Genomic DNA, 48,142 nt, shown 5'->3' with positions numbered 1-48,142 from the left:
CCCGACGGCGCTCCGATCTATGTCGTCCTGGACAACCTCTCGGCACACAAGGGCCAGGTCATCCGGGCCTGGGCGAAGAAGAACAAGGTCGAGCTGTGCTTCACGCCGACCTACGCGTCCTGGGCCAACCCGATCGAGGCCCACTTCGGGCCGCTGCGACAGTTCACGATCGCCAACTCCCACCACCCCAACCACACCGTGCAGACCCGGGCGCTGCACGCCTACCTGCGCTGGCGCAACGCCAACGCCCGCCACCCCGACGTGCTGGCCGCCCAACGGCGCGAACGCGCCCGCGTCCGCAGTGAGAAAGGCATCCGTTGGGGCGGTCGCCCGCTGGCCTCAGCGGCCTGATGCGACCCGGTCAACGTTTCCGGTCAGAGCACTAGCACGTCCCCGCGTCCTACTGGCCAGCGCCCCGGCGAGCATGGCCACCCTTTCCGCCCGACCCCACCACCGTCCTGGCACCATCGATCGATGCCAAGACCTTCCGCGGCTCAGTCACCGCCCACGAAACCGCCACATCCTAGTCGCGCTGGCCCCCGGTGACCGTATCGCCGCCCAGATCCCCGTCGTTGAGAACCTGCTGGGCCCACTCGACATCGACGGGCCGTGACCAGGACCAGGTCCTTCACCTCGCCGTCGCAACCTCACGAAAGATCGAGGTTAGTACTCCAGCTGTAGATCGTGATCGTCATGGTTGGGCTACCTGCCGATGTCGGTAATGAGCCCGGCGCGCTCGTGCCTGGTGGCGGCGCCTCCACTGTGACCAGCTAAGCCGGTGATCGGCGTGGTGGACCCGATCGGCGACCAATGTCATGAACAGCCGCTGGATCTCGTTGCAGGACAGCGGCACCATCTCAGCGGCGTCGCTGCGGGCGCCGGTGTCCTCACCCGCCCGCAGCACGGCGAGGAAGGCATGGGCCAGCATTGCCAGGGTCACCCAGCGGGTCCAGGAGGTATACCGGCGCACCTGATGCTCATCGAGTGTAGCGCCCCGGCTCTGGCGCAGGCTGCGTTACCTGTCTCCGATCCGGGCGGGTTCGGCGTTGTGATCATAGCCAACCGCCCGGTACACCGCCTCGGCCTCGGCCGGAGCGCGGTGTGCGAGCTCGCCGTGGAGGCGCCGGTGGTTGTACCAATCGACATACTCCGCCACAGCGAACTCGACGTCGGTGATCGAGGCCCACCCGCGGCCGCGCTTGAGAGGATTGTGAATCAATTCGCCCTTGAACAGCGAATTGAACGCCTCGGCCATCGCGTTGTCGTAGGAATCACCGCGGGAACCGACCGAAGCGACCGCATCGGCCTCCGCTAAACGCTCGGTGTAGCGAACGGCCCGATACTGCACTCCCCGGTCCGAATGGTGAACGAGCCCCGTCACATCCAGCCCCTCGCGCTTCCTGGCCCAGATACCCATCTCGAGGGCATCGAGCGCGAGATTCGTGTGCAGCGAGGTCGAGACCTGCCAGCCCACCACCTTCCGGGAAAACGCGTCGAGGACGAACGCGGCATAGGCACACCCCGAAAAGGTGCGGACATAGGTGATGTCGGCGACCCACAGCCGGTTCGGCGCGGAGGCGGTGAAAGAGCGCTCGACCAGGTCCTCGACTCCGGAGGCCGGCGCTGCGCCCAGTGTCGTCCTCGGCCGCCTCCCGCGCCGCAGGCCCCGCAGACCCGAGGCGCGCATGAGCCGCTCGACGGTGCAGCGGGCAACACCGGTGCCGTTGCGATTGAGGGCACAAAACCCGAGGCGCAACATTGCAACCGCCCTGCACCAGAACCGACCCGCAAGCACAACCCCGTCGGCTCGCAGGTCCTCGGAGCACGAACACCGAGGCACGTGGCGCGGGCCAAGGAAACCGCTTAATCAACCGAGAAGGAATTGACGTGCGGGGTGGCCGAAATAGGAGGAGCCTCACACCACTCACGAGACAAACTCCGGACTCCGGGGCGCATTCATCCATCCGGGACCGGTTCCATGGAGGGGCGACCGCGAGAGATGGGTCCGGCCCAGATCTCGCCGTCCGCACACGGATGCACGGGGAGAATCTCCGCCTTGATTTTGGACGCAAATTAACAGACCAGCAGAGGGAGGAAGGAGTCGCCGAAAGTGCACCGACGAGGCGGCGCCGGTTCATTTCACCCGAAAAGAAAGGTGCATATAGTCTCGAAGAATAGAAATACTGAGCATAACGGGACTAAAAACTCCGCAAACAAAACTTGACGCCCACTCGGTAAAACCGAGCCTCTCCCTTGCCCCCCAATAGTTGTTAATATAAATAAGCAAAACAAAAGATAGGAAGAACAAAGCAACACACAAGAATGAAATCACACTAAACAACATCAGGCACTTCAACCCAGAAACATCGACACCCCCCGATTGCTTTAAATATGCGAGATGAACAAGAAAAAATAGGCCAAATAGCGTAACCCCAACACCGATCCCCAATGATACTATAATCAACGGAGTTGATCGAAAAAACAGATAAACGGAAAAGGCAAACGATGCACCTCCACTCACCAAGAAGGAAAGCATAAATAGAGCCACAGCGACTTGCCCTCGATGTCTAGTGCCATCGCCTTCCATTGGCCCTCCAATCGCACTAGGGCCGTCTACTACTCTTGAATGACCTCTTTTTGATGGTTTCGAGCCACACCTTCTTCAACATTCCGCGAGCCGCGGCGGGCTTCCCTGATTTCGGAGTTTCCTTCCACCGCCCAGGCCAGCGGATAACTATTTATATGCCCTTTTAAGCAGTATAGATTGGAATAGAGGGGCCGGGTCGGTCTTCGATTGCCGGAACAAAGGATGGACCCAGCGGGTCACCGCCATCCATGGATTCGTCACCGGAACGCCTAATTCGGTGCAGTTGCCTCATGAAATAGCGATACCCATATTTGGGGAGAATGATATTGAGAGCAATCGCAGCACCAACGATGCCGAAAATAATCCCTAGCCCGAGCGCTCCGGAAACTGTACCAATTCCGGGGAGAACCAGAGTTCCAACTCCAGCGCCTATAGCTGCACCTAGGGACGCAGCACCAAGAGTTACAATAAAGAACAACGCTACATCAGACGCAACGGTTCCCCAATCGAGCACGAGATCGAGCAGGTCTCTCAAGTCACTTTCGCCAGTGGAGCACCCATCGTAGGGGGGAAATCCGCAACCATGCATTCCGCCGCCGACTGAAGTTGTACCTTCGGCCCCTGTTGGTTGCATCGACTTGGCGTCGTCCTGGGCCACATCCACCGGATCAGGCTTATAAGACTCGTTGTCGTAGGGATCGACGTAGACGGGACCGGATCCGCCACCACCGCCTCCTCCCGTGGGACCGTCGTAATAGCCGCCGCCGGTGGAACCGCCGCCACCCCAGTAGCCGCCGCCACCACCGCCGCCCCAGCCCGGCGTGGTGATCACACCGGTGAACCCACCGCCACCGCCGCCGGAGCCAGAGCCGCCGTGGTGACCGGAACGGCCGCCACCACCGCCGCGGTTGCCGCTCCTGTCGCCGCACCCGCCCCTGCGGTAATCCACCAAGGTCGAACCCGAACACGGCGCCGTTCCCGCCGGGTCCGACATGCTCACCGGACTGTTGTTGGCGTAGGCATAACCGTGCATCATCTGCGAATCCGACTGGTCCATCAGCGGATCCACCGAGATGAACCGGCCCAACTCCGCGTCATAGGAGCGCGCCCCCAACCGGGTCAGGCCGATCGCATCATCCACGGTGCCGCCGACGAACCCTTTCTCCCCGGGCCAGGCCTCGGTGCTGCTGCGCGCCTGGCCGAACGCGGTGAAGCGGCGCTGCTGCACCGTGCCCCATTCGGCATCCACCGCGATCTGGGAGGTGCCGTTGTGGTCGGCGAACAGCCAGTGCAGCGTGGAGTCGTCCTCGCGCACCGCCACCGTCTCCCCGGCGTGGGAATAGTAACGGGTAGCGGTCGTGCCCTCCCCCGCCGTCCAGGTGACCTCCTGACCCGGAAGGTACAGCGTCCATTCTGGTCCTTGGCGGCGGATCAGCCGCTGGCCGTCGGCGCCGTAGACGAAGCTCGCGCTGCCGGCCGACCCTTGGACCGAGGCGAGGTTGCCTTCGGCGTCCCAGACCATCTCCTGGTCGCGGTCGCCGGTGGTGCGCGAGACCATGTTTCCGGCGGCGTCGTAGTCGTAGGTGGAGGTGGACGCCGCGCCCCCGGAGGCCTCAGTCCCCTGGGCGGTCGTGTTCACCTCGGCGACGCCGTGGGCCGGCCCCTCCCCCGCCGCCGGCGGGGTGTAGGTCGACAGCGTCGTGCCCGAGGCGGCATGGTCGGTCTCGCTCACCCGGTTGCCGGAGGCGTCGTAGGTGTAGGAGGTCCAATACGGGGCCGCCCCGCCCAGGCCGTCGGTCGCGGGTTCGGCCGCGCACGCGTTCTCGCCGGTGGCCTCAGGGGTCCACACGTCGGTCAAGCGCCGCAGGTAGTCGTAGTCGAAGCACTGCACGTCCGAGCTCCGCGCCTCGCCGGTGGGCTCGTCGCGGACGGAGAGAATGTTTCCGGTGTCGTCGTAGCTGTAGTGCTGGGTGGTCAGCGACCCCTCGCCGTTCTGATGGACCAGGCTGGTCATCGACAGCCGGTCGGTAGCCTCGTCGTAGTCGCGGGTCAACCACGTCTTCTCCGCACCGAGCGTGCCGCGGCTGAACTCACGCTGCACGAGATCACCGAGTTTGGAGTAGAGCGCCTCGCCCACGATGTCTTGGCGCGCGGTGACCTTGATCGGCTGGCCGAGATCGTCATAGCCGACCTGTACATTCTCCCGTGGCAGGTCCCCGGCGCCGGGCATGGCCGTTGCCCGCGGGCTGCCATCGGGGGCATACATGTACTGGTACTGATAGGTGCCGGCCAATCCCTCTTCAGATTCAGGAATCTGGACCTCGCGGCGCACCGTGCGATACATCCGGTCGTAGTAGAGCACCCGGTCGGTGTAGGCGTCGCCGTCCACATACCTCGTGGAGGAGGTCAGCTGCCCCTTCTCCAGAGTGTCGTAGACCCATTCGGCGCGCAGGGTGCCACTGGCCGAGTCGTCGCGCAGCTCCCTCTTGCGGCCCAGTTCGTCATAGGTGGTGTGCACCGTCTGCCCGCGCGCGTCGGTCGTGCTGGTCAGCTGGTCGGCGGCATCGTAGGTGAAGGTGGAGGTCCCGGTGTCGGGGTCGTCCACCTGGGTTTTGCGTCCGCGCAGGTCGTAGGTGTACTCCCACTTCGCCCCCTCGGGGTCGGTGAGTGTGGCGATCTGGTCGTTCTTGGCGTAGGTGTAGGTCGTGGCGTCGTAGTCGCCCTGCGGCTGGGTGCCGTGGTGCTTGCGCAGCTCAACGGTTCGGCCGCGCGCGTCGGTGATGGTCGTGGTGCCGGTACCGCCCTCGGGCTTGGTGACCTTGGTGCGGTCGCCCAGGTAGGCGGTGGTGGTGCGCCACTGCTCCTCGCCGCGCGAGACCTGCACAACATCGGTGGGCCGCCCGGCGCCGTCGAAAACCTTCTCGGTCTGGCGGGGGATCTCGTCGTCGTTGTTGACGACGAACAGGTCCTGTCCGGGGTCGGCGTCGTTGTAGTAGGCGTCGCGTTCGACGACCGTGTTGCCGCGGGAGTCGTGGAAGGTGTCGGTGATGCGGCGGCCGCCGCCGGTGGCCGGCTTTTGGGTCTGACGGAGCCGCAGCAGGCCGTCGTAGATCTCGTAGGCGGTGGTGTAGCCGCCGTTGGGGTTCAGGACCGACGTGGTGACGGCGGCGGGGGCGTCCTTGGAGACGTGGTAGGCGAACTCCATGCTCGGGTTGTCGGCGTAGGCGTCCTTGGGCCGGTCGGCCAGCCATGCCTGGGTGAGGCGGCCGAATGCGTCATAGGCCAGGCTCGTGGTGTTGCCGTTGGCGTCGGTCTGAGAAGTGACATGGGCGCGGATGTCGAAGCGCTGGGTGGTGGTGTGGCCCAGCGGGTTGGTGGTGGTGGTCTTCGTGGCCGCGCCGCCGGCGATCGCGGAGGTGTGGTCGGTGGTGGTCGTGTTGCCCAGCGCGTCGGTCTGCGTCAGTACCCGGCCGTAGTCGTCGTAGGTGGTCTCGCCGGTGGTCTGGTACTGGGCCTGGCCGTCGGTGTAGTCGGCCAGGCGCTGCGTGGCGGTCGGCAGGCCACGGGTGGGTGGGGTGCCGTAGTCCTGGCCGTCATAGGACGTACGGATATCGCTGATGACCTGGGTTGGCCGCTCAGTTTCGGCCGAACACCCCGCATCGACCGCCTCCACACGAGAGACCGTGTCCAATAGCCAGTCGTCGGTGTTGCGGGCATAGGTGGTGCGGGTGCACCGGTCGTCGCCGGGGTCGTCGATGTCGCCCTGGTCGTCGGTGCGGATGATGTAACCGCGGTTGTCGAAATGGTTGACGGTGCGGGTGGTGCGCCACCCGTCCTGCAGGGCGGTGTGGGTTTCGCTCTTCTTGGTGCCCGACAGGTGGGCGCGCAGGGTGCCCCAGTCGTAGGTGCGCTTTGCGGTCTGCTTCTTCCACGGGGTGGTGACGGTGGTGGAGACGGTGTCGCCGCCGACGCCGTTGCGGGTGATGACCTCGCGGGTGGTGCCGTTGAAGGCCTCCTGGTCGACGACCTCGGTGCCGCGGGAGTCGGTGAGGGTTTCGGAGCGGTCGCCGTCGGGTTGGTGGTCGCCGTCCATGCCGCGGTAGAAGAGGTGCTCGGTCTCGGTGCGGGTGGCGTCGGGGTGGCCGGTGCGGACCTTGACCTTCTCGTAGCCGCGGAAGAGGGACCAGGTCTTGCGGTCCTCGGGGACGATCCCGTCGGGGTCGTTGTAGTGCCAGGCCGCGTCGCCCACGTAGTCGTAGGAGGTGATGACGTCGGGCTGGTCGGTGACCCGGTCGATCTCGGCGACCTGGGTGACGACGTACTTGTGGAAGTAGTCGGTCAGTTCCTCTTCGTCTTCGGGGGTCCAGATGACCGGGTAGCACCGCTTGGTGTTGGAGTGCGGTGTGGGGGTGTCGCCGGGTTGGCACTGGGCGTCGGAGTAGGTGACGTCGATCTGGCCGCCGGTCTCGGTGTAGATCGCGGTGATGCGCCACTTGTACATCGGCGCGAGCCCGTCGGTGCGGGCGTCCACCCGGTTGCGCAGCGGGGTGCCGTTGAAGGTCACCGACGGATAGGTCTGGGGTTCGCCGCCGCCGGCGTGGGCGGTGTGGGTGATGGCGTCCAGCCACAGGGCCGGGTCGGTGCCATCACCCGGGGCCGGGTACTTGTGGTCCAGCTTCCAGGAGTCGACGGTGGTGTAGCCGTCGCCGTCGTGCACCCGGGTGGTGATCTGGTCCAGCTTCTTGGTGGAGAAGAATGCCGGAGTGTGGTTGCCGGTGCAGTCCTCGTTCGCGCCGCATTCGCGGTCGATGGGCACGTCGGGCCAGTGGTCGGCGTTGGCGTCGGTGCGTTTGCCGGGGGCGCAGTCGAAGTCGTCGGTGGGCAGGCACCGCTCGCTGACGCCGAACTTCACCTGGGCCGGGGCGGTGGCGAAGGGGTCGCCTTCGCGGAGCCCGTAGTCGATGCGTTTGAGGTAGCCGCCCCGGTCGTAGGCGGTGGCCTCGGATTGGAGGTTGCGGCCGTAGTGGTTGGTCTCCTGGGCGTAGTGGAAAGCCATCGCGTTGCCCTGGGCGTCGACCACGTAGTCCAGGTTCCACTTGTAGGCCTGCTGGCACCAGGAGCCGGCGAAGGCGGAGTCGTGGCAGGGCTCGCCGGAGTCGTCGCCGTAGACCGGCATGGTCAGCGCCGACTTGGTGGTGGGATCCCGGGAGGACCAGCCGGGCAGGCGGTTGCGGCCGAAGAAGTACTGCGTGCCGTCGGGGGTGGTGAGTTTCCAGTACTCGCCGTTGTCGTCGCCGTTGGTGGTCGCGGTGAGGCGTTCGATCCTGGAGCCGTCGTCGTCTTTGAGGTGCCAGTCGCCGTCGGCGTCGATGATCAGCTCGGTGGAGGTGCCGCCCAGGGAGAGGGTGGCGTTGTGGCGGGCCCAGCACTGGTCGGCGACGTCGTGGCCGGCGTCCTGGCACAGTTCGTAGCGGCGCTCGATGTAGCCGGGGTTGTAGCTGAAGCCTTCGCCGATCCAGGAGGTCTGGTTGTTGGAGCCGGCGGTGCGCCCGTCCACGCTCTGGGAGGAGTAGCCCAGCGCGACCTGCGGCATCAGGTCGCCGGCCACCGGCGGAGCCGACATCGGGTAGGACCAGGAGAAGGCCCCGGTCTGGATGCCGGTGTTCCACTCGGCGGAGGGCTGGAGCTTGGTGGCCGCGTAGTCGCCGGTGCCGCCCTCACTCTGGGTGTCGGCCGCCACGGCCAGCAGGGTCCCCTCGCCACCGGTGGCCGGGGCGGTGGCCGTCAGAGTCTGTGCGCCGGTGTCGTTGACTGCGCCCAACTCGACCGTGCGCAGGCAGTCCTCGTCGGCGCCGGGCTCGGTGCAGGCGTCGAGCGCGACCAGGTCGAGGCGGGAGCCGTAGTCGCCGCCGAAGGCCGCGGCGAAGTCGGCATAGTTGACGCCCACCTGCACCGGAGCCGCCTGCTCGCCGCCGTCGGTGCGCGTCAGTCGCAGCAGCAGCCCGTCCACACCCAGCCGCCGGGCGTGCTCGGGCTCCAGCACCTCCAGCTCGGCCTCCTGCACCGCGCCCGGCTCGGCGGACGCCTCTCCCCCGCCGTCGTCGTTGCCGTCCTCGGGGGCGGGTGCGGCGGAGGGGGACGGCTGCGGGGACGGGGCCGGCGGTGCGGTTGAGGGGGCCGCCGAGGGCGAAGGGGCGCTCGGCTCGGGCGAGGCCGCGGACGCGGGTCCGGTGCTCTGGGGCTGTGCCGGAGCCGGGCGCTCGTCGGCCGGCGTGGAGCCCGGGTCCTCCGATCGCTGACCGGAGGGCCCCTGACCCGTCTCCTCGGGTGTGGCCCGCTCCACCGGCGAGGTCCAGTCCTTGCGGACCCTGTCGGTGGCCGGCCCCAGCGAGACCACTTGGTCCTGCTTCTTCCCGGGGGCGGCGAAGGCGCGGGCCCGCGCCTGGGTCGCCTCACCTTTGTTTAGCGCGACCGTGGCCGGTGCGGGCCACCCGGCCTTGCCCAACCGCTTGACCGCGGCCTTGTCCTCGGCTCCGCTTTTCTTGCCGGCGGCGCCGGAGGCGAATGCCTCCCCCGCCACGCTGGCGTCGTCGCTGACCTGCGGGCGGTCGTTGACCAGCAGCGCCGAAGCCGGCATCGCGTTGAGCAGAGCGGCCACGACCACCCAGGCGGTGCCGATCGACAGGATGCGTTTCAGGCGCGCCCGCGGGCGCGGGTCCCTCGTGATCTGGGAGTCGGCGGGCGTCGCGGGCTCGGGGATGGCGCCCGGGGCGTGGTCGTCAGACACGTGCTGCCTCCACCCTGCAGCGCGTCGTGCCGCAGGGATCGCTCAGGGGGATACCGGGATCGGAAGCGAGGTCAGGCGGTCAATCCGATAGGGGTGGTAGGAAGCCGGAGTAGACGTCGCCGATGGCGTACTCGTCGAGCACGCCCTGATACAGGTGGACGTCGGAGACCTGGCCGGAGAACACGTCGTCCTCGCCCAGCCGCCAGGCGCGGCCGATAACCGTGCCGTTTCCGGCGTGCCAGGGTGTGGCCCAGTCGCCCGTGGTCTGCTGGGCCACCCCGTCGACATACAGCGTCATCTGCTTGCGCGTGTAGTCGAACGTGGCGGCGATGTGGGTCCAGCGACCGAACTCGGCCGCGTTGTCGGAGATGGCGCGCGACCACGGGCCCGCGTCGGTGCCGGCCGCATCGGCCGCCGTCGTCTCCAGCACCCACTTGTCGTCGAAGCCGGACTGGTGGCCGAGAAGGAACCCGGATTGCTCGGTCCCGGTCTGGGAGACCATGGTGCCGTTGCCGGTGGCTTCGTCCAGGCGCACCCAGGCGGCGACGGTGAAGCTGCGGTCGGTGCGCACGGCCGAGTCGGCGCGGATGTGTTCACCGGCACCGTTGAACGTCACCCCCGGGGCACCGGTCACAGTGTTGACGGCCTGGTTCCAGGCGGTTTCAGGATCGGCGTTCAGGGTGCCGTCCATGCCGTGGTCGGAGGAGTCGGCCACAGCGGTGCCCTCGGTCTCGTTCAGGCGCCAGCGGGCCTGCAGCAAGCCGGGCTCGTTGGCCAGGTGCCAGGGCTCGGGCAAGACGCCAGCCTCCTCGGGCTGGTCGCCCACCACGACCCGGTCCCACAGGCGCACCTCGTCGATTGCGCCGTTCCAGGCGTCGGAGGGGGATTCCTCGAAGCGTCCGCCACCCACTACGAGAGACCCTTGGGCGTTCCACCGGTCGGCGATGGTGTCGGTGGTCTGCTGGGCCACGCCGTCGACATAGAGGCTGGCGCGGTCGTGCTCGGGGTCGAAGGTCCCCAGCAGGTGGGTCCACTTCCCCACCTCGGGCGCTGCGTCGGAGACCGCGCGGGTCCAGTCCGCGGCGCCGTACTCGTCGGCAGAGGGGAGTTTGAAGACCCATCGGTCGAGGTCATAGGAGGCCTGGTAGCCGAGGTAGAAGCCGCTGTGGACCTGTCCGTTCTGGGAGACGGCGGTGTAGTTGCCGCTGGTGTCCTCCAGCTTCACCCATGCGGAGACGCTGAACGGTCCGGAGGTGTCAACCGCCGGGCCGCCGGTGGTCATCCGGCCGCCGGAGCCGTCCATACCCACCGCGGTGCCTTGGGTGCGGTAGTCGGCACCGGAGCCGGCGCCGATGCGGCCGCGCGTCCACTCCACGCTCCCCTCGGCGGTGGCGCTGCGCTCGGTGGCGGAGTCGGCGGTCGTGGTACCGCTGCCTTCGCTGAAGGGAAAGTGGGCCACCGGTGCGGTCGCCGGGGCGACGGTGAAGGTGTAGACCAGGCGGCACGTGGAGGAGTTGCCGGCGGCGTCGGTAGTGCGGGCGTGCAGGAGGTTGGGGCCGTCGTGGCGGGGGGTGATCCGGGCGGTCACCGATGCGCCCGGATCGTCGGGCGTGAGCTTCGTGGAACAGCTGTCGTCGTCGTTGAGGCTGTAGTGGTAAGCGGCGGCGTCGTCCACGCCGTTGTTGGCGAAGGTGAACGATCCGGTGGCGCCCACGGCCCCGGACTGCTGGTCGCCGGCCGGGTAGTCGGCGGAGGTCACCGCGGGGCCGGTTTCGGGGTTGGAGGTGTCCACGGTGATCCAGCACCAGTTGGACCACTGGGACCAGTCCTGGCGGTCGTGGGCGATGGCGCGGTAGCCGATCAGCTCGCCCTCGGGAAGCCCGGTCACCTTCGCTGAGCGGTAGCTGCCGTCGGGATATTCCGCGACGTCGGCGTAGGCGGTGTCGGCCTCGCCGCCGCGGCTGCCTTCGCCGCCCTTCCACCAGGCGAAGCGCCTCATGACCTTCTGCCCGGCGTACTTGGAGTCGTAGTCGCGCACATAGCCGCGCAGGCGCACCGCGGTTTCGTTGATGATGCGCGGGTTGTCGCGGTCGGTGGAGCACACCCCGCCCAGCGCGTCCGACATCCGGTCGGTCTTGGGTTTGTCGGGCTGGTTGTTGTAGGAGACGACCAGCTTTGGGTCCTTGGCGAAGCGCCGCCAGTCGTGGTTGCTGTCGGAGCGGGTCTCGTTGCCGAACAGGCCGAGGGTGACGTTGTTGTAGCCGGAGGAGGCCGCGGAGCGGTAGGCCGTCGTGGCGTCGAACTCCACGCCCGAGCCGCCGCAGCCGGGACGACCTTTGTCGACGTTGACGGTGTCCTGTTTGCCGAACTTCTCCGGCTGGCTGTTCCAGGTGGTCTTGGACCTGCTCAGGTACGAGGTCCGCCACAGCTCGAATGTGGCATCGGTGCAGCCGAAGGCGTGGGTGACCTCCATGCGCAGGGTGGCCGAGTGGATCTCGGTGTGGGAGCGCTTGGTGCGGTCGGCGACGGCGAAGCGCCAGAAACCGCGTTTGGTGTTGCCGTATTGGGGCTCATAGCCCACACCGGTGTCGGAGTCGGAGGAGTTGAAGTAGTTCGCGCCGGGGTATTTCCTGTTCACGTACCCCCACGCCTGGCGGGACACCGAGACCGAGGGGTCGATGTAGACCGGGAATGTGGTGTCGGCATCGGCGAGCATCGCCGCGTCCGGGCGCAGCCGCAGCACGCCGTCGGCCAGTTCGGTCTCGACCTTCTCCACGCGGGCGCCGGCCTGCGGCGCCACCGCCTGGGCGCGGGCGCTCAGGCCCTCCTGGCCGGAGGAGTCCCACATAGTGGGCGCCGACGCGGTGAATACCGATCCCCCGCCCTCGTCTTGGGCGTCGAGGTTGCCGTAGGCATCGCGGGCTCCATCGCCACACCCCGGGTTCCCAGCGCCATCTCCAGTTCGGCCAGCCGCTCGTCCTGGGCGGCCTCGGCCGTGTGGACCACCAGCACCTGGGTGAAGCCGTCGACGCCGGCGGTGAGTACCAGGTCCACATCGGGCAGCACGTCGGTGTAGGTGGCCTGGTTCCCCTCGGTCGTCGGCTCGGGCAGCGCGCCGGGCCAGTCCAGCGAAAGGGCCTTGGAGCCGATGCCGACGCGGGCCATCGGTGCGCCTTCGCCGCCGGCGGAGAAGGCGACCTCGGCTGCAGACGCCTTAGGGGCCACGGTGCCGTCCCCTGCCTCGACCAGGTCGGTATCGACCGGCGTCCATCCCTGTACGGTGCGCACCCGCTGGGGCACTGGCGAGGTCTCCAGGGTGAATGTGCCGTCGGGCTCGGCGAAGACCTTCGTCGTTTCGGTGGTGAAATCCTCGACGACGACCCGCTCACCGGTCTCCGCTGCCTCGTCCTGGGCCTGAGCCTCGGCCGGGAGGTCGCCGGGCGGAGGCTGATCGGCCTCGTCCGCGCCGACCGGACTCGCCGTCAGCAGTGCAGACAGCACGGCAACCGCCGTGCCGACCGCGCCCGCACGGATCGTGCGCAGCACAAGCTCACCCATTCTGTATCGGGGGATGTCCGCCCGGCCATGGGCCATCCGGACGAAGGCGCCGCAGCGCGGCAACGATTAGAACCGTTTATGAACAGAATCCGCAACCACCGCCCGGCCCCGAGACCGGATCGTTCCTCTGGCATCGGTGGTGCCGCCGAGACCCGTGGGCTGCAAACATGAAAGGTCGCGCGGATCTCCGCACCCCGCAGGCGTCCGAGGTGGCCGCATACGGCCAGACATTCGCCTACCCGGCTCGGCGGAGTACCGCGGACCGGAGACTTCGCAGGTCGGAATGGACCCGAGGGACCGACGGCGACCTCGCGCACGTGCATGGCGGCGATCACCCCTTCGAGACTCGGCGCTTGCCCAGAGAGAGAGCAAAGACGACAACCGCGCACCGAGAGAAAGCCCCCTCGCAGGCGAGAGGCCGTTGCCGCACCACCGAGAGCGGTTCGGGCCCGTCGGTGGCCTTGGCGGGTCCAAGGCCGAAAGGCGCTGCGAGTTCAGCGTTACAAGCCGGGTCGAGTCGACTTTTACATCGGACATATGCGACCCTCACTGACTGTTAGTCAACCTTCCTTTTCGCCTCCGGGAAGGCCCCACCTCTGACGCCTTCTTCCCTCATGTCCTGTCGTCTCTGAGCCGCCGAGTCCCATCATCCGATCATCGGACTCCGACGCTCAGACCGCTCGGCGCGTGCTGTCCCCGCTCGGCACTCCGCGCACCACCACGGAGTACCCCTGTTGAGAATCGCGTTCCTGCTGCACAACGCCTACGGCATCGGCGGCACCATCCGATCCACCGTCAACCTCGCCACCGCTCTGGCCGAGCGCCACGACGTCGAGATCGTCAGCATCCACCGCCCCGCCGCTAACCCCAGCCTCGTCCCCGACCCCCGCGTAGCACTGCGCTGGCTGCTGGACGTCCGCGCGGACAGCGGCGGACCGGCCCGCGACGAGCGCGAACGGCGACTGAGGGAGCTGCCCAACACCGTCTATCCCGACCCCGGCGTCGACGGCGACCGCCTGATGCACTACACGGCGCTGCACGACGAGCGGATCGGCGCCTGCCTCCGCGACAGCGATGCCGACGTCGTCATCGCCACGCGGCCGATCCTCAACGGCTACCTCGCGCGCCACCGCCGGCGCGGTCAGCTCCGCATCGGCCAGGAGCACCTGTCCATGGACGCCCACGACGAGCGGCTACGCCGGGACCAGAATGCGGCCATCGCGGACCTGGACGCCTTCGTCACCGTCTCCGAGGCCGACGCCGCCCAGTACCGCGCCGCCCTTGCCGATGCCGCCCCCGTCGTGTGCATCCCCAACGGCGTAGCGCTCCCGGAGGTGGAACCCTCCACGCTGGACTCGAAGACGATCGTGGCTGCAGGGCGGCTGGTCCAGGTCAAGCGCTACGATCGGTTGCTGGAGGCATTCGCGAAGGTCGTCGTGCAGTATCCGGAATGGAGCCTGCGCATCTACGGGCGCGGGCGCGCTCGGGCCGGTCTGCGCAGGCAGATCGACGAGATGGGGCTCAACGACAGCGCGATGCTGATGGGCCCGGCCGCGCCCATCGAGACCGAATGGGCGAAGGGAGCCGTCGCCGCGGTCGCCTCGGACCGCGAGTCCTTCGGAATGACGATCGTGGAGTCCATGCACTGCGGCGTCCCCGTGGTGGCCACCGACTGCCCGTTCGGCCCCGCCGAAATTATCTCCCACGGCTCCACCGGCCTGCTCGTGGGGTTGGAGGGCGGTGCCGATGCCTTCGCCCAGGCGCTGGTCCGTCTTATCGCCGACGAGGAGGAGCGGCGGGCCATGGGTCGCGCGGCCCGCTCGGCGGCCGCGGCCTGGGCGCCCGAAACAGTCGCGCACCGCTATGAGGCGCTCTTCGAAGAGCGGACGCCGCGCCGACGGACCCTGCCCCGGCTCCGGGACCTCCGCCATGGGAGCGCTCCCGCCAAGCAGGAACCACTGGAGCCGAAGGCCCCGCGATACCCGCGTGTGCGGGCGCGTGCGGGCGCCGAGGGCCGGATCGGGCTAAGCATCGACGCGGACTCCTTCCCCCCGGGCGCATGGGGCTTCCTCACCCGCCTGCGCCACGCGAAGGAGGAGATGCGCTTCCCGCTTCCCGCCCCGGACTCCCGAGGCCGCGTGCGGTTCTTCCTCTCGCCGGCGGCCGAGGACTTCGCCGAGGGGCGCTGGGACTGCTGGATCGTCCCGCGCGACGGCGAGGGCGGGCGTCGCCGCCTCATGGCGGCCCAGGTCGAGCAGGCGGGGCTGCTGCGCGGGCCGGGACCGGTCCACGATGGCGACAGTGTGCGGCACTGCATCCCCTACACCACAGCCGACGGCTTCCTGGCGCTGCGCGTGTGGAACCGCCCCGCCCACGCCGAGGTGGTCTCCGCCCGCCCCGGCGAGCCCGGCATCCGCCTCTGCGCCCGGCTGCTCCTACCGGGGCCGCCGCCCGACCAGGGGATGCGGCTGCACATCGTGCACCGCGAGGAGCCCGCGTCGTCGTTCGAGGTGGAGGCCCGACCCGACACCGGCGACCCCGCCCTCTTCCACGCGCTGGTACCCCACGACCTGGCCAGCGAGCGGCGCACCGGCGACGACGACATCTGGGACCTCGCCCTGCAGCCCGCACCCGACGCACCGCCGGTCCCGATTGGCCGCATCGGCGGCGACATCGCCGACCGCAAGAAGGTGCACGTCTACGCGCCGACACGGCTGGACCACCACGAGCGGGGCCGCACTCGTGTTCGCCTCTTCTACACCGTAGACAACCACCTGGCACTGGCGCACCGCGCCGAACAGTAACACCCTGCCGTGGCCGCTCCGGACTTGAAGCGCGGGTGCGCGGACATCGGCGGGCACGCACCCGCGCAGGCCCCGGGAACAGCTACGCGTCCCGCTCCGTCAGCCCTCTCCGCCACGGCCGCCGAGGACACGCGGCCCGCAGGCGGACCTGGCCGGAGGCTGTGCAGAAGCCGCTCGCGCGCGACGTGTTCGGGGTTCACCCGGGGCAGGAACGGATCCTGCGTAGGACACGCCAGGTCTTCAACTCGGCGTTGACCCGCTCACCCGGTCCCCGCTGCCGGGCATGGGCGGTGTTGACCTCCTTCTGCGCCTGCGACAGCCGCCGGTAGCGGCCGGTGCCGGGGTCGAGGCGGCGGCGACGCTGCGGGAGCCGGATCGCCGGACCGCCGCCCTGGTAGGCGGTGTCGGCGATCGCGCGCACCCCGGCCGTGGTCGCCACCACTTCCATTGCCCCCGTGATTGCTTCCCTTGCACCCCTGGTCGTCCTTGCACGGCGCCGTTCCCGCTGGGTCCGACATACTCACCGGACTGTTGTTGGCGTAGGCATAACCGTGCATCATCTGCGCATCGGGCTGGTCCATCAGCGGATCCACCGAAATGAAACGGCCCAACTCCGCGTCATAGGAGCGCGCCCCCAACCGGGTCAGCCCGATCGCCGGCGCGGCGTCGGGCCCGCCGCCGGCTCAGACCAGGCCGCTGCCCGTTGGCCCGCCACCTGTTGCGCCCTGAGTTTGTTGCAGGCGTCGTTGACTGTCAGCCGGCCCGTGCGGGCTCGGCGGACTGATCGTAGCCGCTCATGCGGTGAGCGGCCTCGACCTCGGCGGGAGCGCTCTGGCCCAGCTCGCCGTGGAGGCGCGGGTGGTTGTACCAGTCGACGTACTCGGCGAGAGCGAGTTCGACGTCGTTGACCGATGCCCAGCCGCGCCGCGCAATCGGCGGGACGACGGCTGGGGCCGTCAAAGGGTGAGTGCGACGCTCATGCAGGTCGAGGCCCCCATGCCGCGTAACCGATCACCCCCACGGCGGCGAACACGAGTGCGGTGGTCATCGCCGCGGCGCTGTCCGCGGGCTGCACCAGCCAGGTCAGTACCCGCAGCGCATCCGAGTCCGCCTCGATCGGCACGTTCGCCAGTAGGGTTGCCCCGAAGGGAAAGCACCAGCCGAACGAACCGCCGGCCAGAACCGCGCCGACCCCGGCCAGACCGGCCAGACCGGCGGCGTCTCTGACGATCGCCTCGGTCTGCAGATGGGAATCGGCCAATACGTCCACCGCAAGGGGGCCGGCCGCTGCCATCGCGGCGAGGGCGACCAGGTGCGCGGCACGCCGGGGCGGCCAGGTGAACGAAGCCGTACGCTCACATGCGGCATCGAACCCGCACAGACCGGCCGAAGCCGCGGCCACCCCCAGTACCATCGTCACGCTCATCAGTCGGCTACCGGTCTGGTCGGCCCCCCACCAGAGGGTGAGTCCCCACAGAAGGACGGCCCCGGCCAGGAACCCGAGCAGTGCGATCGGTAGCTGCCGGGACCGGGTATAGAGGGTCAACCATCTCATTGAGGGTTCACCCCTTGGGTGAGGAGATCGAGCTGGTCGCCCTCGCAGGTGAGTCCGGCCTCGCGCACGGCGGCGACCCGCCGTACCTGCTCCTCGCGCGGTAGGGACCGCAGCGTTTCCCAGGCCGGGCGCACCATCTCCTGATAGGCGGAGCTGTCCTCGGAGATCCACGGGTACAGAATCGGCATCGGCTGCAGTTCCGCACCCAGCAGCCAGTTGGCCGTGACGATGCGCGCGGGGATCTCCGTCTCCTCAACGCCGCAGGCCGGGGTTCCGGCGCCGGCGAGGAGCGCCATAAGCAGCCCGTCCCCACCATCGGACTCCCCTTCTCCACTCTGCTCGAACCGCATCAGTATGTCGGAGCTCACCGAGACCGTGTCCGCGGTCCGTGGCAGCGAAGCCCGCTCCTCATTACCGAAAGCGGGTACTTCCTCCACCGAGGTCGGCGCTTCCGGCAGGACTGCGAGCTTGGCGAGCGCCTGCCCGGCGGTACCGGCGAAATCGTCCAGCAGGTGCTCGTGCGCCCGGGTTACGCACACCCGCGGCCCGTCCTCGTCGCACACCAGCGCCGCCGCTCGGGTGTCGTGGGGGTAGGCCGCGCTCGCCTGGCCCGGCAACAGGACCATGGCCAGCACACCGCCGAGGAGACCGGGCACCGCTGAGGCGATCCTTGTCCAGGAACCCCGCGCCGCCAGCAGGACGAACCCGGTCGCGGCGATACCGAGGAACCACAGCGCCTGGGCAAGGCTCACCTGGTGAGCCACCAGCCTGTAGGCGCTCTCGGCACCGTCGAGTGCCGGCGAAAGCAGCGCCACTTTCATGCGCCACGGGTCGGAACCGGCCTCTACGGAAATCCCGATATTCAGCAGCATCATGACCAGCGCGTAGCCGCCGACCGCCACGAGCGGCGGCGTCACCATATACGGCAAGAGGTGGCCGAGCCCCATTCCCAGCAGGCTCCCCGCGACCAGCGCGAGAACACCGACGGCGAACACGGCCAGCCAGGAGAGCGAGAAATAGCTGGTGGCCGAGGCCACCTGCGCCGCCCCTACCGCGAATATCGCTGTGCAGGCGACGGTCAAGCCGATCGCCACCGCTGCCGCGAGCGTCGCCGAGCGCTGCCACGGGGATCGCGGCGTGCTGGAAAGTACCTCGTCCATCCGCGAACGGTGCTGCCGAGTGCCCTGCCAGGCACCGAGGCCGACCACCACCGGCCAGGTGAACGTGAGCATGAACCGCTGCCATTGCACGAGTCCCTGCCACTGCTGGTCCCACGCGCCGGTCCCCTTGGCCCAGGGGCCGGGGAGCAGGTACAGCAGGGCCAGTGTGAGCACGGCGAAGGCCAAGCAGATCCACGGTGCGGTTGAGCGGCGCAGCTCGATGCGCAGAATCCTCGCGCTCATCGTGCTCCCTCCCCGCTGGCGTGGTGGCGGGCCAGCAGGGCCGAATATCCGCGCTCGCTCGGGCTGTCACCGGAATCGGTGCCGCTGCCCGCAGCGGCGAGATCGGCCGCTCGCCCTTGGAACACCAGGCGCCCCTCATCGACAAGTGCCACATCGGTGCACACGGTGGCGACGTCCTCCACCAGGTGCGTCGACACCACCGTGCAGGTGTCCTCGCTCAGCCCGCGCAGCAACTGCCTGAACTGCATGCGCTGCGATGGGTCCAGGCCCGCGGTCGGCTCATCGAGCAGCAGGACCCGCGGGCCGTTCACGATGGCCTGGGCGATTCCGGCCCGGCGCGCCATGCCGCCAGAGAGCGTTTTCATCCGGTCATCGGCCCGGTCTGCCAGACCGACTTTTTCGATGGCATGCTGCACCGCATCGGCTATACCGCTCTTGGGTACCTCCTTGAGCCATGCCATGTACTCGACGAACTCGCGGACGGTGAACCTGCGGTAGAAACCGAAGTCTTGCGGCAGATACCCGATCTGGCGCCGTATGCGGCGCAGATCGACGCGCCCTCTGACGGACTCGCCGAGCAGCTCCAGTCCACCGCCTGCCGGGCGCAGTACCGTGGCCAGCGCCCGCATCAAAGTGGTCTTGCCTGCCCCATTGGGACCCAGTAGGCCATGCACTCCCGTGCCGAACGCCAGATCGATCCCGTCCACGGCCATCCGCCGCCCGGCGGCGACCCGCAGCCCTTCGGCGCGGATCTCCCAGGCGTGGTTCGCCGGGGCGGTCTCGGCCGCCCCCACCACGCGTGCCATCACATCTCTCCTGTCTTCTCCACCTGCTGGGTTTCCGACTTTGGATACGGGCTTGGATTCCGGCTGCTCTCACACCCGGGCGAACGACCTGGCGCGCAGTATCAGCACCGCGGCTGCGACCGCGAAGACGGCGCCCCACACCGGAACGGCCACCGGGGCGACCGCTACCGGCAGTTGCGACGTCAGCAGGCCGGGGGCGAGCACACCCAGCGACCACAGCGTCACGACCACAACGGCAGCGCGCTCCAACCTGATGACGCTGCCGAGCGCGAGGGTTACGGCCGTGCAGGCCAGACACGGCAGTAACCAGACCACCGATGACGTGCCTATGGTGAGGCCCGCGACGACCAGCACCGGCATCACCACTGCCAGCACGGCTACCGTGCGCCGCAGCAGCAGATAAAGCCCTGCTCGCGGGGTCGCGGCCACCAGTTCATATGCCGGATCAAGACTTTTCGTCCATACCGCGGCGATGCCGAGCACCGGAACGACCGGGGCCAGCAGCAGCACCAGCGGACGGCCTCCGGGGACAGCGAAGAACGAATCGACGGCCACAGCCAGCACTGCCACCAGTGCCGCACCGACGACCCACGGAAGCATCACCGGCGAGGTCCAGCCCGCCAACCGTGCCAGCCGCCCCCGGCGGGGTACGGGCGGGCCGGTGGTCAGGGACGGTGCCAGTGCTTCCCAGGTTCGATCGACCAGCGCCGCCGTCGGGGGCGCCTGGCCGGGCACCTCCTTGGCGAGGCGGGCGCGACAGGACGGGCAGGATTCCAGATGCGATTCCAGCGACCACAGCACCTCGCCGGCGATCGCGTCAGCGCGCGCGTAGCGGCGGATCAGCTCGATGGAAGCATGCGCCTTATGCTGGTCGTTCATGACAGTGCCTCCCGCATGATGATCCGCGCCCGGCGCGCCCGAGTCTTCACGGTTCCCTCCGGCAGTCCCAGCAGCACGGAGGTCTCCCGCACCGACAGCCCGTCGAGCACCATGGCCTGCAGCACCTGCCGCAGTTCGGGTGCCAGCGTGTTCAACGCGCTTCCCAATTCGCCGCTGACCGCTCCGGCCAGCGCTTCGTCCTCCGCGGCTGGGGCGGCCACCGGTTCGGCGGCTTCCGGAGGCGGATGCACATACCGCGCACGGCGCCGGAACGCGTCCACGAGCCGACGCGCGGCGATGGTCCACAGCCACCCCGCGGCGCTGCCGTCCACCGCTGTCCCGGCAAAACTTCCCGCCGCCCGCCATACGGCGAGGTAGGACTCCTGCAGCACATCGGCCACGATCTGCTCATCGCTGCATCGGCGCCGCAAACGTAGGGCCAGCCATGGCGAGGTCCGGCGGTACAGCTCCTCGAAAGCCGCCCGGTCCCCCTTGGCAACCAAGCGGACGAGGTCGGCTTCGTCGGCCGACTCGATCCCTCCCCGCGTTTTTCTCACGTTTGGCAAGACGCGGCGGATCCGCGATCGGTTCTCACCGAAAGGTGACGTGAGTCACATTGCAATTGCTTGTCCCGCATCGGTCACGGTTCCCCCCGCCGCGGCGTGGTTCGACCGCGGCACCGGACTTCTGGCCCTCGCCCACGAATAGAGCGTGCTGGGCCGGATCGAGTCGGCGCCGCCGCGACCGGGCCGTTCGGCGGTGGTTTGCGGGTGCAGGCGGCGAGATTCGGCGTCGGGGGTGACAACGGCAGGCAGGCGCGGTGGAACAGCATCGGAGTCCCTGGTGGCGGTTTTCTTGGTCGTCAACTCACTTACCAGGGACTTCTTTGTGTCAGGGACGGTTTCGCGGGGTCAGTACGAGGCTGTGATCTGGACTCTCAAAATGAAATCCGTGTGTCGCCGACGCGTTCGAGCACACGAGATGGGGAGATGAGATTGGCGCGCAATGCGTCGTGGTCTTTCGTTTGCAGTTTGCGTGGTCATCTCGGAAGTGGGTCCGGGTGATTGCGGAATCGGCCGGGAGCGAGACCGTACTCGCGGCTGAACGCGGTGGCGAATGCGAACTCGTTGGAGTAGCCGACCTGACGGGCGATCGTGGCCAGCCCGAAGGTGGTCTGTCTGAGCAAGCGGGCGGCGCAGGCGAGCCGCCAGTAGGTCACGTAGGTCATCGGTGGCAGTCCGACCTGGACGGTGAAACGCCGGTTGAACGACGTGCGCGACATGCCCGCCACGCCGGCGAGCTGTTCGACGCCCCATGCATGTTGAGGGCGCTCGTGGATTTGGTCCAGGGCTGCGGCGATGGCCGGGTCGGCCGTCGCCGTCATGCCCGTGGCGTCGGGGGCGTCGTACCAGTGGCGTAGGGCGTGGACCAGTACGAGATCGACCAGCGCGGACCGGGTCACCCAGTTGCCCTGCCGGACCTGTGCGACGTCGTTTTCCAGCAGGCTCACGAGCGTCGCGAGTTCTGGGTGATGGGTGCGGTCTGGCGACACCACGATGGTTTTGGGCAGTCCGCGCAGTATCGGATGGAGCCGGCCATGGTCGAGTCGGTACGCGCCGCACAGGAACTCAGTGTCCGCCGACCGAGGCGCAGGAAGGTCGGTGGCCGGGAACACCGGCAGCTTGTCCAGCCGGGTCGGTGCGTGACCGAGGCCATGCTCAGCGCCGTTCGGTGCGATCACGAGGTCGCCCGGACGCAGACGGGCAGGTGGTGTCCCTGCGGCGACCAGCCATGCTTCGCCGCGAAGGAGAACGTGGAACCCGATCCCGGCGAAGCTCGGGAACCGCATGCCCCAAGCACCCGACCCGCGCAGTCGGCGACCGTTGGCCCTTCCCGCGCGAACGCTGCTGAGGGCGCTGCTGATTGTGTCCACGACCATCATGTTAGTTCGCGTTGGTTGAGCCTTCCGCGTATGTAACCGGGCTGGTCGCGCATGGTGTCGCTATTCCGGTGGTGGTTAAGTCAATGGCATACCCGGTATGCGCCACTGTTGGAGGAGATCGATGAGAAGTATGGCGATCGTGATCGAGGAGCTTCTGAACGAACGGGAGACCCCGGTAGAAGAGGTGATGGCCAGACATTTCGTCCCCGCCTATCGGCAGCGGACCGACGGCGTCTGGGCTGAGTGGCCGGCGATCGCGCAGAATCTCGCCCGCATCCGAACAATGGTTCGTCTGGCGACGATTGAACTGCTGGACGAGTTGGTCGACGGATATGCATACGCGGACCGCCACGTGCTTACGATCGAGATGAATGACGGAACCCGGCAAACGCGTGAGTCCTACGTATTCGGCAGTCTTGCGCCGGACGGCAGATTCGAGGTGATCGAGGAGGTCACGCTGGTGGACCCTGTCCACAACCCACGTTTGAAGGCTCAGTCTGACAGCGACGAGTGAGGATCGGCGAGCCACGACCGCAAGTCGGGGTGGGCCCGCACGTCCACGTCGCGCGCGAGTGCGACGGAGTCTGCCGGCGGGGGTCAGCGGGGCGTTGCGGTGGCACACGAGGGCCTGCTGAGTATCGGCGTAGATGTCGCGATCCATACCGGGATCAGAAGGCCCTCTTCCTGTTCAACCGCTGCCGCAGGCGTGTCGGCTGTTACCAGCGTGCCGACACCCCACCACTAGTCGGAGATTCTCGGCGAAGGGCGTGCTTGCAGGCCGTCCAGGGTCAGATCGAGCAAACGTTCGGCCCGTTGCCGGTGTTCGGGACCAGCCGAGGTGAGGGCGATACCTTCGAGTGCAGCGGCGACATCGATAGAGGTGACGTCGGTGCGGATCGTCGTGGCGGTCGCGCAGGCATCCATGAGTGAGTTCAGTGCGGCCTGGATCATTTCCCGGCTGTTGCCATAGGGATTGTTGCCTTTGGCGGCAATCGCGCGCAGTGCGTCGATCATGCCGTACTTGGCAGTCGCGTAGTCCAGGAACAGACGTGTCCAGGCGCGAAGTGCCTCGAAGGGCGGCTTCGTTGCCAGCAAGTCGGGCACCGCGTCGCACAGCTCGGCGACCTCGTGGCGGTAGGTGGCCTCGATCAGTGCTTCGCGGGTGGGAAAGTTGCGGTACAGCGTGGCACTGCCCACTCCTGCCTCTTTGGCGATGCGCTCCAGATGAGCATCAAGGCCGTCCGTTGTGAACACGCGTACCGCGGCCGCGAGGATCCTCTCCCGGTTGCGCCGTGCATCGGCCCTGGGCAACCGTCGCTGCGCTGCGTCCGCCATGACTACGTGCCGCCTTCCGACGTCTCACCCGCTTGCTAAGTGGAGGCGCACCCACTTACACTATTAAAGTGGGCGAGCCCCCACATCACTATAGGTGACCGCATGGACCCGCATGCTCCTCGCGAAGGAAGTGGCTTTGTCAGGCATTAGAGGTAAGGTCGTCGCGCTCACGGGTGCCAGCAGTGGCATCGGGGAGGCGACGGCGATCCATTTAGCGACACAAGGCGCTCACCTGGTGCTCGGAGCACGGCGAGAGGCCCGGCTGCAGGCTGTGGTGGATCGCATCACGGCGCAAGGCGGCTCGGCCGTCGGGGTCATCGTCGATGTCACCCGTCGCGACGACCTGAAGCGACTGACCGATGCAGCACTCGATCGCTTCGGTCGCCTTGATGTTCTGGTCTCCAACGCCGGCACGATGGCAGTCTCGCCATTCGACGAACTGCGTCAAGATGACTGGGACTCCATGGTCGCCACTCACATCACGGGCCTGCTGAACGGCATCGGGGCGGCGCTGCCCATCTTCCGGCAGCAGCGTTCTGGCCATTTTGTCAACGTCGCCTCCACTGCGGCCTACATCGTGAAGTCTCCCCAAGCCGTTTACGCGGCCACCAAGACCGCGGTGAAAGTGCTGACCGAAGGGCTGCGGCAGGAGGCCGGTCCTGATCTGCGGGTCACCCTCGTCTCGCCGGGTTTCACCAACACGGAGGGCGTGGGTAAAGGAGCGAGCCCTGAAACGGCGACGGCGATGATCAAGCAACGCGACGAGATCGCCATGCCACCCTCCGCCATCGCCTCCGCCATCGGATACGCGATCGAGCAACCCGACGGCATCGACGTCAGCGAAGTCGTCGTCCGCCCTACGGTGCAAAGCTGACCACCTCAGCTAATCAAACCGAGAATGTCGGTGAGTAGGCAGGTCACTACTCTGGCAGGCGGACCTCGTGATCCGGTGCCGGGCTACACGATGGGTGAGAAGCACGGGCGGTGGCGGCAAGGCCGGTCGGGGTTGCGGCGCCTGAAAGGTAGCGCTCAAGCATCTCGCGTCGCTCGGCGAGCTGCCGTTCCTGATAGGCCAACTGGTCGCGAATGTGTCGGACGCGATCGACGAGCGCGGCGCACACATCCTCATCCTGGGGCGGCTCCGGCCCGATGCACGGAATGACGTCGCGGATGACCTCGGAGGGAAGGCCGGCCCGGTAGAGGTCCTGGATGAAGGCAACCTGGCGCACTGCCTGCTCATCGTACTCTCGGTATCCGTTGGCGAGCCGTTCAGCGGGCAATAGTCCCTGCTCCTCGTAGTACCGCAGCGAACGTGTGCTGACCCCTGTGGCCTTAGCGAGTTCTCCGATGCGCATGCGCTGCCTCTTCTCTCACCCGCGACGACTTGACATTGACGTCAATGTGAAAGTCTAGCCTGGCGGTCATGACGGCGAACAACGCGAGACCGAGTAAGCAGCGAACGTTCGACCAGGGCACCGCGCTGGTTACCGGGGCCGGCGCGGGTATCGGGGCCGCGATCGCCCAACGGCTGGCGGCACGGGGCATGCACCTGGTCTTGGTGGCGCGGGACGCGGAACGCTTGGAGGTTGCGGCGCAACGGCTGCGCGCAGAGTACGGGATCGATGTGCTGGTCGTACGGCTGGACCTGGCGCGGCAGGACGCGCCGGCCCGTCTGGCCAAGCTCCTGAGGGACGCCGGAGTCGAGGTCGAGATCCTGGTCAACAATGCCGCCGTCGCCGTTGTCGGGTCGGTGACCGAAGCCGACCCGGAGACGATGCGAGCGCTGATCGATCTGAATGCTGCGTCGGTGGCGCAGCTCAGCGTGTTCTTCCTGCCCGCCATGGTGGCCCGCGGCCGGGGTGCGATCGTGAACATCGCCAGCACCGCAGCGTACGCACCGGCGCCCTACAACGCTGCGTACGCGGCATCGAAGGCGTTCGTGCTCTCCTTCACCCAGGCTCTCTGGTTTGAAACCCGAGGCACCGGGGTCCGTGTGGTGGCGGTGAGTCCTGGCGCGGTCGAAACACCGATGAATCCCGGTCATGGTGTGGGCAAACGGAGGCCTGAGCAGGTCGCAGACACCGTCATGAGGGCTCTGCGAGGCCGCTCCTCCGCAGTCGTCGACGGCCGTGTTTACGCCTTCCAGGCATTCCTGTTCGACCGCGTTCTGCCGAACCGGACGGTCGCACGACTCACCGGGAGGTTCTTCCGCGTGGCGGCGACCCGGAAGAGGGCGGCTCAGAGCGCTTAGCACTCAGGCGAAGCCCGTGACTCCCATGGTTCACGGAGCGATTGCCCTCGGTCGTGGGTCTGCCGACCGCCGGTGCCGAGCTCGAGCCAATGGCGTCGCGATCACTTCCGAGGTCGGCGATTGTGCCATCCGGTGGGAGGACAGGCGTGATGGACAGAAACCGGATGAGGTACGACGGCTATGGCGCAATAGTGGGTCGGATTCCGTCATTTACCGGGTGTCGCTCGTACTCGGACAGGTAGGCGGTGCAGGCAGTGCATGAAGTCGTGGCGCCAAGTCAGTTCGGACGCCGGGACAGCTAGGTCGAGACTGGGGAAACGTGTCATCAGCACGGTGTACGCGACCTCGGCCTCCAGACGGGCCAACGGTGCACCGAGGCAGTAGTGGATCCCGTGCCCGAAGCCGAGGTGCGGGTTCTGACGACGATCGAGCTGTAGCTGGTCCGCACTGGGGAATCGGTTTTCGTCTCGATTCGCTTTTTCCAGGCTAACGACGACGGGGGTGCCGGCCTGGACGATGCGGCCCGCGAGATCGAACGTTTCGGTGGCGATTCGGGAGGTGGTCGAGGCGGCGGGTGAGTCGAATCGCACGAACTCCTCGATCGCGGTGGTCAGCAGTCGCGGGTCCACACGCGCCCGGTCCCACCGGCTTCGGTCCTCAAGCAGTCGGTATACGCCGTTGCCGATCAGGTTGATGGTGGTCTCGGTCCCGGCGACCATCAGCATGAAGACCATCGAGGTCAGCTCGTTCTCCGAAAGCCGTTCTTGGCCGTCACGAGCCGCGATCAACTCACTGAGCAGGCCGTCGCCCGGGTGTGCGCGCTGGTCGGCGACGAGTTCCCGGATGACCGCGAGCAACCGGGTCAACTGGACGGCCCGTGCTGACTGTTGAGCAGGGTCAGCCGCGATGTCGGTCCAGGTGCGGAACTCGTCGCGGCTGCTGGAGGGGATGCCGAGCAGGTCGCAAATGATCTGGAACGGCAGCGGCCACGCGTAGGCCGGGATGAGGTCGACCGTCTCGCGGCCCTCTATTGCGTCGAGCAGTTCGTGTGCAATCTGCTCGACGCGCGGACGCATCGTTTCGATCCGTTGTGAGGTGAGGGCCGTCGAGATCAAGCGGCGCAGGCGAGTGTGGTCTGGCGGGTCCAGGAACAGCATGTGGCGTATCGTGGCGTCATACAGGTCTTGTGTCAGACCCATCGCGGAGGCGTCAAGGTTTTTGGTGACAGCTCGCTCGGACAGTGCCTGTCGAGCGGCATCATGGCTGTTGACCGTCACCACTGTGGTACCACCGTGGGTGGATTCTTCGACTTCGTTCAAGACATGCTCCTTCTTCCTGTCTCGCGCAGGGAACAGTCAAACAGCACTGCTGGTATACAGCTTGGACCTGGAAGCCACGTCGTGGAACCTCCGGGCCAGGTGGGATGAGGTAACCATGCGAGCAGTCGGCGAGCAGGCGAGCAATTGCGCCGCTGCGCGGGTGTCCATTGCGAGTGGTGACCTGGAAAGCCACGTACATACTCGCGAGTTTCAGGCCATGGATGTCACCGTCACCGACTTCGCCACGACGATCGGGTTGGATATGGAAACGCCTCGGGACGGCGAGGACGTTCTTCGTTTGTTCATTGTGCGGCGCGGCGCCTGGACGCTCCGATACGGCTCGGGAGAGATCGCCCTCGGCGCATGTCGCTTCATGTTGCGCCGCTCCACAGGTCTGATCGGCTACAAGATGCTTCCGCGTACATCGGGCTTGACGGTTGGATTGCCTGCGGAAATCGCGAAGGAAGCGTCCGAGTCGATCATCGGTTCAGCCGCCGCGCCTGAGGTGCGTCTGCTGTCGGCCTACGCGAGTGTGCTGCTCGACACCATCAATGACCTCACCGAAGCAGGCCTCAATGCGGCGCGCAATGCACTGATCGAGTTGGCCCGAGGCGTAGTGCGCTGTTACGTCGACGGCGCCGAGCCGACTTTTGCGCCGACACTTGTTCTAGCCGCCCGCGAAATCGCCGACCAGAGACTCACTCAGTCGGAACTGACACCTGGGATGCTAGCGCGCGAACTAAACGTTTCCGTGCGAACACTGAGCCGCGCGTTCGCGTCTACCACTGAATCGGTCGGCTCCTACCTGCGGCGCCGGCGCCTGGAGGAAGCCCGTCGTGAGTTGGCCGCCGGATACACCGTCACGCAAGTCGCGGCTCGCTGGCAGTTCGCCGACAGCAGCCACTTCGTCCGAGCCTTCCGCAAACACCATGGGTGCACCCCAACTGAATACCTTCGACGTCTGCGACTGCGTTCGCGTGGTCGCTGAGCCACAAGTCAGTCGCCGCGGAGAGCGTTGGCGCTGGAGACGCTACTTCCGCCGATGTTGCGGCCGGGTCGGGCCCGGCGGCGAGGACCCGTCGGTGCGGCAGCGAGCGCTTTTCATCGTGCTCCGCGTAGTCGAAGGACCGGCACCGCCCCTGGGCGGTTGCAGACTAGCAGTGGGCACGACAGCGCTGGTCACAAAGCCAACACGAGGGCGGGCCGCGATACGCGCCTGCCCCTCGTCACCGGTCAGCGAGTGAACACCGCGGCCGCGTGGATCGTGTCCAAGTATTCCCGGACGGCGGCGATCTTGCCTCCGCTGAGCTCGAAGACGCACACCACCCGGTTGTCGTAGTCGACTCCGTCCGCAGAGACGCCGACCACGTGGGTCTCGACCACGGCCCGCTCCTCCGTCTGCGTCGCGGAGACGACCTCGATCCGCGGGCCTGCCGGCAGTGACGCCGCAGCCCGTCCCAGCATCTCCAGGTACCCGGCGCGATCGTAAGTCCCCGCAAGGGCGAACCCGCCACCCGGCTTGCCCCCCACCGTCCAATGGAAGTCGTCCGTCGTGAGCTCCATCGCGCCTGCCGCGTCACCCGTCCCGAGGCGCGCCAAAAATTCCGTGGCCACGTCTGTCATGCCAGCCCCCTTGAAGTAAGTAACTTCATACTTACTATAGTCCATGGTGCGCACCCGGCGGTAGTGCGTCGGAGCCGACCGGACGATTCATCCTGGTGCCGCCCCTCGGCTTCCAGATGGGTACGCCGGTGCCGGCCTCCTACCCGGCGGCGAAGGCAGCGGCCACGAGCTTTCTCACTGCCGCTCGCGGAGGACATCGCCCCGTTCGGCCTCAAGGTCTCGATCGTGGAGCCAGGCAACCTGCGCACGAAGATCCTCTCCGAAGGTTCCATGGCCGTCCTGCCGTGCAACGAGCGGTACCATCAGACCGTGGGAGAGAGCGCACGCTACCCGGGCACGCTACGCGGCCACCAGGCTGGAGATCCCGACACTCGCGTCATCGTCGGCCTCACCACGATGGACGCCCCGCCCCGACGTCTCGCGCTCGGTGCCGACGGTGTCGAGTTCGCTCAGGCCGCCGCCGGTCAGCGCCTCGCCGCGGAGGACGACCGCTGGCGCGAGCTCGGCTCATAGATTGCCTTCAGGACTGAAGGGATGAGCGAACCGGAGAAGGCGGAGCGGGACTCCGCACGTACCCGACAACGCATTCTCGACGCGGCGACCGTCGAGTTCGCCGAACATGGCTACGCCGGCGCACGTGTGGGCCGCATCGCCACCGCAGCCGACCGCAACCAGCGGATGCTCTACGCGCATTTCGGCAACAAGGCCGGCCTCTTCGAAGCAGTACTCGAGGAGCACGTCGTCCGCGCTCAACAGGCTGTCGCGCTCGACGCCGAGGATCTGCCGGGCTATGCCGTCGCGCTAAGAGAGTTCTACGTGCACAACCCGGTGCTGATGCGGCTCGCATTGTGGCAGCGGCTGGAACTCGGCACGTCGGTCGCCGGCCTTCCCCGCGCCGCCGAAGCAGTGGCCGCCAAGACCGCCGCCATCAAGAAGGCACAGCAGGCCGACAAGATCACGGCCTCGATCCCGGCCGCGGCTCTCCTGAACCACGTCCAGGCACTGGCCGTCGGCAACATCGTGGGCGGCCCGGACCATACCCCCGGCGCGGGTGAGGATTGTCTGGTCGAAGCCGTCCACCGACTCATCGCTCCCGGCACTGGGACACACCCTGGCGCGAACCGGTGAACCCGACCCGGCGCTCGTAAGGGTATTGGAGACTCAGGCCCGCAGGCCTCATCGAGACTCACTCGCCGGGGCTGACGAGTCCGGTCTGGTGGCGTTGAGCCGTTCGTCGCCGCAGATCGCTCGCGTCCTCCGACATATCTGCTGACCTGCATCAGCTGCTCAGCGTTGGATTTGCCGCGACCGGGACCCCTCAAAGGAACGGCGCTGCCACTTGAACCGGCCCCCGAACTTCACCGCCCGATAGGACGAATGTGTCTATGTTCTTTGCATCTCGGATGTGGCACGGTATGCTTTAAGTACATCACACACGGCTTGCTGGGCCGGACAGTTTCTGACTGGGCGTCCCGGCAAAAAGCGGGCGCATCCCCACTGTCAGGTGGCTGTCTTCCCAGAGAGTTCGTGCTTGACAAGGGGGGATGTGGTGTGGCTAATGTTTTCAGGATCGCTCTATTGGCGATCATCGTTATCGTGCGTAGTATCGCACGATACGGTGGTCCAGTATTCCAGATCCTTTTGGATATAGCCAAGCTGGTGATCGCCATGGTCATCGCAGACGACTTGAAGAAGTAGCCCGCTAGCCGGGAAATCGGAGATGCCCTTCGGGCTCTCCGATTTCATTTTTCGCGGAGGTTCACCAGCACGGGTGGTGTGCGTGCCCCGTTGCTGCGGGAGAGCTGGGCGACGCAGTGGCCCAGAGGGATCTCCGCGGACAGCTCTCCGGGGCTCCAAAGCGCTTCGGTGCGTTTGCTGTGCTGGACGCCGATGCTCTGGCTCTCGGTCCGCCCGATGGGCAGGTTCCAGTTGTCGTAGCTGGTGGAGGCCGATCGGGTGCGGGTCCGTGTGAACTCGGAGACCTCCTGTTCGCCCCAGAAGCGGGAGAACTGCTCGGCTCCGTCGGGGTCGACGCCGGGGAAGACGAACTTGCCTCCGGCCGAAGTGAAGACCGTGGGCAGCAGCTCGTCCGGAAAGTCCCCCAGGGACTGGGCGAGCAGGACCAGGCCGGCGTTGTTGGAGCGGACCCGCTGCAGGGCGCGTGCCGTGTAGTCGTCGATGAACCGGCCGGCCTCTTCCACGACCAGCCCTTTGAAGATCCCCCGATTCGTTCCGGGAGAACTGGTGACATGGGTGAACTGCGCCATGGCCAGCCGGGCCAGGATGCGGGTGGTCTCAGGCATGCGCGCTTCGGGAAGGGCCATTCGTACTCGTATCGGCCGGTTGATGTCGCCCATGGAGAACTTGTGCTCCTTCTTCAGGGGGTCGAAGAGCCTGTGCAGGTTGGGGCGGTCGAGCAGCGAAAGGCGCTCGACCGCCGAGGCCGCCGGGTCCACCTTCCCGGAGGCCTGCCTCTTGCGCCGGGCGATGAACTCCTTGCCCGCCGGTGTATTGGCGGCCTTTCCACCAGCGAGGTTGTTGACGGCCTGTGTGTCGCCTTCATCTATGCGCATGAGCCGGAGCAGCTCTCGGAGGGTGGGCCAGCGCTTCACGGTCTTCCACGCCAGATCCAGGCAGGCGTAGATGGTGTTGCGCGAGGCGTCCATGAAGTACTGCTTGTCGGCGCTGACTCCGGCGGGCAGCAGGGCCGAGGCGAGCTGGTCGGCCGCCTCCTCGGGGGTTGATGCCCCGCCGTAGAGGTCGAACCCGGTTCCGGGGTCGGCGGGGTCGATGGTGTGGTCGAACCAGCCTTCGAAGCCGAAGTCGTCGCCCTTGGGGTCGATGACCAGCACGCTGACCCGGTTGGCCAAACTCTGCAGAACCAGGTGCTCTGCGATGGGCACGGCCACGCCGTGGGTCTTGCCGCACCCGGGCGGGCCCACGACCAGAAGCGATGTGCGCAGGCAGTCGGTGTCGACACCGAAGTCCCCCGAGCCGGCGATGGGCACGTTGCGCGCGTCGGCGGCCAGGCGCCCCAGCCGCACCTGGCTGGCCGCGAGGTTGTGCTCGGCGCGCCGGTGCCCCGGGAGGTTGCGCTGCCCGGAATCGTGCCCGGCCGCGGCCGGACCCAGTTCGTGGAGCTCGGCGATCAGCTCGGCGCGCAGGGCCTCGTCGCCGGCCGCCTGGCCCAGGGCGGTCGTCAGCCGGGCCCGGTCGACGTCGCTCATCTCCTCGCTGGGCCAGAGCCCATCCAGCAGGGCAGCGGCGAAGGGGTCGTGGGGACGCAGCCATTCCCACGGCGGCGCAGGGGCGGGCTGCGCGGGCGCGACGCCGGGGCGGCCGCCCATGAGCAGTTCGATGAGGTGGCGGATCACATCTGGCTCCGGGGCTGGTTCAGGTAGGTCTGAAGGCGCTGGATGCGCTTGGCGGCGGTGGGGTGGCTGGCCGTAGCGCGCTGCCAAGGGTTCATCTGGGCGTGGGCGGCGTCATGGCCCAGGTGGATCCAGTGCTGCAGCACCTGCTGCAGGGCCGGGGCATAACCCAATTGCGCGGCATAGCGGTCGGCGGCCAGCTCCGTGGCGCGGCTGAGGGCGGCCGCCCCAAACAGGGCCGCCATGGCCGGAACGAGGAACGGAAGCACGAAGACCAGGCAGCACATGGTCAGGGTGCAGCCGGCAACGATGAGCATCAGCACGTTGCCGCTGTCCCGGTAGGCGGACCAGATAGCTCCGACGATCCCGATGGTCAGGGCGTTGAAGAGGCGGGCGATCACTGTCACCGGGAGCCCGTAGTAGTTCAGCGCGAGCAGGAACCTGGCGTGGCTGAAGGTGTGGTGCCCAAGCTCATGCGCCAAAACGGCTTCGAGCTGGGGCGGGGAGAGCTCTTCGACCGCGGACCGGGTGACCGCGACGATGCCCGCACCCGCCGCACTGGCGTTGATGTCCTCGGACTCCTGCACCCAGAGCCGGAAGGCGTGCGGATGCCGACCGGTGGCGTGCATCACGCGATACCAGGGGACGACGAGCTTCGCCTCCTCCTCGGCGGTGGCCAGGCGCAACCCGAGCAGCCACCGGGCCAGGGCGTCCCCGGTGCGGGGATACAAGCAGAATCCGCCGACGCACGCCCACGCCAACAGGACCCCCAAGCCCGTCAGCCTCGCCAGCACACCTTCGGGGGCGCCGACCAGCACGCTCCCCACCACAGCCCCCACGATCGGGTAGCCGATGCACCAGACCACGAAGGCGCTTGCCAGCGCCTTGGGGGCCGAGATCACGAGCAGCTGGGCCCAGGTCGGGCCGTCGATCCGCGGCCGTGAGGGCGGATGGTGCGCAGGGTGCTGGGGCAGCGGTGTCCCCTGCGGGGCGAAGCCGCCCGGCGGCGGGGCCGGCGTCGAGGGGGGTCGGGACTGGTGGGGCACGTTCCAATCGCGGTGGAACTGCGGCATCTGTCCTCCTGGGGGTGGGGCTGCGCCCGGGCGGCCCGGCCCAATGCGCAGAAAGGAGTCAGCTGGGCAGCGGAAAGTCAGTCCCGGCCGGGGGCCGGTACTCCTTTTCCAGGCCGAGCTTGGTGAAGAGCTCGGCGATCATCAGCTCGAACATCGGCTCATGGTCGGTGATGGTGGGAGCGAAGTGGTCGAACACCTCCAGGGCGACCGCTCCGTAGATCTGCCGCCAGCAGCCGAGGAAGACGACCAGTGTCCCCAAGGGCAGGTCGACCCCTACCGCGGAGCGGTACTGGTCGAGCTGGTCGCGAAGTCCGGGCGCGATCTTTTCGTCCGGCAGGATCGGGAACGGCCGCACGGCCCAGAGGTGGACGAACAGCTCGCCCCATACCTCGGCCAGACGGCGCACCCATAGGCCTGTCACGTCCGCATGCGCCGGGCCCGCTGCCGCGGTGGGTGTGCCGAACAGCAAATGGAAGCAGGTGCGGTGGCCGATGCACCAGGCGCGGAACGCCCGCGTGGCGGCCAGCAGCCGCCCCGCGATGTCATCGGCCAACTCGCTGCTGACGGCCGTTCGCTGGGCCTGGACGATCTCGTCCACGAGGTCGCGCGCGAGGTGCCAGGTGATGGCGCTCAGGTCGTCGTAGTGGCGGTAGAGCGCAGCTGGCGTCACCTCGACCCGGCGCGCCACCTCGGCGAGGGTGAGGGCGTCCACCCCCTCCTCCTCCACGATCCTGCGGGCCGCGGCCTTGATCTCCTCGGCCATCTGCGCCCGGAGCCGGTCGCGCCGTGTCTGGGGAGGCACTATCCACTCCATTCAGTAAATGCGCTTTACATAGTAGCGGACATTTACCGATGCGCAAGGCGGCGCGGCCTGCACGGGAACAGAGTGCCTATATGTCTTTTTTGCACAGGATCGTGTGTGTGTGCGGAAAATAAATCGGTTCGGATGCGCGACCTTCTACTACGAACGCACCGGGGCTGTGATGGCGCTGCGCCGCGCGGCCGAGCGCAGGCAGGGAAGGGGGCGAGCTTGTCCTCCTTGCCCCCGCCGGTCTTTACGTGCAGGACACGACCGCGACCAGCGCCAAAGCCCGAGTGTTCTCGGTCGTTGCCGCGACGCGCGCTGGTGGCCGGGGTCCGGTTGGGGCTGGTGGCCGGGCGGCTGGGGCGGTAGTCCATGCCAGCCCGGCCCGCTTCGCGGTAGCGGCGGGCCCATTTGTGGGCGGTTTTGGGCGAGACGCCGAGCGCTCGGCCGCTTGGCGCCGGCTCCAGTCGTCGTCAGGACGGAGGCGGGGTCGACGCCACCTTTTGGCGGGCCGCGCCACGGCGATTCGACCTGGTGGTCGGTGCCGACGGGACGCACTCCGCCGTACGGCGCCTGCTCTTCGGACCCGAGCGGCAGTTCGTGCGCGACCTGGGCCTGTACGGCGCGACCGTCCCGCTGGAGCCCGACGCCATCGAGGACCCGAACGAGATGACGATGCTGACCGCGCCGAACCGGATGCTGATCCTCCACCCCTCGCGGACCACTCCACTCGCGATCTTCACCTTCCGCGCCGCACCGCCGGCGCCCCACGACCGCAAGAACACCGCCCTTCACAAGCAGACCGTGGCCGACGCGTACGCCGACGTGGGGTGGCGGGCACGGGAGTTCGTGGCGGCGTACCTCGACCACCCGGCTCCCTTCTTCGACCCCCTGACCACCGTCCGGATGCCCTCGTGGTCCCGCGGACGGGTCGTACTGCTGGGGGACGCGGCGGCGACAGCCCTGCTAGGCGACGGGTCCAGCATGGCGATGGCGGGCGCGTACGCCCTCGCGGAAGCGCTCGCCGCCCACCCCGGTGATCACACCCGGGCTTTCGCCGCCTATGAGTCGCGACTCCGTCGTGGGGTGGGCCCGCGGCAGCGGCGCGTCGGGCCGCTCTCCAGGCTCATGGTGCCCCGCACCCGACCGGGCCTCACGGTGCGCAACGCGGTGGGCCGTGCGGTCGGCCGCACAAACCAGACCGCCTCGCGCGAAGCGGCGTACCGGTAGACCGAACCCGCACCGATCGGTGCGCAGCTCCGCGATAGCTCTCAGCCGGGTCGGCGCCGCCATGCCCGACGAGCCCGTCTCCGCGTAGTAGGTCATCGCCAATGCGGCAGGTCGGCCGCTGTCGGCCTCACCCACCGTTCCGGGCACTCGCCACGACAGGGGTGCTGCCGGTGACTACGCCCCTGCGACACGGAGGTGAAGTGCTGTGCGGACAAGGCGCAGGAAGGTCCCGGCGGCATCATCCGAGTGCCTTCCGCGGCCGACGTCTCAAGCCGCGGCGTCGGCGCAACAGCACCCACAGGGCCAACTCATGTTGGCGGGAGCTCTCCTAAGGGAGTCATCGACGTATTCCCCTTAGGTTGGTGCGGCACAGGGTCGTCTCTTGTCCGCATGGGTAGCCAGCACGTGTGTTGTCGTGTCGCCTGGGCGGCGGGAAAGTCCGCGGACGCTACGGGCTTCCCCGGAGTCCGGTACCGGCCCGGCCACGACGCTCGCGGTGCTCACTCGCCGGGGCTGACGAGTCCGGTCTCGTATCCGATGATCACGAGCTGGGCGCGGTCGCGCGCGTTCAGCTTGCCGAGGATGCGACTGACGTGCGTCTTCGCCGTGAGCGGCGACATGTAGAGCGACTCGCCGATCTCGGAGTTGGTCTTGCCGCGTGCGACCTCGGCGAGTACCTCACGCTCTCGCTCGCTCAGGACATCGAGAGGACCCGAGTCGCCGGGACGCATGATCGGTCGGCGAACGAAGTCGGCGACCAACCGCTTGGCCATCGCCGGTGAGATGAGGACGTCCCCGTCGTCGGCGGCGGCGATGGCCTCGAGCAGGAGTCGCGGTGGGGTGTCCTTGAGCAGGAAACCGGAGGCACCGACTCTGAGCGCCTCGTAGACGTACTCATCGAGCGCGAAGGTGGTGAGCACGAGCACCTTGGTGGCGTTGAGCCGTTCGTCGCCGCAGATCGCCCGCGTCGCGTCGAGCCCGTCCATGCGAGGCATGCGGATGTCCATCAGCACGACGTCGGGGCGTGTCCGCCGGGTCTCGGCGATCGCCTGCGCGCCGTCGCCGACCTCACCGACGACCTCGATGCCGGGTTCGCCGGCGAGCAGTGATGCGAACCCGCGGCGCACCAACTCCTGGTCGTCGGCGAGCAGCACGCGGATGTCGCGCCTCGCCACGGCAGGCGCGTCGAGCCGAGGGGTCATGCCTCCCACCCGCCGGGAACCTGGTACGGCACGAACGCGTGCACCGTGAACCCGCCGTTGTCGGTGGGTTCGGCGTGGACGGTGCCACCGAGGAGCTCCGCTCGCTCGCGGATCGCGACCAGACCGATGCCGGTGCCCGCCGTCGTAACGCGTGCGGTGGCCGGGGCGTCGTTCGACACGGTGACGTGCACCCCGCCGTCTGCGTGCCGGAGCCGGACGATCGTGGGGACGTCGCCGGCGTGGCGGGCGACGTTGACCAGGCACTCGTGCACGATGCGGTGCACCGTCACCACGGTGCTCTCCGTCACGCCCGCGGGGTAGTGACCGTCCTCGACCACCTCGACCTCCCTGGAGTGCCCGGCGGCGGCGACGACGTCGCCGAGGGTGGTGGTGGCCGCCGGTATCGGGCGAAGCGGGACCGACTCGTCGGACCGGAGGAGCCCGAGGAGGGATCTCAGCTCGTCGAGCGATCGTCTGCCTGCGTCGTTGATCTCGACGAGCGCGGTGTGAGCGGCGGCGGGATCGCGCTCGAACCCGTGGGCGGCGATGCCGGACTGGACGGTGATCGCCGACAGCGAATGGGCGACGATGTCGTGCAGGTCGTACGCGATGCGAAGGCGTTCCGCCTGGAGCCGCTCGGCGACCTGGCGTTCCCATCTGTCGGCTCGACGCCGCAGGTTGGAGCGGCGGGCGTCGGCGGCGGCGATCGGGAGCAGGAGAACGGCTGAGTAGGTGACCCATTCGAACCAGAACGGCTCATTGCCGGCCTGCGCCCCGAAGCCGGCGACGACGATCGCGACGAACGATCCGAACCAGACCGCAGAGCGATCCTCGCTTCGGCGCACGAGTCGGTACAGCGCCACGGCGAGCATCGGTCCCAGCGCGACCGGGCTGGAGGTCCATACGAAGGTGACGACGGTCAGCACACCGATCGCCACGACGGTGACCCGACCGAACCGGCCGGCGACGAGGAGCAGCACTGCGGCGACGGCCGCGATCGCGACGCCGAGGAGCTGCCGTCCGGCCAGGACGTCCGGGTCGAAGACGAACACGCCGATCGACACCGCCAACGCGGCGACGAGCGCAGCGAGATCGGCGCGGCCGGTGCGGTGATCCGTAAGCGTCATGGCACCATCCTCGTCGCGACCGATGGCGTGCGCGTACTCCCACAGGAGGTCTCTGTACCGGGACCGGTCGGGAGCGCCCGGTCCCGGTACTGGACCTCGGGGCCATCAGCGGTCCCGGCTCACCAGCTCGAGCACGGGCACCCGGGAGACCCGGAACGCGGGCCACGCTGCAGCGACCACGCCCGCTGCGACCGCGACGATCAGCGTCACCGCCAGACGGAGCCAGGGTACGATGACGTACGGGATCTCCGCGCCTCCAGTGACATCGATCATCGCCCAGCCGACGCCGGCTCCGACGGCGATACCGATCGATGCTGCAACGAACGACAGGAGTGCCGCCTCGAGCCGCACGATGCGACGCAGCTCCCGCCGAGACGCCCCGACCGCTCGCAGCAGCCCGATCTCTCCAAAGCGTTCATTGATCGCGAGCGCCGTTGTGTTGGCGACTCCGAGAAGCGCGATGAGGCTCGCCAGAATGAGCATCCCGTCGATGAAGTTTCCGAACGCAGCGACGTCGCTCCCGCTGCTGGCGATGTGTTCTTCCCGGGTCGCCAGGAACGACCCGGGCGCATCTTGGACCAGGGCCCGCACGTCTTCCTCTGCGTCCGCCACCGCTCCGTCGGCGAGGTCGACGAACACCTGCGCATCGAGCAGATGACCGAGCGAGGCGTCGAGCGTCGCACGGTCGACGAAGTAGGCCGGAGCTTCGAAACCGCCGGTGCTCCTTTCGACCACGGCAACGATCGGCGCTTCGATGGTCGATCGTTCGAACTCGATTTTCAGGGTTTCGCCAAGCCGCGCCGGGTCGTCACCGACCACGGCCACGCCTCCCGAGCTCAGATCGGCGAGGTCGCCGGCGATCGGGGCGAGGTCGTACATGGTGGGCAGCGCCGTCGGGTCGATACCGCCGATCGCCTCGGCTTTCCCTGCCACCACCCCTTCGGCGATCGACAGCGCAGTTACCGAGTCCACGTCGGACAGCGCTGCCATCCGGTCGGCCAGGGTGGGGTCGATCGTCGAGAAGTCGGGGGTCGCCGACGTGACCACCAGGTCCGCCTGCAGCCCCTCACGGACGTCCGTTCCCACCGCGCTCGCCAGTGAGCTCGCGAAGATCGAGAACAGCGTCACCATCGCGGTTCCGAGCATGAGCGCGAGCGCCGTCGATGCCGATCGGCGGGGGCTCGCAGCCAGGTTGCCCGCGGCGATCGAGCCGGACACACCGGCGGCGCGGCGGGCCGCTGGAGAGCTCCAACGTGCTGAAGCTGTCACGATCGCCGGGCCGCACAGCACGAGCGCCGGGACAATGGCAGTAGCGAGCACGAGCCACACCGGGTTCGAGCCAACCACAGCAGCAGCTCCTCCAGCGATCGCCGCCGCGGCGAGCACGAGTCCGCTTGCAGTCCGCGCTCGGCTCACGACCCGGGGTTCCGCCGCGCTCTCACGCAGTGCCTCGATCGGGGGTGTCGCCGCCGCGCGGCGGGCCGGGATCCATGCCGAGAGGATCGTTGTGCCGATACCGACGGTCGCGGCGATCGCGATCGAGGTCGGGCTCACGATCGCCGGCCCGGTGATCAGGCTGACCCCGGTGAGTCCGACGACCCAGCGCAGCGCGTCCACTCCCGCGACCCCGCATACGAGGCCGATGAGCGTGGCGATCGTTCCGACGAACACCGCCTCGATCACCACTCCGCCGAGCACTTGGCGTCGTTGCGCACCGATCGCACGCAGCAGTCCCGACTCCCGGCGGCGGCGGGCGACGGTGAGCGCGAACGTGTTGTAGATGATCGTCACGCCGATCAGAATCGCGACCACGGCGAAGGCCAGGAGGAACACGTTCAGGAACTGCAGCGGTGAAGTCGCGGCGTTCTGCATCGTCCGTATGTAGTCGCGTCCGTCGACGACCTCGGCGTCGGACAGCGCCGCCAGGCGGCCGAGCACCTCGGTGCGGTCGGCACCCTCCGCGACGTCGACGACCACCTCGGTCGGCGCGTCCATATCGAGCCAGGCGGACATCGCTCCGTCGGGCAACAGAACCGTTCGCTTCAGCGGCGCCGCGTCCGCCGACCCGAACGTCGCGATACCGGTGATGGTCGCGTCGTGCATCCCCGACGCGGTCAGGACCTTGACGACGTCACCCCGAGCCACGCCTGCGTCATCGGCGAGCGAGCGGTCGATCACGATCTCACCGACCCCGGTCGGTGGTCGCCCGCTCGCGAGCCGGAACGGATTGAGCGCCGGGTCGGCGATCCAGTTGCGACCGACGTCGTTCGCCGTGCCGGCTCCGACCGCCGATCCGTCGACGACCAGCTTCGCGAAGCCGGTCCATTGCGAGGCGGCCCCGTCGACGCCGTCGACCGCGGCCACGCGCTCGGTGATGTCGGGATCCAGTGATTGCCGAACCGACCTGGCAGGGTCTCCCGGACCTCCGCCGGGTTCGCCGAGGGAAACGCCCTGCACCACGGCGTCCGTCCCGGCCATCGCTTCGGCGATGTCGCCGGCAGCTCGGCCGCGCATCGAGTCGGACAGCACCAGCGTCGCGACGAGGAACGCCACCGACAGTGCGATCGCCGTGCCTGTGAGCAGGAACCGACCCCGGCTCGCGAACACGCTCCGGGCCGCGCTCCGCACCATCTGGCTCATCGCCCCAGGCCCTTCATCACGTCGAGCACCGAATCGGCCGACGGGCGATCCATTACGTCGTGCACTCTGCCGTCGACGACGAACACGACGTGGTCCGCCCAGGCTGCGGCGTTGGGATCGTGCGTGACCATCACGATCGACTGATGATGCCTGTCGACCGCTGATCGCAGGTATCCGAGGATCTCCTGTCCGGACCGGGTGTCGAGGTTGCCGGTGGGCTCGTCGGCGAACACCACGTGTGGCCGGGCGACCAGCGCTCGGGCGATGGCGACGCGCTGTTGCTGGCCGCCTGAGAGCTCCGTCGGCCGATGATGCAGGCGATCACCGAGGCCCAGCATCGACACGACCTGATCGAGCACTCCATCGCTCGGCCGGCGGCCCGACAACGTCAACGGCAGGCGAATGTTCTCCTCGGCCGTGAGGGTCCCAACGAGATTGAGCGTCTGGAACACGAACCCGATCCGTTCTCGGCGCAGCAGGGTCAGTTCGCGGTCGTCGAGGGTCGACAGATCGGTGTTGCCGACGAAGGCGCGGCCCGACGCCAGTTGGTCCAGCCCGGCGGCGCAGTGCATCATCGTCGACTTTCCCGAACCCGACGGGCCCATCACAGCCGTGAACTTCCCCGCCGGGAACGCGATGGTGACGTCGTCGAGAGCGACGACGGCAGACGGGCCGGAGCCGTATCGCTTGACTGCGCCGACGAGCATGGCCGCAGCGTCATCAGCGTTGGGTGACAGCGCGCTTTCGGCCTGCTGATCGACGACCGTGGAATCTGGACGTGGGGACACGAGACCTCCGATGAGTGGTTGGTGTCCACCACGATGCCGACGGCCGCCGGCGGCCGCCTCCGCCCGCGGGAGGCGACGCGTACTCGCACGGAAGTACATGAGCGACCGAACGGCCGGCCTTGGCGGCCGACGATTCGGGCGAGGACCGTGACGGTTCGATGCGGCGGCAGGCCGGTACGTCGGCCGGTCGCGGTAATGTCGACGATCCCCTCCCGCGTCGTGACCGCGGGCGCGATCCCGATCGCCGCCCGGACCGCGGCGTCCCTCAGGCCGCCCCGTACTGCAGAGCAGGCCCGAGCAGCAGCCCGCCGTCGACCACGAACTCCGAGCCGGTCGCGTACGACGCGTCGTCGGACGCCAGGAACAGGAGCAGGCGGGAGACGTCTTCGGGCCGGCCGATGCGCGGGACCGCGTACGGCTCCGGCGAATAGAAGTCCGAGATCGGGCGCTCGCCCGGCTCTGCCGGGGTATTGATCAACGGTGTCGAGACCACGCCGGGGTGCACCGCGTTGACCCGGATCCCGTCCCGGCCGAGCTCCAGCGCCGCGGTCCTGGTCAAGCCGCGCACGGCCCATTTGCTGGCCGTGTAGGCCGCGTAGTACGCCGTACCCACGTTGGCCATGGTCGAGGCGATGTTGATGATCGAGCCCCCGGCCTCGCGCATCGAGGGCGTCACCGCGCGGATGCCGAGAAACTGGCCCGTCACATTGACGTCCATGGCGCGCGTGAAGGTGCTCAGATCGGTGTGCTCGACCGGCGCTGCCGCTTGCTGGATGCCCGCGTTGTTCACCAGCACAGACACCGGTCCGAAGCGTTCCTGGGCTTCCGTGACGGCTGCCGCCCACTGTGTCTCGCTGGTGACGTCCAGCCGCACGTCCATCGCCCGCGGACCGAGTTCTGCGGCGAGCTTCGCGCCGCGTTCCGGGGCCCGGTCGGCCACCACGACGTTGGCCCCCTCGGCGTGGAAGGCACGCACGTGACTGCTGCCCATCCCGCCCCCTGCACCGGTGACGATGACCGTCCTGTTCTCGAATCGCTGCACGAGCGCGCCCTTCGCTAGATATGAGTCAAGTGACTCGCCTTACCGCAAAGGTAGGTGCGAAACAAAGGTGAGTCAAGCGACTCACCTCGCAACGTGGGGCATCATGGACCCATGGCGACGAGGACCGGGACCTACCACCAGCAGCTCGCGCAGCAGAAGCGAGCAGCGATCATCAGCGCGGCCACAGGCCTGTTCCTTGACAACGGCTACGCCGGCACCTCCCTAGCCCGGGTCGCCGAGGCTGCGGAGGTGTCCAAGGCCACGCTCTTCAAACAGTTCCCCACCAAGGCGAACCTGTTCGAGGCCATGGTCACCGAGCACTGGAGCACGGACGACGACCAGCGCCCCGCCCCCCGGCCCGGCGACCTCGAGCGCGGGCTGCGGGAGTACGGCCGCCGGTACGCCGCGCTCATGTCCCGACCGGAGATGGTCGGCCTCTACCGAATCGTCATCGCCGAGATGCCCCGATTCCCCGCGCTCGCCACGACCCACTTCGACCTCGGCAAAATGCCGTTCTTCGAGTCCGTCCAGCGCTACCTCGCCGCGGAGCACGACACCGGGACGGCCCGCATCGAGGACCCGGTCATGGCCACCACCCAGTTCATGGGCATGATCTCGAACTACATCCTCTGGCCGCGACTGCTCGTCGTCGACTGGGCCCCGCCCCCGGCCGAGGTGGACGCTGCGGTCGACGACGCCGTCGCCACGATGTGCGCACGCTACCGGGCGCCCCGGATGGGATGTCCCGGCCGCCCTGGTTAAGCCCCACCACAAACAGAACGCCCGGGAATATAGGAGTCCTTCCGTCCATCGGAAACCTTCCCTTACCGGGCCCCTTGTTCATGGTTTATGCCCCAATAGTTCACGCTCATCTGTTCTTTGTCAGAACGGGGGCTGGGCGATAGCGCTTATGCCACCGGCCACCTGAGGGTGCCCTGGCGGCGGCAGGCCGGTGGACGGTGATCCAACCCGCACCGCTGCGCCCTGCGGTGCCCGGTTGGGTGCTTCGCCGTCGACACCGCTGCCGGACAGGTGGCCTGCCAGGCCGGGCACACGGTGGCTCGGCGGGCCCGAGGGCGGGCGGCACCGCCAGCGCAAGGGCGCATTCGGCCACCGGTGCGGGCTTGCCCGCTGCGTCCCCGCCGCACCACCGCGACCGGAGGGCGGATTCCGACCACCCGCTAGCACCACGGCCCCCAGGCTTGAGCACGGCGCCAAACCCGCGAGGATGCGGGCCGCGCGCCGATTGCGGCGAGGGCTGTCGGTGCTTCGGCGAGCTTGGGACGCGGCGCGCGGCACAGCCTCACTCCGTGGGCGGATCGGTGGCGCGTAGCTCCTCGTTGATGCGCTGGGCCTCCTCCAGCTGGTCCTCCAGGACGATGATCCGGCACGCGGCCTCGATCGAGGTGCCCTCGTCCACGAGGTCGCGCGCCCGCGCGGCGAGTCGGAGCTGATAGCGGGAGTAGCGGCGGTGCCCACCCTCCGAGCGCCGGGGCTCGATCAGCTGGGCCTGGCCCAGGGCGCGCAGGAAGGCCGGCGTGGCGCCGATCATTTCGGCCGCGCTGCCCACGGTGTAGGCGGGGTAGTCGTCATCGTCGAACCGGTCACCGGTGTCGGGACGAGTCAAGCGCTCTCTTCCTTCTCCTGAACGCACGTCGAGGGCCCCAGCGCCGCACGGCGCTGGGGCCCGAGAGTTCACTACCATCCACCGGCCGCTGCCGGTCTTCCGCTTCCCGAGGACAGGCTGGGACGGGATCGCGGGGATCGCGGTTGTATGACCGTGGACCACCTTCTTTCGAACAAAGGCCCTGCGGTACCCGGGCGCGAATCGTGCTGCGTCCGGGCGATCCTGATGGCACCTACCTCTCGATTCTCGTTTCGTGCACTGCTCTACTTCTGTACTGCGGTCCTACCGGCCCCCGGCGCCGTACAACCACCCGCGCCGGTCGAGCCCTACCGCGACCTTGCTTCTGCTGCGGAATCCCCTGTGCGAGCGGGATATCCGGTCCTGCGTTACTGCTCTACCTCTGTACTGCGTTGCTACCGGCCCCGGTGCCGTGATGCGCGTGCACACCGTCGGGCCGTCCTGCTCTCCACCGGCCTATCCGGTGGTCCGGCCGTGTACTTCTGCGGCCGCGGGAATAAAGTTAGCAGCACGAGCCAGGCGTGTCTACTTCGGCCGCGACAGGTTTCCGGTCTTCGCGAGGGAAGGACAGGCTCCCGGAGGCAGTCACGGGCGCGTCGAGCGCGGGCCCGTCGAGGCCGGCACGGCTACCGGGTGGTGATGTGCCGGGGACCGGCCGAGCAGCCGGTTCGAGGCAGCCGGTTGGGGGAACCGGAGGAACGCGGCTGAGCCGGCGTGGCGCGCTTTCGGAGCGTGGGCCGGCCGCACAGGGGGATCTGCGACTGTGCGTGGCCGAGGCGTGCGCTGCCTCGGCGGCCCTGCTCAGAGCGGGGGCGGCCGGGGCTACTCGGTGGCGACGGCGATGGCCACGCGCACCCGGTGCACCGCGGCGTCGGACATCTGGCGGATGCCCCACCGGTCGGTGCCGAGGTCGGCGGCCAGGCGCAGGACGCCGGCCTCGGTCTCACAGGCGCCGGGGGCGGTCCCGGCCTCCAGGGCGGCGGCCAGGGTGGCGAAGTCGATGACGGTGTTGTGGCCGTCGTCGTCGACGAAGCGGTCCACGAAGTCCTCACGGCGCAGCCACACGGCGTCGTTGTGGGCGATGAGCAGTTCCACGGCGGCGCGCACGTGCGGGTCGTGGTCGCGGATCCAGTCGCGCAGGTCGGAGATCATGGTCGCCACGCAACCCTCCTTTACGCATCGGCGGGGCGGCGTTCGGGCGGGATGTGCAGCACGCTGCCGTCACGCGGGGCGTAGCTGCCGGAGGCCAGGGCCCGGCCGTCCGAGTGGGGGGTGCCGGTGAGGCGCACCTCCTCGGCGCCGGCACGGGCGAGCCGTGGGCGAGCCCGGCGGTGGGCGCATCACCGGGACGGCCACACGGCCGCGGACGGTGATGGCCTGCGGGCCGTAGGCGGCGGTGCGGTAACGCAGCGTGCCCCAGGCGGCGCGGGCCCCGCCCCCGCCGAGGCGACCGGCTCCACGCCCGCAGACCGGGCGAGGACGCCGGGGCTGATGAGGGCACCGCCGGGGCCGTCGGCGCCGGTGAGTCGTTCGGCGCCGATCCGTGGCATGCACGTGGCGGGCCGCGGACCCCGACCGGTCGCGCCGTGTTCGGCGCCGACCTGCCGCGGGAGCCGAAGGAGGGAGCTGGGCCATGGCACTTTCGCGACGGTTACGGATACGTCCACAGGAAGCGTACGCAACGCATCTTTTCAGGGACAGCATGAATGCTCCTCCGCCTATCCACCGGGGACGGACCCAAGCCCGCTACCCCGGACCGACCCCCGAGTCCCGGGGGCGAAGGCTTCGTCTACACGCGCCGTTGACAAAGCGAGCCCCCGCGCCAGTTCTGCATCCGCCCCCGACGTCAAACTTCGAGTCATTGGGTCGGCCTCCAACCACTGATGCTCGAATGCCGGATCGAGTTCCTCCCTGCGGGATTCCGTAGCACAGGTGCGCTGGGGCGCCCCATCAGGTTTTCGTCAGCTCGCGCAGCCTGGCGCCCGCCTCGGCGGCGTCGACGACGCCGCCGGCGGGACGGCCGCTCGTCGGCCTGGTGGCCGGCCCTCCTCGCATCGGGTGCCTCGACGGGGGGTTTCGTGCCGCATACGCGAGGGGCAGCCCGCTTTCCGGGCGGAGCTGCACGGCATGTCGGCGGCTTCGGTCATCCCTGCGTCGGGTACCGCAAGGGGCGGTCGGCTCCGGCTTTTCCATCGGTGCCCGGTCCCGCGAACCGGGACAGCAGCTTGAGCGAGTCGGCCGCTGCGGAGCCCTCTTCCGCGGTCACCACCGTCACCGACTGCTCGGGTGAGCGGGCGACCGCGAGGAGCTGCTGCGTAACGGTGAGTTCGCCGACCAGCGGGTGGCGCAGCCGGTAGCGGTCCGCCTCGCAGGGCTTGACTCGGTGGTCGCCCCACAGGTCGGCGAACTCCTGCGACTGCGCTGACAGCTCGCCGACCAATGAGGCCAGCAGCGCGTCCTCGGGGTGGCGGCCCGCGACCAGCCGCAGGCTCCCCACAACCGCTCGCGCCTTGTACTCCCAGTCGACGTACAGGTCCCGGATGTAGGGATCCAGGAACAGCATCCGTGCCAGGTTCGGCCGGTCCTCGAGGCGGTCCGGCGCGGCGGGGTCCACGTGCCCGGCGAGCAGGGCCCGGGCCATCGGGTTCCAGGCGAGCACGTCGGTGCGGCGGCCCAGGACCATCGCGGGCACGTCGCCCAGCGAGCGCATCAGCTCGCGGGTCGGGGAGTCGACCCGCTCCGGCGGCGGCTGCTTGAGGTGCCGGGGGCGCCGCGCAGCGAGTTCCCGCAGGTGCTCGGTCTCGTGTTCGTCCAACCGCAGCGCCCGCGCGATCGCGTCCAGTACGGCGTCGGACGCGTTGACCGACTGCCCCTGCTCCAGCCGCGTGTAGTACGACACGCTGACCCCCGCCAACTGCGCAAGCTCCTCACGCCGCAGCCCGGCCACGCGCCTGCGCCCGGGCAGTGCCGCCAAACCCGCGTCGTCGGGCTGCAACCGCGCCCGCCGCGCCCGTAGGAAGTCGCCGATCCGACCTGCGACCGTCTGCCCGGCCGCCTGAGAAGTCGTCATGGCAACAGCCTAGGCACGGCCCTCCGGCTACGGAGCCGCGAGCCTGACCCTGCCGTGGATACGCACATCACAGGGCTGGCTGGCACGACACAGGCCGCCGGATCCTGACCGGGAATCGACGCCGAGCACGAACGGGACCAACATGCAGGAACGGAAACAGGAGCAGGGAGTCGTGCTGGGTGAAGTCACGGTCGCCCGAGTCGTGGAGTACTTCGGGTCCGTGGACATCGCTCCGCGAACCTTCTTCCCCGAGGCGCCGGAGGACGCCTGGCGCAAACACGGTCCCTGGCTCACGCCCGACTTCGTCGACGCCGACTCCGACGTCGTCGTGAGCGCCATCCAGACCTGGCTGCTGCGCAGCGAGGGCAGAACCATCCTGATCGACACCGGTGTGGGCAACCACAAGGAACGCCCCTACTCGCCGGTCTGGAGCCGCAGGGAGAGCGGGTTCCTCGGCGAGCTGGCCCGGGCCGGTGTAGCGCCCGAGGACGTGGACCTGGTGGTCAACACCCATCTCCACGTCGACCATGTGGGCTGGAACACACGCCTCTCGGGCCGCGAGTGGGTGCCGACCTTTCCCAACGCCACCTACCTGATGCCGAAGGCGGACTTCGACTTCTGGAATCCCGTAAACGGCCACACGCCGAACCTGGGCCGCGGCAACCAGAACGTGTTCGAGGACAGCGTGGCCCCGGTATACGCGGCAGGGCAGGCGCAGTTGTGGGAGGAGGGCCACACCATCGACGGCAACCTTCGCCTGGAGCCCGCGCCGGGGCACACCCCGGGCTCCTCGGCGGTGCGGCTGGCTTCGGGCGGCGACCGGGCGCTGTTCGTCGGCGACCTGGTGCACACCGCGCTGCAGATCGTGGAGCCCGAGACCAACAGTTGCTTCTGCGAGAACCCGGCGGAGTCCCGCGCCACCCGGCGCCGACTGCTGGGCGAAGCCGCCGACACCCGTGCGCTGGTGTTCCCCGCCCACCTGGGCGGACGCGGTGGGGCGGAGGTCGCCCGGGACGGCGGCAAGTTCGCGATCAAGGAGTGGGCGCCGTTCGCCCGGATCTGACGCCCGACCGGCTCGCCGCGGCGAGCCGGTACCGACAACGGCGACGCCGAACCCGGCACCAGCGAGTAACAGATACGGGAGTGCACAGTGTCCGATCCGATCGTGACGACCACCGAGGGGGCAGTCCGCGGCAACGCCGACGATTCCGCGGCCCGCTTCCTGTCCGTCCCCTACGCGGCGCCGCCCGCCGGCGCCGACCGGTTCTCCCCGCCCTCGCCGCCCCGCCCCTGGACGCAC

The 48,142-nt window shown here is 68.3% G+C and carries 40 protein-coding genes and 2 pseudogenes (1 of these 42 only partly in view); 12 read left to right on the top strand and 30 right to left on the bottom strand.

Features of this window, described 5'->3' with window-relative positions:
• On the top strand, positions 1-351 hold a 351-nt coding region (locus tag ABEA15_RS14040; RefSeq protein ID WP_345556983.1), incomplete at its 5' end, for a transposase.
• Between the two features lie 340 nt (positions 352-691).
• On the opposite strand, the pseudogene ABEA15_RS14035 reads toward ABEA15_RS14040, so the two are convergent.
• The 6 genes and pseudogenes from ABEA15_RS14035 to ABEA15_RS14010 form a co-directional block, all read right to left on the bottom strand.
• Positions 692-991, bottom strand: a pseudogene (locus ABEA15_RS14035) (IS701 family transposase); the annotation flags it as partial.
• 24 nt (positions 992-1,015) lie between these two features.
• Positions 1,016-1,759 (bottom strand): IS3 family transposase, encoded by a 744-nt coding sequence (locus ABEA15_RS14030; protein WP_345556982.1) that lies wholly within the window; start codon positions 1,757-1,759, stop codon positions 1,016-1,018.
• Positions 1,760-2,134: 375 nt separating this feature from the next.
• Complete coding sequence (locus ABEA15_RS14025; protein WP_345556981.1) at positions 2,135-2,587, bottom strand: hypothetical protein; 453 nt, start codon at positions 2,585-2,587, stop codon at positions 2,135-2,137.
• Positions 2,588-2,750: 163 nt separating this feature from the next.
• Positions 2,751-9,374 (bottom strand): RHS repeat-associated core domain-containing protein, encoded by a 6,624-nt coding sequence (locus tag ABEA15_RS14020; protein ID WP_345556980.1) that lies wholly within the window; start codon positions 9,372-9,374, stop codon positions 2,751-2,753.
• Between the two features lie 79 nt (positions 9,375-9,453).
• On the bottom strand, positions 9,454-12,222 hold the full coding sequence (locus ABEA15_RS14015) for a LamG-like jellyroll fold domain-containing protein (protein WP_345556979.1): 2,769 nt from the start codon (positions 12,220-12,222) through the stop codon (positions 9,454-9,456).
• Complete coding sequence (locus ABEA15_RS14010) at positions 12,192-12,920, bottom strand: hypothetical protein (RefSeq protein WP_345556978.1); 729 nt, start codon at positions 12,918-12,920, stop codon at positions 12,192-12,194. Before ABEA15_RS14010 ends, ABEA15_RS14015 begins: the two co-directional genes overlap by 31 nt.
• A gap of 746 nt (positions 12,921-13,666) precedes the next feature.
• Here ABEA15_RS14010 and ABEA15_RS14005 point away from each other — a divergent pair.
• Positions 13,667-15,736, top strand: a complete 2,070-nt coding sequence (locus ABEA15_RS14005) for a glycosyltransferase (protein ID WP_345556977.1) — start codon at positions 13,667-13,669, stop codon at positions 15,734-15,736.
• A 196-nt stretch (positions 15,737-15,932) separates the two neighbouring features.
• On the opposite strand, the gene ABEA15_RS14000 is transcribed toward ABEA15_RS14005, so the two are convergent.
• The 9 genes and pseudogenes from ABEA15_RS14000 to ABEA15_RS13965 all read right to left on the bottom strand — a co-directional run bounded on the left by ABEA15_RS14000 (position 15,933) and on the right by ABEA15_RS13965 (position 22,312).
• A complete protein-coding gene (locus ABEA15_RS14000; protein ID WP_425579394.1) occupies positions 15,933-16,184 on the bottom strand; it encodes a transposase family protein in 252 nt (83 codons plus the stop codon).
• 64 nt (positions 16,185-16,248) lie between these two features.
• A pseudogene (locus ABEA15_RS25640) lies at positions 16,249-16,383 on the bottom strand (RHS repeat-associated core domain-containing protein); the annotation flags it as partial.
• Positions 16,384-16,489: 106 nt separating this feature from the next.
• Positions 16,490-16,696, bottom strand: coding sequence for an integrase core domain-containing protein (locus ABEA15_RS13995; protein WP_345556976.1), 207 nt, complete (start codon positions 16,694-16,696; stop codon positions 16,490-16,492).
• 16 nt (positions 16,697-16,712) lie between these two features.
• Entirely contained in the window at positions 16,713-17,291 is a 579-nt protein-coding gene (locus tag ABEA15_RS13990) for a hypothetical protein (RefSeq protein WP_345556975.1), read from the bottom strand.
• Complete coding sequence (locus ABEA15_RS13985; RefSeq protein WP_345556974.1) at positions 17,288-18,694, bottom strand: hypothetical protein; 1,407 nt, start codon at positions 18,692-18,694, stop codon at positions 17,288-17,290. The genes ABEA15_RS13990 and ABEA15_RS13985 overlap by 4 nt, the downstream gene beginning before the upstream one ends.
• On the bottom strand, positions 18,691-19,500 hold the full coding sequence (locus ABEA15_RS13980) for an ABC transporter ATP-binding protein (protein ID WP_345556973.1): 810 nt from the start codon (positions 19,498-19,500) through the stop codon (positions 18,691-18,693). Before ABEA15_RS13980 ends, ABEA15_RS13985 begins: the two co-directional genes overlap by 4 nt.
• A gap of 69 nt (positions 19,501-19,569) precedes the next feature.
• Positions 19,570-20,379, bottom strand: coding sequence for a hypothetical protein (locus ABEA15_RS13975; protein WP_345556972.1), 810 nt, complete (start codon positions 20,377-20,379; stop codon positions 19,570-19,572).
• Positions 20,376-20,936, bottom strand: coding sequence for an RNA polymerase sigma factor (locus tag ABEA15_RS13970; RefSeq protein WP_344146394.1), 561 nt, complete (start codon positions 20,934-20,936; stop codon positions 20,376-20,378). The genes ABEA15_RS13975 and ABEA15_RS13970 overlap by 4 nt, the downstream gene beginning before the upstream one ends.
• A gap of 482 nt (positions 20,937-21,418) precedes the next feature.
• A complete protein-coding gene (locus ABEA15_RS13965) occupies positions 21,419-22,312 on the bottom strand; it encodes an AraC family transcriptional regulator (RefSeq protein ID WP_345556971.1) in 894 nt (297 codons plus the stop codon).
• A 139-nt stretch (positions 22,313-22,451) separates the two neighbouring features.
• Between ABEA15_RS13965 and ABEA15_RS13960 the strand changes: the two genes are divergently transcribed.
• Positions 22,452-22,835, top strand: a complete 384-nt coding sequence (locus ABEA15_RS13960) for a hypothetical protein (RefSeq protein ID WP_345556970.1) — start codon at positions 22,452-22,454, stop codon at positions 22,833-22,835.
• Between the two features lie 227 nt (positions 22,836-23,062).
• Here the strand turns inward: ABEA15_RS13960 and ABEA15_RS13955 are convergent, their stop codons facing one another.
• Positions 23,063-23,656: a TetR/AcrR family transcriptional regulator gene (locus tag ABEA15_RS13955; protein ID WP_344146074.1), complete on the bottom strand. Its 594-nt coding sequence runs from the start codon at positions 23,654-23,656 to the stop codon at positions 23,063-23,065.
• 112 nt (positions 23,657-23,768) lie between these two features.
• Here ABEA15_RS13955 and ABEA15_RS13950 point away from each other — a divergent pair, with 112 nt between their 5' ends.
• A complete protein-coding gene (locus ABEA15_RS13950) occupies positions 23,769-24,530 on the top strand; it encodes an SDR family oxidoreductase (protein ID WP_344146077.1) in 762 nt (253 codons plus the stop codon).
• A gap of 46 nt (positions 24,531-24,576) precedes the next feature.
• Here ABEA15_RS13950 and ABEA15_RS13945 read toward each other — a convergent pair whose 3' ends face one another.
• Positions 24,577-25,011 (bottom strand): MerR family transcriptional regulator, encoded by a 435-nt coding sequence (locus tag ABEA15_RS13945; RefSeq protein ID WP_345556969.1) that lies wholly within the window; start codon positions 25,009-25,011, stop codon positions 24,577-24,579.
• Positions 25,012-25,079: 68 nt separating this feature from the next.
• Here ABEA15_RS13945 and ABEA15_RS13940 point away from each other — a divergent pair, with 68 nt between their 5' ends.
• A complete protein-coding gene (locus ABEA15_RS13940; RefSeq protein ID WP_345556968.1) occupies positions 25,080-25,907 on the top strand; it encodes an SDR family NAD(P)-dependent oxidoreductase in 828 nt (275 codons plus the stop codon).
• A 206-nt stretch (positions 25,908-26,113) separates the two neighbouring features.
• Here the strand turns inward: ABEA15_RS13940 and ABEA15_RS13935 are convergent, their stop codons facing one another.
• Entirely contained in the window at positions 26,114-27,226 is a 1,113-nt protein-coding gene (locus ABEA15_RS13935; protein WP_345556967.1) for a cytochrome P450 family protein, read from the bottom strand.
• Between the two features lie 115 nt (positions 27,227-27,341).
• Here ABEA15_RS13935 and ABEA15_RS13930 point away from each other — a divergent pair, with 115 nt between their 5' ends.
• Positions 27,342-28,214 carry a helix-turn-helix domain-containing protein gene (locus ABEA15_RS13930; protein ID WP_345556966.1) on the top strand — a complete coding sequence of 291 codons (873 nt, stop codon included), beginning with the start codon at positions 27,342-27,344 and terminating at the stop codon, positions 28,212-28,214.
• A 245-nt stretch (positions 28,215-28,459) separates the two neighbouring features.
• Here the strand turns inward: ABEA15_RS13930 and ABEA15_RS13925 are convergent, their stop codons facing one another.
• Positions 28,460-28,849, bottom strand: a complete 390-nt coding sequence (locus tag ABEA15_RS13925; protein ID WP_345556965.1) for a nuclear transport factor 2 family protein — start codon at positions 28,847-28,849, stop codon at positions 28,460-28,462.
• A 225-nt stretch (positions 28,850-29,074) separates the two neighbouring features.
• Between ABEA15_RS13925 and ABEA15_RS13920 the strand changes: the two genes are divergently transcribed.
• Complete coding sequence (locus ABEA15_RS13920) at positions 29,075-29,362, top strand: hypothetical protein (RefSeq protein ID WP_345556964.1); 288 nt, start codon at positions 29,075-29,077, stop codon at positions 29,360-29,362.
• 21 nt (positions 29,363-29,383) lie between these two features.
• Positions 29,384-29,977, top strand: a complete 594-nt coding sequence (locus ABEA15_RS13915; RefSeq protein ID WP_344146095.1) for a TetR/AcrR family transcriptional regulator — start codon at positions 29,384-29,386, stop codon at positions 29,975-29,977.
• Positions 29,978-30,591: 614 nt separating this feature from the next.
• Here the strand turns inward: ABEA15_RS13915 and ABEA15_RS13910 are convergent.
• The 3 genes from ABEA15_RS13910 to ABEA15_RS13900 all read right to left on the bottom strand — a co-directional run bounded on the left by ABEA15_RS13910 (position 30,592) and on the right by ABEA15_RS13900 (position 34,095).
• A complete protein-coding gene (locus ABEA15_RS13910) occupies positions 30,592-32,223 on the bottom strand; it encodes a type IV secretory system conjugative DNA transfer family protein (RefSeq protein WP_345556963.1) in 1,632 nt (543 codons plus the stop codon).
• Complete coding sequence (locus tag ABEA15_RS13905) at positions 32,220-33,266, bottom strand: M48 family metallopeptidase (RefSeq protein ID WP_345556962.1); 1,047 nt, start codon at positions 33,264-33,266, stop codon at positions 32,220-32,222. The genes ABEA15_RS13910 and ABEA15_RS13905 overlap by 4 nt, the downstream gene beginning before the upstream one ends.
• Positions 33,267-33,351: 85 nt before the next feature.
• Positions 33,352-34,095: a TetR/AcrR family transcriptional regulator gene (locus ABEA15_RS13900; RefSeq protein WP_345556961.1), complete on the bottom strand. Its 744-nt coding sequence runs from the start codon at positions 34,093-34,095 to the stop codon at positions 33,352-33,354.
• Between the two features lie 414 nt (positions 34,096-34,509).
• Here ABEA15_RS13900 and ABEA15_RS13890 point away from each other — a divergent pair, with 414 nt between their 5' ends.
• Complete coding sequence (locus tag ABEA15_RS13890; RefSeq protein WP_425579393.1) at positions 34,510-35,328, top strand: FAD-dependent monooxygenase; 819 nt, start codon at positions 34,510-34,512, stop codon at positions 35,326-35,328.
• Between the two features lie 500 nt (positions 35,329-35,828).
• Here the strand turns inward: ABEA15_RS13890 and ABEA15_RS13885 are convergent, their stop codons facing one another.
• From ABEA15_RS13885 to ABEA15_RS13865, 5 genes are all read right to left on the bottom strand, one after another.
• Positions 35,829-36,530: a response regulator transcription factor gene (locus ABEA15_RS13885; RefSeq protein ID WP_344146098.1), complete on the bottom strand. Its 702-nt coding sequence runs from the start codon at positions 36,528-36,530 to the stop codon at positions 35,829-35,831.
• Positions 36,527-37,657 (bottom strand): sensor histidine kinase, encoded by a 1,131-nt coding sequence (locus ABEA15_RS13880; RefSeq protein WP_345556959.1) that lies wholly within the window; start codon positions 37,655-37,657, stop codon positions 36,527-36,529. Before ABEA15_RS13880 ends, ABEA15_RS13885 begins: the two co-directional genes overlap by 4 nt.
• A 105-nt stretch (positions 37,658-37,762) precedes the next feature.
• Positions 37,763-40,297 (bottom strand): FtsX-like permease family protein, encoded by a 2,535-nt coding sequence (locus tag ABEA15_RS13875; RefSeq protein ID WP_345556958.1) that lies wholly within the window; start codon positions 40,295-40,297, stop codon positions 37,763-37,765.
• A complete protein-coding gene (locus ABEA15_RS13870; protein WP_344146397.1) occupies positions 40,294-41,004 on the bottom strand; it encodes an ABC transporter ATP-binding protein in 711 nt (236 codons plus the stop codon). Before ABEA15_RS13870 ends, ABEA15_RS13875 begins: the two co-directional genes overlap by 4 nt.
• Positions 41,005-41,350: 346 nt before the next feature.
• The gene (locus ABEA15_RS13865) at positions 41,351-42,127 is read right to left on the bottom strand and encodes a glucose 1-dehydrogenase (RefSeq protein WP_345556957.1); all 777 of its coding nucleotides are present in this window, start codon (positions 42,125-42,127) and stop codon (positions 41,351-41,353) included.
• A gap of 111 nt (positions 42,128-42,238) precedes the next feature.
• Between ABEA15_RS13865 and ABEA15_RS13860 the strand changes: the two genes are divergently transcribed.
• Positions 42,239-42,889 carry a TetR/AcrR family transcriptional regulator gene (locus ABEA15_RS13860; protein WP_345556956.1) on the top strand — a complete coding sequence of 217 codons (651 nt, stop codon included), beginning with the start codon at positions 42,239-42,241 and terminating at the stop codon, positions 42,887-42,889.
• 541 nt (positions 42,890-43,430) lie between these two features.
• On the opposite strand, the gene ABEA15_RS13855 is transcribed toward ABEA15_RS13860, so the two are convergent.
• From ABEA15_RS13855 to ABEA15_RS13845, 3 genes are all read right to left on the bottom strand, one after another.
• Positions 43,431-43,754, bottom strand: coding sequence for a MerR family transcriptional regulator (locus ABEA15_RS13855; protein WP_344146113.1), 324 nt, complete (start codon positions 43,752-43,754; stop codon positions 43,431-43,433).
• 840 nt (positions 43,755-44,594) lie between these two features.
• A complete protein-coding gene (locus ABEA15_RS13850) occupies positions 44,595-44,933 on the bottom strand; it encodes a hypothetical protein (RefSeq protein WP_344146116.1) in 339 nt (112 codons plus the stop codon).
• A gap of 982 nt (positions 44,934-45,915) precedes the next feature.
• Entirely contained in the window at positions 45,916-46,842 is a 927-nt protein-coding gene (locus ABEA15_RS13845; RefSeq protein ID WP_345556955.1) for a helix-turn-helix transcriptional regulator, read from the bottom strand.
• 142 nt (positions 46,843-46,984) lie between these two features.
• Here ABEA15_RS13845 and ABEA15_RS13840 point away from each other — a divergent pair, with 142 nt between their 5' ends.
• Together ABEA15_RS13840 and ABEA15_RS13835 are read left to right on the top strand one after the other, a co-directional pair.
• A complete protein-coding gene (locus ABEA15_RS13840) occupies positions 46,985-47,905 on the top strand; it encodes an MBL fold metallo-hydrolase (protein ID WP_345556954.1) in 921 nt (306 codons plus the stop codon).
• Positions 47,906-47,992: 87 nt separating this feature from the next.
• Positions 47,993-48,142 carry the beginning of a carboxylesterase/lipase family protein gene (locus tag ABEA15_RS13835; RefSeq protein WP_345556953.1) on the top strand. It continues 1,302 nt past the right edge of the window, so only the first 150 of its 1,452 coding nucleotides appear in the window; it begins with the start codon at positions 47,993-47,995; the stop codon falls past the right edge of the window.

Origin of the sequence: Streptomonospora halophila, from assembly GCF_039542725.1 — a bacterium.
Classification (GTDB): Bacteria; Actinomycetota; Actinomycetes; order Streptosporangiales; family Streptosporangiaceae; genus Streptomonospora; species Streptomonospora halophila.
This window is presented reverse-complemented; position numbering and strand designations above follow the sequence as displayed.

Bases quoted from the DNA above. Each gene is read 5' to 3' on its own strand.
- ABEA15_RS14030 (WP_345556982.1), bottom strand. From the start codon at position 1,759: ATGTTGCGCCTCGGGTTTTGTGCCCTCAATCGCAACGGCACCGGTGTT.
- ABEA15_RS14025 (WP_345556981.1), bottom strand. From the start codon at position 2,587: ATGGAAGGCGATGGCACTAGACATCGAGGGCAAGTCGCTGTGGCTCTA.
- ABEA15_RS14015 (WP_345556979.1), bottom strand. From the start codon at position 12,222: ATGTGGGACTCCTCCGGCCAGGAGGGCCTGAGCGCCCGCGCCCAGGCG.
- ABEA15_RS14000 (WP_425579394.1), bottom strand. From the start codon at position 16,184: ATGGAAGTGGTGGCGACCACGGCCGGGGTGCGCGCGATCGCCGACACC.
- ABEA15_RS13990 (WP_345556975.1), bottom strand. From the start codon at position 17,291: ATGAGATGGTTGACCCTCTATACCCGGTCCCGGCAGCTACCGATCGCA.
- ABEA15_RS13985 (WP_345556974.1), bottom strand. From the start codon at position 18,694: ATGAGCGCGAGGATTCTGCGCATCGAGCTGCGCCGCTCAACCGCACCG.
- ABEA15_RS13980 (WP_345556973.1), bottom strand. From the start codon at position 19,500: ATGGCACGCGTGGTGGGGGCGGCCGAGACCGCCCCGGCGAACCACGCC.
- ABEA15_RS13975 (WP_345556972.1), bottom strand. From the start codon at position 20,379: ATGAACGACCAGCATAAGGCGCATGCTTCCATCGAGCTGATCCGCCGC.
- ABEA15_RS13960 (WP_345556970.1), top strand. From the start codon at position 22,452: ATGGCGATCGTGATCGAGGAGCTTCTGAACGAACGGGAGACCCCGGTA.
- ABEA15_RS13955 (WP_344146074.1), bottom strand. From the start codon at position 23,656: ATGGCGGACGCAGCGCAGCGACGGTTGCCCAGGGCCGATGCACGGCGC.
- ABEA15_RS13950 (WP_344146077.1), top strand. From the start codon at position 23,769: ATGCTCCTCGCGAAGGAAGTGGCTTTGTCAGGCATTAGAGGTAAGGTC.
- ABEA15_RS13945 (WP_345556969.1), bottom strand. From the start codon at position 25,011: ATGCGCATCGGAGAACTCGCTAAGGCCACAGGGGTCAGCACACGTTCG.
- ABEA15_RS13940 (WP_345556968.1), top strand. From the start codon at position 25,080: ATGACGGCGAACAACGCGAGACCGAGTAAGCAGCGAACGTTCGACCAG.
- ABEA15_RS13930 (WP_345556966.1), top strand. From the start codon at position 27,342: ATGCGAGCAGTCGGCGAGCAGGCGAGCAATTGCGCCGCTGCGCGGGTG.
- ABEA15_RS13925 (WP_345556965.1), bottom strand. From the start codon at position 28,849: ATGACAGACGTGGCCACGGAATTTTTGGCGCGCCTCGGGACGGGTGAC.
- ABEA15_RS13915 (WP_344146095.1), top strand. From the start codon at position 29,384: ATGAGCGAACCGGAGAAGGCGGAGCGGGACTCCGCACGTACCCGACAA.
- ABEA15_RS13885 (WP_344146098.1), bottom strand. From the start codon at position 36,530: ATGACCCCTCGGCTCGACGCGCCTGCCGTGGCGAGGCGCGACATCCGC.
- ABEA15_RS13880 (WP_345556959.1), bottom strand. From the start codon at position 37,657: ATGACGCTTACGGATCACCGCACCGGCCGCGCCGATCTCGCTGCGCTC.
- ABEA15_RS13875 (WP_345556958.1), bottom strand. From the start codon at position 40,297: ATGAGCCAGATGGTGCGGAGCGCGGCCCGGAGCGTGTTCGCGAGCCGG.
- ABEA15_RS13870 (WP_344146397.1), bottom strand. From the start codon at position 41,004: ATGCTCGTCGGCGCAGTCAAGCGATACGGCTCCGGCCCGTCTGCCGTC.
- ABEA15_RS13860 (WP_345556956.1), top strand. From the start codon at position 42,239: ATGGCGACGAGGACCGGGACCTACCACCAGCAGCTCGCGCAGCAGAAG.
- ABEA15_RS13845 (WP_345556955.1), bottom strand. From the start codon at position 46,842: ATGACGACTTCTCAGGCGGCCGGGCAGACGGTCGCAGGTCGGATCGGC.
- ABEA15_RS13840 (WP_345556954.1), top strand. From the start codon at position 46,985: ATGCAGGAACGGAAACAGGAGCAGGGAGTCGTGCTGGGTGAAGTCACG.